This is a genomic window from Pseudomonas sp. Irchel s3h14, from assembly GCF_900187425.1.
Taxonomy (GTDB): Bacteria; Pseudomonadota; Gammaproteobacteria; order Pseudomonadales; family Pseudomonadaceae; genus Aquipseudomonas.
The window spans coordinates 57,672-104,071 of sequence record NZ_FYDJ01000018.1 but is presented as its reverse complement, the minus strand read 5'-3'; the positions used below and the strand labels follow the sequence as shown (position 1 = coordinate 104,071).

The 46,400-nt window shown below is 59.0% G+C and carries 41 protein-coding genes (1 of these 41 only partly in view); 10 read left to right on the top strand and 31 right to left on the bottom strand.

Annotation, left to right across the window (positions count from 1 at the left end):
- Positions 1–348: 348 nt before the first annotated feature.
- From lon to cmoB, 5 genes are all read left to right on the top strand, one after another.
- Positions 349–2,766, top strand: a complete 2,418-nt coding sequence (lon, locus tag CKW16_RS25405; protein WP_095131615.1) for an endopeptidase La — start codon at positions 349–351, stop codon at positions 2,764–2,766.
- A gap of 202 nt (positions 2,767–2,968) precedes the next feature.
- Positions 2,969–3,361, top strand: a complete 393-nt coding sequence (locus CKW16_RS25400) for a protease inhibitor I42 family protein (protein WP_095131613.1) — start codon at positions 2,969–2,971, stop codon at positions 3,359–3,361.
- Between the two features lie 2 nt (positions 3,362–3,363).
- Positions 3,364–4,008: a lysoplasmalogenase gene (locus tag CKW16_RS25395; protein ID WP_095131610.1), complete on the top strand. Its 645-nt coding sequence runs from the start codon at positions 3,364–3,366 to the stop codon at positions 4,006–4,008.
- 91 nt (positions 4,009–4,099) lie between these two features.
- Positions 4,100–4,879: a carboxy-S-adenosyl-L-methionine synthase CmoA gene (cmoA, locus tag CKW16_RS25390; protein WP_176471601.1), complete on the top strand. Its 780-nt coding sequence runs from the start codon at positions 4,100–4,102 to the stop codon at positions 4,877–4,879.
- Positions 4,876–5,832 (top strand): tRNA 5-methoxyuridine(34)/uridine 5-oxyacetic acid(34) synthase CmoB, encoded by a 957-nt coding sequence (gene cmoB / locus CKW16_RS25385; protein WP_095131608.1) that lies wholly within the window; start codon positions 4,876–4,878, stop codon positions 5,830–5,832. Before cmoA ends, cmoB begins: the two co-directional genes overlap by 4 nt.
- A 133-nt stretch (positions 5,833–5,965) precedes the next feature.
- Here the strand turns inward: cmoB and tadA are convergent, their stop codons facing one another.
- The 7 genes from tadA to treP form a co-directional block, all read right to left on the bottom strand.
- Entirely contained in the window at positions 5,966–6,463 is a 498-nt protein-coding gene (gene tadA, locus CKW16_RS25380) for a tRNA adenosine(34) deaminase TadA (RefSeq protein WP_033061505.1), read from the bottom strand.
- Entirely contained in the window at positions 6,463–7,839 is a 1,377-nt protein-coding gene (locus tag CKW16_RS25375) for a multicopper oxidase family protein (protein ID WP_095131606.1), read from the bottom strand. Before CKW16_RS25375 ends, tadA begins: the two co-directional genes overlap by 1 nt.
- Before the next feature lie 215 nt (positions 7,840–8,054).
- Positions 8,055–8,345, bottom strand: coding sequence for a PTS transporter subunit EIIB (locus CKW16_RS25370; RefSeq protein ID WP_095131605.1), 291 nt, complete (start codon positions 8,343–8,345; stop codon positions 8,055–8,057).
- A 2-nt stretch (positions 8,346–8,347) separates the two neighbouring features.
- Positions 8,348–10,876, bottom strand: coding sequence for a phosphoenolpyruvate--protein phosphotransferase (gene ptsP / locus CKW16_RS25365; RefSeq protein WP_095131603.1), 2,529 nt, complete (start codon positions 10,874–10,876; stop codon positions 8,348–8,350).
- A gap of 62 nt (positions 10,877–10,938) precedes the next feature.
- On the bottom strand, positions 10,939–12,162 hold the full coding sequence (locus tag CKW16_RS25360) for a carbohydrate porin (protein WP_095131601.1): 1,224 nt from the start codon (positions 12,160–12,162) through the stop codon (positions 10,939–10,941).
- A 105-nt stretch (positions 12,163–12,267) separates the two neighbouring features.
- A complete protein-coding gene (gene treC / locus CKW16_RS25355) occupies positions 12,268–13,914 on the bottom strand; it encodes an alpha,alpha-phosphotrehalase (protein WP_095131598.1) in 1,647 nt (548 codons plus the stop codon).
- A gap of 119 nt (positions 13,915–14,033) precedes the next feature.
- Entirely contained in the window at positions 14,034–15,476 is a 1,443-nt protein-coding gene (gene treP / locus CKW16_RS25350) for a PTS system trehalose-specific EIIBC component (protein WP_095131596.1), read from the bottom strand.
- A 237-nt stretch (positions 15,477–15,713) separates the two neighbouring features.
- Here treP and treR point away from each other — a divergent pair, with 237 nt between their 5' ends.
- Both treR and CKW16_RS25340 read left to right on the top strand, forming a co-directional pair.
- Positions 15,714–16,418, top strand: a complete 705-nt coding sequence (treR, locus tag CKW16_RS25345) for a trehalose operon repressor (protein WP_095131594.1) — start codon at positions 15,714–15,716, stop codon at positions 16,416–16,418.
- Positions 16,419–16,555: 137 nt separating this feature from the next.
- Positions 16,556–19,630: a membrane-targeted effector domain-containing toxin gene (locus CKW16_RS25340; RefSeq protein ID WP_095131592.1), complete on the top strand. Its 3,075-nt coding sequence runs from the start codon at positions 16,556–16,558 to the stop codon at positions 19,628–19,630.
- Positions 19,631–19,695: 65 nt separating this feature from the next.
- Here CKW16_RS25340 and CKW16_RS25335 read toward each other — a convergent pair whose 3' ends face one another.
- The 6 genes from CKW16_RS25335 to CKW16_RS25310 all read right to left on the bottom strand — a co-directional run bounded on the left by CKW16_RS25335 (position 19,696) and on the right by CKW16_RS25310 (position 26,008).
- Positions 19,696–20,421 carry a Fic family protein gene (locus tag CKW16_RS25335; RefSeq protein ID WP_095131590.1) on the bottom strand — a complete coding sequence of 242 codons (726 nt, stop codon included), beginning with the start codon at positions 20,419–20,421 and terminating at the stop codon, positions 19,696–19,698.
- Positions 20,414–21,106 (bottom strand): hypothetical protein, encoded by a 693-nt coding sequence (locus tag CKW16_RS25330; RefSeq protein ID WP_095131588.1) that lies wholly within the window; start codon positions 21,104–21,106, stop codon positions 20,414–20,416. Before CKW16_RS25330 ends, CKW16_RS25335 begins: the two co-directional genes overlap by 8 nt.
- A 178-nt stretch (positions 21,107–21,284) precedes the next feature.
- Complete coding sequence (guaA, locus tag CKW16_RS25325) at positions 21,285–22,862, bottom strand: glutamine-hydrolyzing GMP synthase (protein ID WP_008147787.1); 1,578 nt, start codon at positions 22,860–22,862, stop codon at positions 21,285–21,287.
- 99 nt (positions 22,863–22,961) lie between these two features.
- Positions 22,962–24,431 (bottom strand): IMP dehydrogenase, encoded by a 1,470-nt coding sequence (gene guaB / locus CKW16_RS25320; protein ID WP_008147785.1) that lies wholly within the window; start codon positions 24,429–24,431, stop codon positions 22,962–22,964.
- A gap of 200 nt (positions 24,432–24,631) precedes the next feature.
- On the bottom strand, positions 24,632–25,180 hold the full coding sequence (locus CKW16_RS25315) for a hypothetical protein (protein WP_046046046.1): 549 nt from the start codon (positions 25,178–25,180) through the stop codon (positions 24,632–24,634).
- A 60-nt stretch (positions 25,181–25,240) separates the two neighbouring features.
- Positions 25,241–26,008 (bottom strand): sulfite exporter TauE/SafE family protein, encoded by a 768-nt coding sequence (locus CKW16_RS25310; protein ID WP_095131586.1) that lies wholly within the window; start codon positions 26,006–26,008, stop codon positions 25,241–25,243.
- Positions 26,009–26,193: 185 nt separating this feature from the next.
- Between CKW16_RS25310 and xseA the strand changes: the two genes are divergently transcribed.
- Together xseA and CKW16_RS25300 are read left to right on the top strand one after the other, a co-directional pair.
- The gene (gene xseA, locus CKW16_RS25305) at positions 26,194–27,573 is read left to right on the top strand and encodes an exodeoxyribonuclease VII large subunit (RefSeq protein ID WP_095131584.1); all 1,380 of its coding nucleotides are present in this window, start codon (positions 26,194–26,196) and stop codon (positions 27,571–27,573) included.
- A gap of 3 nt (positions 27,574–27,576) precedes the next feature.
- A complete protein-coding gene (locus CKW16_RS25300) occupies positions 27,577–28,398 on the top strand; it encodes a peptidoglycan DD-metalloendopeptidase family protein (protein WP_095131582.1) in 822 nt (273 codons plus the stop codon).
- A 166-nt stretch (positions 28,399–28,564) separates the two neighbouring features.
- Here CKW16_RS25300 and CKW16_RS25295 read toward each other — a convergent pair whose 3' ends face one another.
- Positions 28,565–28,921, bottom strand: a complete 357-nt coding sequence (locus CKW16_RS25295; protein ID WP_095131580.1) for a hypothetical protein — start codon at positions 28,919–28,921, stop codon at positions 28,565–28,567.
- Between the two features lie 398 nt (positions 28,922–29,319).
- On the opposite strand from CKW16_RS25295, the gene leuA reads away from it, so the two are divergent.
- The gene (leuA, locus tag CKW16_RS25290; RefSeq protein WP_095131578.1) at positions 29,320–30,999 is read left to right on the top strand and encodes a 2-isopropylmalate synthase; all 1,680 of its coding nucleotides are present in this window, start codon (positions 29,320–29,322) and stop codon (positions 30,997–30,999) included.
- A gap of 203 nt (positions 31,000–31,202) precedes the next feature.
- Here leuA and CKW16_RS25285 read toward each other — a convergent pair whose 3' ends face one another.
- From CKW16_RS25285 to iscU, 17 genes are all read right to left on the bottom strand, one after another.
- Positions 31,203–31,994 (bottom strand): amidohydrolase, encoded by a 792-nt coding sequence (locus CKW16_RS25285; RefSeq protein WP_095131624.1) that lies wholly within the window; start codon positions 31,992–31,994, stop codon positions 31,203–31,205.
- Positions 31,982–33,130 carry a pyridoxal phosphate-dependent aminotransferase gene (locus CKW16_RS25280; protein WP_095131576.1) on the bottom strand — a complete coding sequence of 383 codons (1,149 nt, stop codon included), beginning with the start codon at positions 33,128–33,130 and terminating at the stop codon, positions 31,982–31,984. Before CKW16_RS25280 ends, CKW16_RS25285 begins: the two co-directional genes overlap by 13 nt.
- Positions 33,131–33,306: 176 nt before the next feature.
- On the bottom strand, positions 33,307–34,776 hold the full coding sequence (gene der, locus CKW16_RS25275) for a ribosome biogenesis GTPase Der (protein ID WP_008147761.1): 1,470 nt from the start codon (positions 34,774–34,776) through the stop codon (positions 33,307–33,309).
- A 140-nt stretch (positions 34,777–34,916) separates the two neighbouring features.
- Entirely contained in the window at positions 34,917–36,068 is a 1,152-nt protein-coding gene (gene bamB, locus CKW16_RS25270) for an outer membrane protein assembly factor BamB (protein ID WP_095131574.1), read from the bottom strand.
- Positions 36,061–36,702, bottom strand: coding sequence for a tetratricopeptide repeat protein (locus tag CKW16_RS25265; RefSeq protein WP_095131572.1), 642 nt, complete (start codon positions 36,700–36,702; stop codon positions 36,061–36,063). Before CKW16_RS25265 ends, bamB begins: the two co-directional genes overlap by 8 nt.
- Before the next feature lie 40 nt (positions 36,703–36,742).
- The gene (hisS, locus tag CKW16_RS25260; protein WP_095131570.1) at positions 36,743–38,032 is read right to left on the bottom strand and encodes a histidine--tRNA ligase; all 1,290 of its coding nucleotides are present in this window, start codon (positions 38,030–38,032) and stop codon (positions 36,743–36,745) included.
- Between the two features lie 24 nt (positions 38,033–38,056).
- A complete protein-coding gene (ispG, locus tag CKW16_RS25255; protein ID WP_046046035.1) occupies positions 38,057–39,166 on the bottom strand; it encodes a flavodoxin-dependent (E)-4-hydroxy-3-methylbut-2-enyl-diphosphate synthase in 1,110 nt (369 codons plus the stop codon).
- A gap of 3 nt (positions 39,167–39,169) precedes the next feature.
- Positions 39,170–40,198, bottom strand: coding sequence for a RodZ family helix-turn-helix domain-containing protein (locus CKW16_RS25250; protein WP_095131568.1), 1,029 nt, complete (start codon positions 40,196–40,198; stop codon positions 39,170–39,172).
- Positions 40,198–40,956: a type IV pilus biogenesis/stability protein PilW gene (gene pilW / locus CKW16_RS25245; protein ID WP_095131566.1), complete on the bottom strand. Its 759-nt coding sequence runs from the start codon at positions 40,954–40,956 to the stop codon at positions 40,198–40,200. Before pilW ends, CKW16_RS25250 begins: the two co-directional genes overlap by 1 nt.
- Before the next feature lie 12 nt (positions 40,957–40,968).
- The gene (gene rlmN / locus CKW16_RS25240) at positions 40,969–42,117 is read right to left on the bottom strand and encodes a 23S rRNA (adenine(2503)-C(2))-methyltransferase RlmN (RefSeq protein WP_033061468.1); all 1,149 of its coding nucleotides are present in this window, start codon (positions 42,115–42,117) and stop codon (positions 40,969–40,971) included.
- A 28-nt stretch (positions 42,118–42,145) separates the two neighbouring features.
- Positions 42,146–42,571 (bottom strand): nucleoside-diphosphate kinase, encoded by a 426-nt coding sequence (ndk, locus tag CKW16_RS25235; protein WP_007916882.1) that lies wholly within the window; start codon positions 42,569–42,571, stop codon positions 42,146–42,148.
- Between the two features lie 92 nt (positions 42,572–42,663).
- Positions 42,664–42,864 carry a Fe-S cluster assembly protein IscX gene (gene iscX, locus CKW16_RS25230; protein ID WP_008147746.1) on the bottom strand — a complete coding sequence of 67 codons (201 nt, stop codon included), beginning with the start codon at positions 42,862–42,864 and terminating at the stop codon, positions 42,664–42,666.
- 14 nt (positions 42,865–42,878) lie between these two features.
- Positions 42,879–43,220, bottom strand: a complete 342-nt coding sequence (gene fdx, locus CKW16_RS25225) for an ISC system 2Fe-2S type ferredoxin (protein ID WP_046046032.1) — start codon at positions 43,218–43,220, stop codon at positions 42,879–42,881.
- A 2-nt stretch (positions 43,221–43,222) separates the two neighbouring features.
- Positions 43,223–45,085 carry a Fe-S protein assembly chaperone HscA gene (hscA, locus tag CKW16_RS25220; RefSeq protein ID WP_095131564.1) on the bottom strand — a complete coding sequence of 621 codons (1,863 nt, stop codon included), beginning with the start codon at positions 45,083–45,085 and terminating at the stop codon, positions 43,223–43,225.
- A gap of 51 nt (positions 45,086–45,136) precedes the next feature.
- Positions 45,137–45,658 (bottom strand): co-chaperone HscB, encoded by a 522-nt coding sequence (gene hscB, locus CKW16_RS25215; protein WP_008070981.1) that lies wholly within the window; start codon positions 45,656–45,658, stop codon positions 45,137–45,139.
- A gap of 8 nt (positions 45,659–45,666) precedes the next feature.
- Positions 45,667–45,990 (bottom strand): iron-sulfur cluster assembly protein IscA, encoded by a 324-nt coding sequence (gene iscA, locus CKW16_RS25210; protein WP_007903589.1) that lies wholly within the window; start codon positions 45,988–45,990, stop codon positions 45,667–45,669.
- 34 nt (positions 45,991–46,024) lie between these two features.
- Positions 46,025–46,400: the 3' portion of a Fe-S cluster assembly scaffold IscU gene (gene iscU, locus CKW16_RS25205; RefSeq protein ID WP_003443374.1), read on the bottom strand. 11 nt of this gene lie beyond the right edge of the window; 376 of the gene's 387 nt are visible here — the last part of the coding sequence; the start codon falls outside the window, past its right edge — the gene reads right to left on this strand; the stop codon is at positions 46,025–46,027.

The window sequence follows — 46,400 nt, the reverse complement described above, 5'->3', positions numbered from 1 at the left end:
GCAGAACGACCCAGTCTTTGAAGTCGCTTTCGTATCGCTTGCCCATTTTGGACATTTGTTATTCACCTTCGCCCTCTTGAATGATTGAGTCAATCAACAAGGGCGACAGGTAGCCTGACACGGAGGGGTTTGAAAAAAAAGTGAGTCGCCGTAAGGGCGAAACCCTAAGTGGCCGTTACCGCAGAAACGGATATACACCCGGTCAACCACCAACATGGTCGGCCCAAAGGCCGCCAAGTCAAACGCACCTGTCAAAACCCTGAACACACACCCAGAAATATCCCGAGCCATTGAAACCACCCCCCACCTGCCCCATCTAACACCCATACCCAATTGCGCAGGTGCCCCATGAGCGACCAGCAAGAATTCCCCGAAGACCCGAGCGAATACGCCGACCCAGAGAACGCCGAACACCACTCCACCGGCAAAGGCCTCGCCCTGCCAGGCCAGAACCTGCCGGACAAGGTCTACATCATCCCGATCCACAACCGCCCGTTCTTCCCGGCCCAAGTACTGCCGGTCATCGTCAATGAAGAACCGTGGGCCGAAACCCTCGACCTGGTGAGCAAATCCGATCACCACTCCCTGGCCCTGTTCTACATGGACACGCCCCAGGAAGACCCGCGCCATTTCGACACCTCAGCCCTGCCGCTCTACGGCACCCTGGTCAAGGTGCACCACGCCAGTCGCGAAAACGGCAAACTGCAATTCGTCGCCCAAGGCCTGACTCGCGTGCGCATTCGCACCTGGCTCAAACACCATCGCCCGCCATATCTTGTCGAAGTCGAATACCCGCACCAGCCCACCGAGCCGACCGACGAGGTCAAGGCCTACGGCATGGCGCTGATCAACGCGATCAAGGAACTGCTGCCGCTCAACCCGCTGTACAGCGAAGAGCTGAAGAACTACCTCAACCGCTTCAGTCCCAACGATCCGTCGCCGCTGACCGACTTCGCCGCCGCCCTCACATCAGCCACCGGCAGCGAGCTGCAAGAGGTGCTCGACTGCGTACCCATGCTCAAACGCATGGAAAAAGTCCTGCCGATGCTGCGCAAGGAAGTCGAAGTCGCACGCCTGCAAAAAGAGATTTCCGCCGAAGTTAACCGCAAGATTGGCGAGCATCAGCGCGAGTTCTTCCTCAAGGAACAGCTCAAGGTCATCCAGCAAGAGCTGGGGCTGACCAAGGACGACCGCAGCGCTGACATCGAGCAGTTCGAACAGCGACTGGAAGGCAAGGTTCTGCCCGCTCAGGCGCAAAAACGCGTCGAAGAGGAAATGAACAAACTGTCGATCCTCGAAACCGGTTCGCCGGAGTATGCGGTCACCCGCAACTACCTCGACTGGGCGACCTCGGTGCCGTGGGGCGTATACGGCGAGGACAAACTCGACCTCAAGCACGCACGCAAGGTGTTGGACAAACATCATGCCGGCCTCGACGACATCAAGGACCGCATCCTCGAGTTCCTCGCCGTCGGAGCCTACAAAGGCGAGATCAGCGGCTCCATCGTGCTGTTGGTCGGCCCGCCGGGCGTAGGTAAAACCAGTGTCGGCAAATCCATCGCCGAATCCCTCGGTCGGCCGTTCTACCGCTTCAGCCTCGGCGGCATGCGCGACGAAGCCGAGATCAAGGGCCATCGCCGCACCTACATCGGCGCGCAGCCGGGCAAACTCGTCCATGCGTTGAAAGATGTCGAAGTGATGAACCCGGTGATCATGCTCGACGAGATCGACAAAATGGGCCAGAGCTACCAGGGCGACCCGGCCTCGGCGCTGCTGGAAACCCTCGACCCGGAACAGAACGTCGAATTCCTCGACCACTACCTGGACTTGCGTCTGGACCTGTCGAAAGTGCTGTTCATCTGCACCGCCAACACCCTGGACTCGATCCCCGGCCCGTTGCTGGACCGGATGGAAGTGATTCGCCTGTCGGGTTACATCACCGAAGAAAAAATCGCCATCGCCAAACGTCACCTATGGCCCAAGCAACTGGAAAAGGCCGGCGTGTCCAAAGGCAGCCTGAGTATCAGCGACAGCGCCCTCAAAGCGTTGATCGACGGATACGCCCGTGAAGCCGGCGTGCGGCAGTTGGAAAAACAACTGGGCAAACTGGTGCGCAAAGCCGTGGTGAAACTGATCGACGAGCCGAAAGCGGTGATCAAGCTCGGCCCCAAAGACCTCGAATCCTCACTCGGCCATCCAGTCTTCCGCAACGAGCAAGTGCTGTCCGGTACCGGCGTCATCACCGGGCTGGCCTGGACCAGCATGGGCGGCGCGACCTTGCCGATCGAAGCCACGCGCATTCACACCCTGAATCGTGGCTTCAAACTCACCGGGCAATTGGGCGATGTAATGAAGGAGTCGGCAGAAATTGCCTACAGCTACGTCAGCTCCAATCTGAAGTCGTTCGGCGGTGATCCGAAGTTCTTCGACGAAGCCTTCGTCCACCTGCACGTCCCGGAAGGCGCCACCCCGAAAGATGGCCCGAGCGCCGGCGTGACCATGGCCAGCGCCCTGCTCTCGCTCGCCCGCAACCAGGCACCGAAAAAAGGCATCGCCATGACCGGCGAACTGACGTTGACCGGGCATGTACTGCCGATTGGCGGGGTGCGCGAGAAGGTGATTGCAGCGCGGCGGCAGAAGATCTTCGAATTGATCCTGCCGGAGCCTAATCGTGGCAGCTTTGAAGAATTGCCGGATTATCTGAAAGAAGGGATTACCGTGCATTTCGCCAAGCGGTTTGCCGATGTGGCAAAAATTCTGTTCTAACCCCACAACCTGATCGTTCCCACGCTCTGCGTGGGAATGCCGCCCGGGACGCTCCGCGTCCCTTCACAAGCGTGACGCAGAGCGTCACAGGATGCATTCCCACGCAGAGCGTGGGAACGATCATCTCCCGCAGCGCCGTCACAATTTGTCTCATCTTCAGTTATGCTCGCCGTTCGTCGTGAATGCCGGAGCCACTGACCTTATGTCCCCCACCCGCCTGTTTGTCCCCCTCGCCCTCTCCTTGCTGGCCGCGTGCGCCACGCAACCGAAACAGAACGTGACCGTGGAAAAACAAAGCGAATGCCCAGTGCAACTGCACAGCGGGCAAAACCTGATCCTGACCCTGCCAAGCAACCCGACCACGGGTTACCGCTGGGCGATCCAGGATTCGGCCGGTGGCGTATTGCGCGCACTCAGCCCCGAGGTTTACAGCAATCCGCAAGACGCGGGGATCGTCGGCAGCGCCGGCATTTCGACCTGGCGCTTCCAGTCCTTTGCCGCGGGCACGGGCCGTTTGCGCCTGACCTACTCACAGCCATGGGCACCGGAAGTACCGGCGGTGGAAACCTTCGACTGCGCGATCTCGGTTAACTGATCGTGGGCTGGCTGATTCTGGCGCTGATGGGCGCGGTGACCTTTCTCTACGGCGTGAGCGTGCACGCCGCGCTGCTCTGCTTGCTGGTAAAGCCGCTGCCGGTTTTGGCCTTGCTCGGCTGGTTGCATGACGCACCGCCCAGCGAATACCGTCGCTGGATCAGCCTCGGACTGATTTTCTCCCTGCTCGGTGATGTGTTGCTGGCGTGGCCGGGGGATTTGTTTGTGTTTGGGCTTGGGGCGTTTTTGGTCGCGCATCTGGCGTATCTGAAGGCCTACTTGAGTGATTGCCGGCGGTTGGCGCTGTTACCGCTGATCATCGCTGTGGGCGTCGGCGCGGTGTTGTTGGGGATATTGATCTCCAATGGGCTGGGTCCGCTGCTCATCCCGGTGATCGTCTACGGTCTGGCCATCAGCGCCATGCTTTGGCGCGCATTGGCCAGACTCGGCACCGACGTGCCCAAACGCTCGGCGCTGCTGGCGGCGGCAGGTGCGGTGGCGTTTGTGTTTTCGGACAGCGTGATTGGCATCAATCGATTCGTCGCGCCGTTTCATGCCGCACCTTACGTCATCATCCTCAGCTATTGGTTGGGGCAATGGGGAATTGCGGCGTCGGCCTTTTCTCAATCCACTCACCGCCCGCTTTAGATCGTTCCCACGCTCCGCGTGGGAACGATCAGTGCGTCCACCCCGGCGGTTTATCAGACAACCCGCGCATCCCCCCGTCAATTTGGCTAAAATGCCGGCCTTTTCCACCTACGCCGCCGGAACCGCCGTGAGCAAAGAACCCGATCGCCTTTTCGCCCAGCCTTTGGCCCAGGTGCCTGACTTCGCCTTTAACGAGGACGTGGTGCGGGTGTTCCCGGACATGATCAAGCGCTCGGTGCCGGGTTATCCGACCATTGTTGAAAACCTTGGCGTGCTCGCCGCGCAGTTCGCCCAGCCCAACAGCGTGCTCTACGACCTCGGCTCGTCCTTGGGCGCCGTGACTCAGGCGCTGCGCCGCCATGTGCGCACAGACGGCTGCCGCGTCATCGCTGTGGATAACTCGGCGGCGATGGTTGAACGCTGCCGCGAGTACCTCAATGGTCAGGACTCGATGTTCCAGGAGCTGCTGCCGGTGGAAGTGATCGAAGGCGACATCCTTGCCCTCGAATTCCAGCCCGCCTCGGTGGTGGCGCTGAACTTCACCCTGCAATTCATCGCCCCGGAGCAACGCACCGCGTTGCTCTCGCGTATCCGCCAATCGCTGTTGCCCGGTGGCGCGCTGATACTCTCGGAGAAGCTGCGCTTCAACGATCCCGAAGAACACGCGTTGCTCACCGATCTGCACGTCGCGTTCAAACGCGCCAACGGCTACAGCGAACTCGAGATCGCCCAAAAGCGCAGCGCCATCGAAAACGTCATGAAGCCCGACAGCCTCGAAGAACACCGCGAGCGCCTGTTGGCCGCCGGGTTCTCGAAAGTCGTGCCGTGGTTCCAGTGTCTTAACTTTGCCTCGTTGATTGCCTTGCCATGATTGATCTGTCCCCCCTCGCCCGCCGTCTGGCCGGCACCCCGCTGGCCGATTGGGCCAACACCCTGCAGCGTCAGCTCGACAAGAAAATGGAAAAGGGTCACGGCGATCTGGAGCGCTGGCAGAGTGCGCTGGACGCTTTGCCGAAGATTCAGCCGAGCGAAGTTGATCTGCTTAACGGCCTGACGCTGGACACCGATTGCGATGACGAAACCCGTGCACAAATGCGCACTGCGCTGATGGGTTTGTCGCCGTGGCGCAAAGGGCCATTCGATTTGTTTGGCGTGCATGTCGACACTGAATGGCGTTCGGACTGGAAGTGGTCGCGGGTCGCCCCGCATCTGGATCTGAAGGGCAAACGCATCCTCGATGTCGGTTGCGGCAATGGCTATTACATGTGGCGCATGCTCGGCGCGGGTGCCGACAGCGTGATCGGCGTCGATCCGAACTGGCTGTTCTTCTGCCAGTTCCAGGCGGTGCAGCGTTACCTGTCCGAGCCCAATGCCTGGCACCTGCCATTCCCTTTCGAAGACCTGCCGCCGAATCTGGAAGGCTTTGACACCGTGTTTTCCATGGGCGTGTTCTATCACCGCCGCTCGCCGATCGAGCATTTGCTGGCGCTGAAGGATTGCCTGGTCAAAGGCGGCGAGTTGGTGCTGGAGACCCTGGTGATCGAGGGCGATCAGCAGCAGGTATTGGTGCCGGAAGACCGTTATGCGCAGATGCGTAACGTGTGGTTCCTGCCGTCGGTGCCGGCGCTGGAACTGTGGCTGCGCCGGGCCGGGTTCACGGATGTTCGTTGTGTGGACGTGAGCGTGACGACGGTCGAGGAACAGCGCGGGACAGAGTGGATGAAGTATCAGTCGCTGAGCGATTTCCTTGACCCGGAGGATCACAGCAAGACGGTTGAAGGGCTGCCGGCGCCGATGCGTGCGGTCATCGTGGCCCGCAAGTAAAACCCCGATCTCCCTGCCAATGGAGATCAAATGTGGGAGCGGGCTTGCTCGCGAAAGCGGTTTAACATTCAGCAGAAATGTTGACTGATCTACCGCTTTCGCGAGCAAGCCCGCTCCCACATTAGTTCGGTGTTTAGTCTGTTGGTTTGGCTCTTCGGGCCTTGAAGAACTCGCTCAGCACCGCCCCGCACTCCTCAGCCAACACCCCGCCTTCGTAAAGCACCCGGTGATTCAAAAAGCCCTGGGTAAAAAACTGCCCCTGACTCTGCACAATCCCGGCCTTCGGTTCCAGCGCCCCATACACCACCCGCGCAATCCGCGAATGCACGATCAGCCCGGCGCACATGCTGCACGGCTCAAGCGTCACGTACAGCGTACTGCCGGGCAGACGATAGTTGCTGGCGGCCAACGCGGCCGCGCGGATCGCGACCATCTCGGCGTGAGCACTCGGGTCGTTGCCGCTGATCGGGCAGTTGAAACCCCGACCGATGATTTCACCGTCCTGCACCAGCACCGCGCCCACCGGCACTTCACCGAGCGCCGCGCCTTGGGCGGCCAGGGCCAGGGCTTCGCGCATGAAGTCACGATCACGGCTGCGGTCGATGATTGCTGTCGGACGTATCTGACGCATCACGCCACCTCGATGGCGGCCATCAGGCCGGTTTCCATGTGGTCGATCACATGGCAGTGGAACATCCAGATCCCTGGGTTATCCGCCACCAGCGCCACTTGCGCGCGCTCGTTCTTGCCCAACAGGTAAGTGTCGGTAAAGTACGGAATGACCTTGTGCCGGTTCGAGGCAATGACCTTGAAGCTCATGCCGTGCAGATGAATCGGGTGTTGATACTGAGTCATGTTCTTCAATTCAAAAATGTAGCTCTTGCCCTTTTCGAGCTTGGCAATCGGGCGGTCGGCGCAGGTTTTGTCGGTAATGTCCCAGGCCTTGCCGTTGATCTGCCACAGGCTTGGCGGCTTGCCGTTTTCGACATTGACCGACACCGAGCCTACCCATTCGAAATTGAAGTTGAGTTTCTCCGCATTGGCCAGGTCCGGCTCGGCCACCGGGTTGGCGGGCAGTGCGGGTGGCCACTCGGTCGGTGTATCGGTGTTCGCCACCGAACGGAACGTGCCCAGTCGTACCGGGCCATTGCGCAGGGACAGCTCTTCACCGGCCGGCGGTGCCTTGATCGCCAAGCAAATACGCATGCCCGGGCCGAGCCAGTATTCCTTGCCCAACGGGCGCGGTTCGATGGGGTTGCCGTCCAGCGCATAGATCTGCGCTTCGACGCCAGGAATATTGAGGCGGTAAGTCAGGGTGTTATCGAGGTTGAGCAGGCGCACCCGGGTGATCTGCCCGGCGGGCAATTCGATCACCGCTTGCGCGACACCGTTGATGGTCGACAGACGCCCCGCCGTGCCACCACGGGCCGCTTCGCGAGGAATGCTGAACGCGACAAAAGCGCCCTCTTCATCGACGTGCCAGCTCTTGAGGCTCAAAGTCTTTTCGTACTTGAAGCCATTAGGCTCGCGCTCTTCGATGATCAACGGGCCGACCAGCCCGCGACCGAGTTCTTCGCTGCTGTTCACATGCGGGTGATACCAGTAGCTGCCGGCGTCGGGCACTCGGAATTTGTAGTCGAAGTATTCGCCCGGCAGCACTGGAAGCTGCGAGACGTAGGGCACGCCGTCCATTTCCAGCGGCAGGCGGATGCCGTGCCAGTGAATGGTGGTGGCAACCGGCAGGTGGTTGATGAAACGTACCCGCAGCCATTCGCCCTGACGCACGCGCAACTCGGTGCCCGGCGCCGACGGGCCGAACGCCCAGGCTTCGGTCTTGTGCCCGGCCACCAGTTCGACGTCCAGCGGTGCGGCGATCAGCTCATAATCGTGGCCCGCGTCGGCATCGGCCATCTTGCCCAACCAGTACCGCGACGCGCCCCCCGCTCCGACACCAACGACAACAAGACCGGCCAGGCCACCGAGGATTTGGCGACGGGTAAAGGACATGAACTCAACTACCTCACGTATCAGCGACAGGCCCGTGGGCCTGTAAAAGGCGAATACGATACACCTGCGGTTGAGAAACAGTAAGGGTGGCGCGGCGGATGGCCGCAGCAGATGCGATCGTTCCCACGCTCTGCGTGGGAATGCAGCCCGTGACGCTCCGCGTCACTGGACGCGGAGCGTCCCTAGAGGCATTCCCACGCAGAGCATGGGAACGATCAGTGTGCGAGGCCGGTGATCAGATGCACCACGCCGTCTTCCAGCATCATGACTCCCGGCACACCTGCCACATTTAATGCCTGCCGATCCATCCGCGCCACATCCCGCAACGCCACCCGAACCCGGGTCAGCGCCACCGGCTGCTGCGACTTGAGGTTATCCATTCCGCCCAGCGCGGCGACGATATCCGGGGCCAGACCAGAAACAGGCTGAGCAACCACGTTCGGCTCATCCACCACCAGATCTGGCGTTAACGCTTTCCAGAACGCCCGCTGCATTTTCTCGAACATGTTCAGTTCTCCAGTACCAGTGAAGTATCGACCGTCGCCTCGTGATACAACCGCAACGCCTCGCGCACTTGCTCGGCGCTTTCCAGGCCCAGCACTTGCTGGGCGATGGCCTGGCAGTCCACCAGATCCACTTCGCGAACCGCCGCTTTGATTGCCGGAATCAACGGCACGCTCACCGACAGTTCATCCACCCCAAGTCCCAGCAACAACGGCACCGCCAGCGTCTCGGACGCCATGGCGCCACACACACCGACCCATTTGCCATGGGCGTGGGCGGCCTTCACGGTGCTGGCAATCAAACGCAGCACCGACGGATGAAAACTGTCGGCCTGACTGGCCAGGCGCGGGTGATCGCGGTCCATGGCCAAGGTGTATTGGGTCAGGTCGTTGGTGCCGATCGAGAAGAAATCCACTTCCGGCGCAAACAGATCGGCCATCAGTGCCGCTGCCGGCACTTCGATCATGATCCCCAGTTTCGGCAGCTCGGTAAGACCCAATGCCAGCGCCTCTTCCTCAAGCAGCTGCCGGGCCCGTCGCAACTCCGACAGCTGCGTGACCATGGGCAACATGATGTGCAGACGGGCCAGCCCGGCGCTGCTCAGGATCGCTTTGAACTGATCGCGCAACAGCTGCGGGCGCTCCAGACACAAACGAATTCCGCGCATGCCGAGGAACGGGTTGGTTTCGCTGTCCATCGGCACGTAGGCCAACGGTTTGTCACCGCCGACATCCAGAGTCCGCACCACCAGATTGCGCGCCGGCCCCAAGGCGCGGGCGATGGCGCTGTAGGTGGATGCCTGTTCGTCATGGCTCGGCGCATGGTTGCGGTCCAGATAAAGAAACTCCGAACGCAACAGTCCGACGCCTTCTCCGCCCAGTGTCATGGCCTGCTCGGCTTCGGTCAGAGAAGCGACGTTGGCCGTCACTTCAATGTGATGACCATCGCGGGTACAAGCCGCCAGCGCAGCGTGCACCAGCTCATATTGATGGCGCTTCTGCTGGCGCTGACGATTGGCCTGAAGCTGCTCGATGGCCGCCAGATCCGGGGCCAGATGCAGCTCGCCCTTGTCGGCGTCGAGCAACACTTGGGTGCCGTTGGCCAGCGCCAGCACCTGAACGGGCAACCCGCAGATCGCCGGCAAACCGGACGCCCGCGCGAGGATCGCGACGTGGCTGGTAGCGCCGCCACCAACCGTGGCGAATCCCAGTACCTTGCGGGTATCGAGTCCGGCGGTCTGTGACGGCGTCAGTTGTTCGGCGATCAGGATCGCCCCTTCAGGCAGCTCCATCGCCTGATCCTGTACGCCGAGGATCAGCTTGAGCACCCGCTGGCCGACATCGGCCAGGTCCGCCGCCCGCTCCGCCAGCAAGGCATTGCCCAGGCTTTTGAACAAGGTTGCCGTCGACTCGGTGGCTGCGCGCCAGGCGAACCCGGCACTTTTGCCGTCGATGATCAGCGCCTCGGTCTGATCCAGCAGACTCGGGTCTTCAAGCAGTTCCTGGTGCGCCTTGAAAATCTCTGCCTGAGCGTCACCGGTGGCGTTGTCGCGCAGCTGCTGCAAGGCCAGCGCCGCTGCTGCCAAAGCCCGAGACAGATGCTCTCGCTCAAGCTGCGGACCGACGCCGAACTCGCTCACTTCAAGTGTTTGCTCGGCGATCTGCACAACCTGGCCAAACGCCGAACCCGCCGAGGCACAGACTCCGCGCAAAACGTTCAGCGATGAAGCTTCAACCGTCTCGACTTCTGCCATCACGGCGACCGTCTCGCCACACCCGGCGGTCAGCAATTCGGCCAGCGTCTTGATCGCCGCTTCAGCATCCGGGCCGGCCGCGCTGACTTGCACAACATCACCGTGAGCCGTCTGCAACGCCATGATTGCCACCAACGATTTCGCGTTCGCACTCTCCTGCTGTTTATGCAGGTAAATGCTCGCCGAAAACCCTTTTGCCGCCTGAGCGAACACCGCTGCCGGACGGGCATGCAAGCCGTTCGGATTGGCGAGTGTCACCGGTTTGGAAAACAGTGCTTCGCCCTCTTCCGACACCGGCTCATCCGTTGTCTGCTCGATGGGCTTCAAGCTCAGTAGCGGCTGGCCACTGTCTACCAAACCCGTTTCCGGTGTCAGCCAAGTGAACGGTTCACCGCTGACCACCAGCATCAAGGTCAACAAACTGCGGGCGTTCAAGGCAATGTAATCGGCATCGAACTCGATCAGCGACTGCCCAACTTCAACCCGCTGGCCCTCCTCCACCAACCGGGTGAACCCCTTCCCGGCCAGGTTCACCGTGTCGAGGCCAATGTGCATCAACACCTGCACGCCATTGTCGTCGGTGATGCTGACGGCATGCCCACTGACCTGCACATTGCTGATCACCCCGGCCAGCGGTGCGCACAAGGTTTGCGAAGTCGGATCGATGCACAGACCGTCGCCGATCACGCGACTGGAAAACACCTGATCGGGCACCTGGTCCAGCGGCATCAGCACGCCGGACAAAGGTGCCAGCAGTTGCAATTGTTGGGGTGTGGCCATGACGTCACCTGCTGTTTTGTTCTTTGAAGTGCTGATGGAGCGCGAGGCTCCGACAGCATCGCTTATTTCCACCAATACTCGACCTGCAATCCGACGTTCGAACCGTGTCGCGCTGTGCCGAAGGCGCCGGTGTCGGACAATGCCGAACCCTGCGCCAGTTCATTGGCCGCCCGTTTGGCCGCCTCGTTCCAGCTCGCATAGGTGTAATACAGACGCACCTCAGGGCGAGCCCAGAATTCCGGACCTTTGGGCGACCAGGTCGGAGCGAAGGTGAACTTGCTCAGCTTGCGCGTGCCGCCCGTGGCTTCGACCTGATCGTGACCCAATTCGGTCACCAGTTTGAATTGCTCGGTGAGCGCATAAGTCGGGCGAACGCCCAGGGAAATCCAGTTCTGGTCAGCGCCGTCCGGGCGAATGTCTTTCTGATAGACCGCCTCGATCTGTCCGCCAAATCGCGGCGTCACTTGCCAGTCGAAGAACTCCACCACCCGGTAGCTTTTGCTGCTGTCGTCCAGCTTCACGTTACCGGTATAGCCCAACCCGGTGCCGGGCCCTTCGCCGTACTGGAACGCGAGTTTGTTCTTGCCGCCCAGAAAACCTTTCTGCACATGCTGGGTGGTGATCGCCCAGCCATGGTGAGCGTCGCGGCTGTCGGGTTTGTCGATGTAACTCAGGCCAAACTCCAGTTCACCGCCGGGGTTGGTGTTGAAACCGGCGACGTTGAAGTCGTGACGGTTGATGTAGTCCTTCTGATACAGGTTGTCCTTGCGCGAGAAGGCGTAGCTGTATTTCAGATCGCCGATCAGCACGTCCTCGATACCGCCGCCGGTGGCGCTCTGGTTCCAATAGTAGAAGTCGGAAATGTGGATATCGTTCCGTTTGTAGTAACGCCGACCAGCCCACAGCGAACCGCCGTTGAGGCTGGGCATGTTCGACCATTGCGCGTACGCCTGCGGCAGCCGCACCGAGCCGTTGTCACCGTTGAAGGTCAGGTCCTTGTCGTACTGGTTGTACAACGACGCCATGCCATCGACGCTCAGCACCGAGCCGTCATCCAGGGTGTACAGATCCTGGCGCAATTCCAGTTCAGCGTACTGCTCACATTCGTTGCCCAAGCGGTATTTAGTCTGCGCGCCCGGTAGCTGGAAACACTGCTGTTTATCGCTGTTGACCGAGGTGCCGACGCCGCTACGCAAGTAACCGGCGAACTCCAGCGCCTGGGCCGTAAGAGGCAAAGCCAGGCATACGCTCGCGGCCACAAGACTGCGATTTATTGTTGTTTTCAAGAGCTACCCCATTATTTTTATTGTGTGCAGCGGCAAAATCGGCGCGCAAAACTCCCCCGCGCAGCGTTCTGCGTGTTTTTTGAGTCAGTGTTTTTTTGCGGTCGGTCAGTCGGTCATATGCAGCACGAACGACTCATAAGGCCGTAAGAGGACCTGCCGATTTCGCGTCGGACAGTCCGGGTAATTGCTGATGACCAGACGCTGGGCCATCGCTTCGCTGATCACTTCATCCGGCAGGTCGACTTCGCACGGTGTCCCGTAGAAGTTATTCAACACCAGCAAACGCTCGCCATCACCTTCACGCACGTACGCCCAGATTTGCGTGTGTTCGGGCAACAGTTGCCGGTAAATACCGTCGGACATCAGCGCTTCACTGCGGCGCAGGGCGATCAGTTGACGGTAGTGATGCAGCACCGAATCCGGGTCATCGAGCTGAGTGGCGACATTGATCTGCTCGGCGTTCGCCGGCACCCCGATCCACGGCTCACCAGCACTGAAACCGGCATTAGGCTCGGCATTCCAGTGCATCGGCGTGCGGCCGTTGTCCCGGGACTTCTGCATGATCGCCGCCATGTTGTCGGCGTCGCTCGCCCCCGCCTCGCGTTTGAGCCGGAAGATGTTCAGCGTCTCGACATCGCGGTACTGATCGATGTGATCGAAGCCCGGATTGGTCATGCCCAGTTCCTCGCCCTGGTACACGAACGGCGTGCCCTGGAGGAAATGCAGCGCCGTGCCGAGCATCTTCGCCGAGATCTCCCGATATTCGCCGTCATGACCAAAACGCGAGACCACCCGTGGCTGGTCGTGGTTACACCAGAACAGCGCATTCCAGCCACCGCCGGCCTGCATGCCGGTTTGCCAATCGGAGAGAATGCACTTGAGTTGCAAGAAGTCGAAATCGGCGCGGACCCACTTCTGCAGGTTCGGATAATCGACCTTCAGGTGATGGAAGTTGAAGGTCATCGACAGCTCTTTCGACTCTGGCCGCGAGTAACGAATGCAGTGTTCCAGGCTGGTGGAAGACATTTCGCCGACGTTGATCAGGTCATGGCCTTCGAAGACTTCGCGGTGCATTTGCTGCAAGTAGTCGTGGACATTCGGGCCATCGGTGTAGAAGCGTCGACCGTCGGTGTTGTCCTCAGGGAAGTCCTCCGGTTTGGAGATCAGGTTGATCACGTCCAGACGGAACCCGCCTACGCCCTTGTCGCGCCAGAAACGCATCATCTTGAAGACTTCGGCGCGCACCTTGGGGTTGTCCCAGTTCAGGTCGGCCTGAGTGTGATCGAACAGGTGCAGGTAATACTGACCGGTCTGGGCTTCGTACTCCCACGCCGAACCACCGAACTTGGACTCCCAGTTGTTCGGCTGGTCGCGCCAGATGTAGAAATCCCGGTACGGGTTGTCGAGGCTGCTGCGGGCCTGCTGGAACCAGGTGTGCTCGATGGAGGTGTGGTTGACCACGATATCGAGCATCAGCTTGATCCCGCGCTTGCCGGCCTCGGCGATCAGCAATTCGCAATCGGCCATGGTCCCGTAACTCGGGTCGATGGCGTAGTAATCACTGATGTCGTAGCCGTTGTCGCGCTGGGGCGAACGCAGGAACGGCGTGATCCACAGGCAATCGACACCCAGCCAGTGCAGGTAATCGAGCTTGGCCACAACGCCAAGCAAATCACCCGTGGGGTTGCCGGCGTGGCTGTGAAAACTCTTCGGGTAGATCTGGTAGATCACCGAACGTTGCCAGTCTTGCATGGCGGGATTCCTTCAGTAAGTTTTGTATCGGCCTTGAGGGCCTCTTCGCGAGCAAGCCCGCTCCCACATTTGGAATGCGGTCAACCTGTGGGAGCGAGCCTGCTCGCGATAGCGATCTGTCAGGCAACCCGATACCCGGGCCGAACAATCTTCATGCTCAACCCGCAGGTCAGAACAAACGGCACGACCATGGCAATGACCATCCCGATCACGAACATTGGAATGAACTGCGGAATGATCGAGATAAAACCGGGCAAGCCGCCGACGCCGATCGCCGAGGCCTGGACCTTGTTCAGCGACAGGAAGATGCAACCCATGGCCGAGCCGATCAGGGCTGCATAAAACGGAAATTTGTAGCGCAGGTTGACCCCGAACATGGCCGGTTCGGTGATGCCGAAGTAAGCGGAAATCGCCGAGGTCGAGGCCATGCTTTTGTCCCGCACGTTACGGGTCATGTAGAACACCGCCAGTGCCGCGCTGCCTTGGGCCAGATTGGACATGACGATCATCGGCCAGATAAAGGTGCCGCCCTGGGTGGAGATCAGCTGCAAGTCGACCGCGAGGAACATGTGGTGCATGCCGGTAATCACCAGCGGCGCGTAGAGCAAACCGAAAATCGCCCCGCCGACCATTGGCGCCAGGTCAAACAGCATGACCACGCCTTCGGTGATAATAATCCCCAGATGCCGGGTCACCGGGCCGATCACTGCCAGCGCCAGCACGCCGGTCACAACGATGGTAGTGATCGGCACCACCAGCAATTGCACCGCGTTCGGCACCCGTGCCCGCAGCCATTTTTCGATGACGCTCATCACGTAGGCCGCCATCAGGATCGGCAGGATCTGTCCCTGATAGCCAACCTTCTCGATCTGGAACAACCCCAGGATGTCGAAGTACGGCAGGCTCTGCCCGTCCAGCCCGGCTACCGCTTTGCCGTAGTTCCAGGCATTGAGCAGGTCCGGATGCACCAGCATCAGGCCGAGCACGATGCCAAGGATTTCACTGCCGCCAAACCGCTTGGCCGCCGACCAGCCCACCAGCGCTGGCAGGAACACAAATGAGGTATTGGCCATCAGGTTGATCAGGCTCCAGAGCCCGTCAAGCTTCGGATAGGCGTCCAGCAGGGTCTTGCCCTCGATGAACATGCCTTTGGCGCCAATCAGGTTGTTGATGCCCATCAGCAGGCCGGCAATGATCAACGCCGGCAGAATCGGCATGAACACATCGGAAAACACCCGCACCAGACGCTGCATCGCGTTGATCTTGTCGGCGCTTTTTTGTTTGACGTCGGCGATGGTCGAGGCCGCGAGACCGGTTTGACGACGCAGTTCGGCGTAGACCTTTTCCACTTCACCGGGACCGATAACCACCTGGAACAGGCCGCCGGTGAAGAACGAGCCTTTGACCAGATCAATCTGGTTCAGCGTGGCGCTGTTGACCAGGCTCGGGTCCTTGAGGGCCAGGCGCAGGCGGGTGACGCAGTGCGCGGCCTGCTCGAGGTTGTCGCTGCCACCGAGGCTTTGCAGCAGCTCGCTGGCGATATTCGGATAGTCGTGGCTCATGCTTGTTCTTCCGCTGTAGTTTTTTGTTATTGGCAGCACGCCGAAGCGAAAAGTACTCGTCTGTACGAGTTAAAGCAACAACTCGTACAGACGAGTTTGAATTTGTTTATCCTGAACCCGACCGGCGGCGATGTTTCCTACCTCAAAAGTCAAAGAAACCTAACGCCGCATGGACAAACCCCTACCCTGCCCTTAAGGTTCGAAACCTTGAGCACATCGCGGCACAGAGCCATCCCCATGAGTAAATACAACCAGATCTACAGCGATCTGCTTGCCAGCATCACGACCGAACGTCTGGAACGCGGCGCCCGGTTGCCTTCCGAAACCGAACTGATGGAGAGCTACCAGGCCAGTCGCGGCACCGTGCGCAAGGCCATCGAGCAACTTCAGGAGCGCGGTTTCGCCCAGAAAGTCCACGGCAAAGGCACGTTCGTGCTGTCGACCAACCCGATCGAATTTCAGCTGGGCGGCATCGTCAGCTTCCAGGAGACCTACCCGCGCCTGGGCAACGATGTCAGCACCGACGTGGTCGAGTTCAGCCAGATCCCCCTCGAAGGTTCTCTGCTCGAACACATCCAGGCTGAAGAAGGCAGCCTCATTACCCGGATCAAGCGAGTGCGGCGGATCGACGGCAAACGTGTGATCCTCGACATCAACCATTTCGTCAGCGACGTGATTCCCGGCCTGTCCCGAGACATCGCCGAGCACTCGATCTACGCCTTCATCGAACAGACCTTGCAACTACAAATCGCCTACGCCCAGCGCACCATCGAAGCGGTGCCGCGGAGCAAGGATGACCAGCAACACCTGGACCTCGACGGCCAGAGCCATGTGATCGTGGTCAGCAACCAGACGTTTTTGCAGGATGGCCGCCAGTTCGAGTACACCGAGTCGCGGCACACCCTGGACAAGTTTTACTTTTCTGACATTGCACGGCGCTGAGCCTGACTCAGACCTTCGTCGTGCCCTACTTCTTCTATCAGCAACAGACCACCACCAGATACCCAGCAGCTTACAGATGGAACCGATGCCCCTTGAGATAGTGAGCGCCCCCTCAGCAACCTCTCAAGGCGAGCATCATGGACGACACTCAAGACATAACCCTGCCCAACGCTACCGATGCGCAGGCCCTCCAGGCCCTGATCCCTGATCTGGTAACCGATTGCCCCGACCTGTACGCCATGGCGTACCAGGTCGCCAAAGACATTCTCATCCAGCACAACATCACGGATATCGAACCCGACAAGGTCTACTGGCATCGGTTTAATGCCGCTCAAAGCAGCTCGAAGACCTTTACCGGCTGGCAGCATGTGTTTGAAACACCCAGGGAGTCGATGACCTTCCCGCAACTGGTCATGCAGCGTTTCAGCGTCCACGACCAGGACAACGGGGACCTGCTGGACGTTGACAGCGGTTTCTACCGTGCCGACGGCAATGCCGGAAACTACGATGAAACCAACGAGATTCGCCTGCATGCCAGGGATGTGTTGAAAACCTTCTGGGATATCAATTTCGCTGACCGTTACAAAACGGCCATCGCGACGTTCTGGGAAAAGCACAGCGACAACTTCCGTGCGCTGGCCAAGTGCACGTTCATTGCCAAAGCCATTGAAGACTACGAGAAGGGATACCTGACCCGCGAACACTTCACCCTGGTGCTCAGGGCGGCCACCGGAAATGTGAGCAGGCCGCTCACCTGGCAAATGCTGCTGGACGAGGCGCCAGCAGGCAGCGGTTTATCAATCCGCAAGTTTTGCATTGACCACTTCGTGTCGACGGACATCCTCAGCATCACTGACGACAGTGACCTGAACATTCTCTACGTTCCGGGTGAACCCAGAGGATTTCACTGCTTCAACAAGGTCGAGGAGCTGCACGAATGGCTGGTCAATGAGGTCAAGGACGCTGAAGGCCGCGAACGCATGCTCATGCACTTCAAACAGGAAGAGCGAGATATCCTTCAGGAAAAGCCTACCTCGCTGGGGCACAAACTGGCCAACTTAACCGGCATTGGTTTGATCGTTCATGCGTTTGAGGAGACGGAAACCGAAAATATCGGCCTCACCCATGCCTATGAGGTATTGCCCAGTGAATATGCAGCCACGGACCATCATTTGCTCCACTACCGTGGCGAGAAAATTGCCGGTGATGCGTTCACCCATCTGAACCGGTCCACTCATGAGCGCATGCTCAGCGACGCCAATTACCTGCTGCACTCCAACGGCGAGATCAGGAAAAAACTGTGGATCGGCTATCTCAATGCCTTCAACCACACCTTCGGACCGATGGCCGCCCTTGCATGGCCGGCAGCGCTGGTTGTCATCGGCGCTGGCATCGCCAATGTCGGGCTTCACATCGACCAGGCCATCAACGCTACTACCCCTGCGGAACGCAAGGCAGCCGTCACAGGTGCCATTCTCGGTATCGTGGACGTGCTGTTCAACTTGCCATTTTTACGAGGGGCGGCCGAATTCGCAGAAGCAGCGGAAGCAGAAACAGAAGCCGAGGAGGTACTCACGGCCGAGAAAGATCCAGGAGAGTCGGGCGTAACAGTGCATCCCCCCGTCGAGGCCATTGCATCCCGCCCAAGCGATTCCGACATATTGGCTCCTTTTGAAACCAATGAAATTCTCGATGGCTATTCCCCAATCAACGCCGAAGGCAAGTTTCAAGGTATCTATCAGCCTGAGACAGGCGGTAATTACATTGCCATCGGTGACAGTTTCTACCTGGTGCGCTACAGCAACGAACTGAAAACCTGGGCAATCATTGACCCGGTCAATCCTTACTCCTTTTATCGCAATATACCGGTGCGCCTGGATGAACTGGGTGAATGGGTGCCCCTCATGCGTCCCGGCCTGGTGGGCGGGGGCAAGTTTGCCGATCTGTTTGCCGATCTGCTTGCCAGGGCCGAGCCGCCACTCCCGGACTTCGATGCCCCGGCGACTGCATACGATGTCCCGCAGGACCTCAAGCCAGCCCTCAAACAGGCGGCCAAGGGTATGGCCTCGAAGGGGGATTTGAAGGACGGCTTTGTCAATCCAAACAATCCGGACGATGAGCTGGAAGCCTTCAAGAGACTGCGCCGAACGCTGCACAACGACGCCGTGACCTTCTATTCGCAACCGCCGCTGCAACCCAGACCGACCATTCCATCGTTCATCGCGAATGCAAAGTTCAAGGACATCATCAAGACCCTTTTCAAGCGGTCACAGAGCCTGGTCATCGGTGAAAGTCACGACAGCGTGGGCAGCAAACAGTTTCTGGTCGAGAACATGAGCGTGCTGCGCAAACAAAAGATCAAAACCCTGTACATGGAGCATCTGCTGACCGATTTCCATCAGGCTGACCTGGATGTGTTCAACCGCACTGGAGTGATGTCCGAGGATCTGGAAAGCTACCTCAAGGACCTTGATGCAGGTTTTTCGACTGACCCCAGCGAACAATTCACCTTTGAGCAGGTGGTCAGGGCGGCGCAAAAAAACCATATTCGCGTTCAGGCCATCGACTGCCTCGCCAGTTACCGCAGCACTGGCATTCAGGGGGCAAACATCAATTTTCGGCAAAAAATGATGAATTTCTTCGCCCGCCAAGTCATCGACGCCGACCAGACGGCCAGAGGCGCGCATCGCTGGGTGGCATTGGTCGGGAACAGCCACGCCAATACCTATGCCGGCGTGGCGGGTGTCAGCGAACTTGAAGGCAGTATCGGGTTGCGTATTGAAAGCGTAGGCCCGGATGAGCTCGGCGGTATCAAGGTCGACCCGGGGGTGGCCGACGACGCGGCTCCCGGGCGAGCAGCCGGTTTTGCCAAAAATGACTTGTTGCTGCAAATCCCGACGCCGAAAAGCGTGATCCTGGCGCAAAGGCTGGAGGATGGCCTGCCCAGGCCGGGCATGTACGCCCTCAGCATCAGTACCGGTGAACCCTTTCTGGTTCACCGCAGCAGAACCCTCAGCAACAGAGTCATCACCAGTAACGGCATCATCACCCGTGGCAAACTCGTTCGAACGCCCATCAAGCATGATGCAGATGGGTACTACGTCGAACGGGATGCCTGGCAGATCAACGGCCGACGCTTTCAAAACCCCGACGCCTTGAGTTCAGCGCTGCACAGAATGGGCATGACCCCCGTCCGACTACCAGGCGTCTAAAACGCAAAAAGGCCGTGTGAACAGTGTTCACACGGCCTTTCAGTTACCTGCGATCAATCAATCAATCAATCAATCGTGTAGCCCCTGCGCTGATCGAACTCCTGATACTTCTGCGAGATGGCAGGATCATTAAAGGATCCTTCGACAGTGTCCACCGAGACAAGACCGTTAAGACCTTTAACAGATTGAATAGCAGCTTCCCACTTTCCCGGATCCAGAGGTAGCTCGATGAAGTCCTTCAGGTAATCATCAAGGATGCCCTTATCGGGAGTCTCGATCTCATCACTGAGCGCCGACAAGTAGGCGGACTTGTCTGTCCTGCTCCAGTTAATCGAAAATCCAGCTCGATGACACAACACCGAGTGCACCACGAGCATCGCCCTTCCATTACCGTCCAGGAATGGGTGCCCATAGGCAAAGAACCCCATCACCACGCCCGATGATTTTCTGAGAAAAGCCTTGTCCTGGCCCAGACGGAGACCTTCTTCTACAGCCCTTTTGGCTTCAGTGGGAGGGCAAAAGTAAGTATCTGCCTTGGAAATAGCCAAATCAGGAGAAGTGCTCAGTCTATCCTTGCCCGCCCAAGGATAAAGATCTCCGAACAGGAGTTTGTGAACATGCAGAAAATTACCGTAGGTGATTACTCTCTGCTTGGCCAGGTAAGCCATGGCGTCCGACAGGTTCGCGCTGAACAAGTCGTGCTCAAGGTGTTTGACGATGTTGAGGTCTTTTTCACCCACAACATTCCTGAGATACCCCTTCGCTTCGAAGTCCTTGAACGGATCAAACACGCTGTCTTTCTCTCAAGTAGTTGGCGAGTAGATGAACCGCTTCTGTGCCGGTGACCTTTTTCTCTTTTTTCAACGCAATGACCAACTGCTCAATTGAGTCGGTACGAACATCATCCCCGGCCAATCTCGAGACATTCTCTGCCCATTCATCGGCATATGTTTTGACGTAGGAAACCTTACTGACCTCGGCGAGATCCAGCACGTACCGTTTGAGGCCAACAGTCGGGATGATCAAGTCACCGGTTTCAGGGTGACGCCTTACTGTATTTTTCGCTTTCCGGGAGGGCGCCCGTTCATTGATGTAAACCACCGACCTTCCGCCCAACGACAACTTGCGGCGGATCCGGCGATTGCCCTGCACGCATATTTTCGCTTCCTTGCGTGCGACCGAACGGCGCTGTCCTGAAGGCGTCGTTTGCACTGAAACGCTCATGCCGAACCGCCGAAATGCTTCGACCGCCAGTGTTTCAAGATCCTCGACAGGCGTAACGAGACCGGTGTCAGGATTTTTGAACGCTTTGGCATAAACACCAATGCCCATCCGCACAATCACGCCCTTTTTCTGCAACTCATCGAGAGCGACGGAAACTTGAGAGTGACCGCCCAGCGACGCAACGTCCGCGCGCAGGATCACATTACCCGACGTGCGCTGGATGGCCATCCGCATGCGTTCTTCAAGCTTCATGTTCAAACCTCCCGACAGCGAGCGAATACTTTACCACCTGTCGAAGCAAAACTTCTGCAGGCCATATTGCTCGCTTCGTATGCAACAGAAACAGACGTTACAAAAGCAGTGAAGCATAAAAAAGCCCCTGACCGAGACCGGTACAGGGGCTTTTCGCAACGATGACACTAGCGCGGGATTATTCCCACTCAATGGTCGCTGGCGGCTTGCTCGACACGTCGTAAGTGACGCGGGAGATGCCTTCGATTTCGTTGATGATCCGGCCGGAAACAGTTTCCAGCAGTTCGTAAGGCAGGTGTGCCCAACGCGCGGTCATGAAGTCGATGGTTTCAACGGCACGCAGGGCCACTACCCAGGCGTAACGACGGCCATCGCCGACAACGCCAACCGATTTCACCGGCTGGAACACCACGAATGCCTGGCTGACCTTGTGGTACCAGTCGGCCTTGCGCAGTTCTTCGATGAAGATGTGGTCGGCACGACGCAGCAGGTCGGCGTATTCCTTCTTCACTTCACCGAGGATCCGCACGCCCAGGCCCGGGCCCGGGAACGGGTGACGGTAGACCATGTCGTACGGCAGGCCGAGTTCCAGGCCCAGACGACGGACTTCGTCCTTGAACAGCTCGCGCAGGGGTTCAACCAGCTTGAGGTTCATTTCTTCCGGCAGGCCACCCACGTTGTGGTGCGACTTGATGACGTGAGCCTTGCCGCTTTTGGCGCCAGCCGACTCGATCACGTCAGGGTAGATGGTGCCTTGGGCGAGGTACTTGATGTTGTCCAGTTTGTTGGACTGGGCATCGAAGACGTCGATGAAGGTACGGCCGATGATCTTGCGCTTCTTCTCCGGGTCGGACTCGCCGGCCAGGTTGTCGAGGAATTGATCTTCGGCATTGGCGCGGATCACCTTGACGCCCATGTTCTCGGCGAACATGGCCATCACTTGCTCGCCTTCGTGCAGACGCAGCAGGCCGTTGTCGACGAAGACGCAGGTCAGCTGGTCGCCGATGGCTTTGTGCAGCAGCGCGGCAACTACCGAGGAGTCAACACCGCCAGACAGGCCGAGCAGTACGTTGTCGGTGCCGACCTGGGCGCGAATGTTGGCGATGGCGTCTTCAGCAATCTTCGAAGGCGTCCACAAGGCTTCGCAGCCGCAGATGTCGAGGATGAAGCGCGAGAGGATGCGACCGCCCTGCTTGGTGTGGGTCACTTCCGGGTGGAACTGCACGCCGTAGTAGCCACGAGCATCGTCGAACATGCCGGCGATCGGGCAGCTTGGGGTGCTGGCCAGGATGTGGAACTCCTGAGGCATCCTGGTGACCTTGTCACCGTGGCTCATCCACACGTCGAGGCCGAACAGGCCGTCGGCGTCGATGTGGTCTTCGATGCCGTCGAGCAGGCGGCTCTTGCCGACCACGTCAACGCGGGCATAACCGAACTCACGCAGTTCGGAACCTTCGACCTTGCCACCCAGCTGTTCAGCCATGGTCTGCATGCCGTAGCAGATACCGAAGACCGGTACGCCCAGGTCAAACACCGCTTGCGGGCAGCGCGGGCTGTCAGCTACGTGCACGGACTCGGGGCCGCCGGCGAGAATGACGCCTTTTGGAGCGAATTCGCGAATCGCTTCGTCGTCCATGTCGAACGGATGCAGTTCGCAGTACACGCCGATTTCACGCACGCGGCGGGCAATCAGTTGGGTGTACTGGGAACCGAAGTCGAGGATCAGGATGCGGTGGGCGTGAATGTCGAGGGCCATGATTCAGTCTCGTCTAAGTAATTCAGAAACAGTCGTGATTCAGAAACAACTCGGGGCTGAATAGAACAGCCCCGGTTGCTTAACTTATTGCTGGAAGGCTCAACCTACGCGGTAGTTTGGCGCTTCTTTGGTGATCTGTACGTCGTGAACGTGGGACTCGGCCATGCCAGCACCGGTGATCCGCACGAACTCAGGCTTGGTGCGCATTTCTTCGATGTCGGCACTGCCGGTGTAACCCATCGAGGAACGCAGGCCGCCCATCAGTTGATGGATGATGGCGCTCAGTGTGCCCTTGTAAGGAACACGCCCTTCGATACCTTCCGGAACCAGTTTCTCGGCGCCTGCCGAGGAGTCCTGGAAGTAACGGTCGGAGGAGCCTTGAGCCTGGGACATGGCGCCCAACGAACCCATGCCGCGGTAAGCCTTGTACGAACGACCCTGGAACAGTTCGATCTCGCCAGGTGCTTCTTCAGTACCGGCGAACATCGAGCCCATCATCACGCAGGAAGCACCGGCAACGATGGCCTTGGACAGGTCACCGGAGAAACGGATGCCGCCGTCGGCGATCAACGGCACGCCAGTGCCTTCAAGGGCAGCGGCGACGTTGGCGATGGCACTGATTTGCGGGACGCCGACACCGGCGACGATACGGGTGGTGCAGATCGAGCCTGGGCCGATACCGACCTTGACTGCATCGGCGCCTGCTTCGGCCAGAGCCTTGGCGGCAGCGCCGGTGGCGATGTTGCCGCCGATGACCTGCACTTCAGGGAAATTCTGTTTGACCCAGCGAACGCGGTCGATCACGCCTTTGGAGTGACCGTGAGCGGTGTCGACCACCACCACGTCAACGCCGGCATTGACCAGGGCAGCTACGCGATCACCGGTGTCTTTACCGGTACCGACAGCAGCGCCAACACGCAGACGACCTTGATCGTCCTTGCTGGCCAGCGGGTAGGCCTTGGCTTTTTCGATGTCGTTGACGGTCATCATGCCTTTGAGGGCAAATTTGTCGTCGACGATCAGTACGCGTTCAATGCGGTGTTTGTGCAACAACTCACGGACGTCGTTCTTGTCGGCGCCTTCCTTGACCGTGACCAGACGCTCTTTAGGCGTCATCACTTCACGGACGGAGGCGTCCAGACGGTTTTCGAAACGTACGTCACGGGAAGTGACGATGCCGACCAGGTCGCCATCGTGCAGTACCGGAACGCCGGAGATGTTGTGCATGCGGGTCAGTTCGAACAGTTCACGAACCGTGGCGTCAGCCTCGATTGTGATCGGGTCCTTGACCACGCCGGCTTCGTAACGCTTGACCTTACGCACTTCGGCAGCTTGCTGCTCGATGGTCATGTTCTTGTGGATAATGCCGATGCCACCTTCCTGAGCCATGGCGATTGCCAGACGGGCTTCAGTAACGGTGTCCATGGCGGCAGAAACCAGAGGAATATTCAGCTCGATGCCACGGGTTAGGCGGGTCTTGAGACTGACTTCGTTAGGAAGCACCTCGGAATAACCAGGCACTAGGAGAATGTCGTCGAATGTCAGAGCTTCTTGGCTGATACGCAGCATCGCGGGGGCTCCCGAGCGGGAAAATGGAAGCGCGCCATTATAGTCAGACACCCCCTCGGGTTCAATGTAAAACTCTGTCTATTATCGACACGGTCGATCGACGGGTATTTAACGCCGAATTCTGTAGGAACAAGCGGTGCGGCGATCCGACTTGCCCGCGATGGCATCCTTAAGTCCGCCATCGCCAGCAAGCTGTGCTCCTACAGTTCGACTTTCACCCAACTGACAGGCTGATCCAGCCAATCGGCAAATTCGTCGATAAAGCTCTGTTTGAACCCGGCCTCGGCCCAGTTGTTGAAGATAAACCCCAGGTTGGAAAAGCCGCATTCCTGCAGGAAAAGAAAGCCGTTGATGTCATCTTCATGCCCGCACTCCGGACACGTGAAGTTATCGGTGCGCCCCGGCATCCAGTCTTCCAGGCTTTCGAACAACGCTTCGCCGACTTCCTTGCGGCACTCGGCGCAACCCGCCTCTTCAAGGAAACCCTTGGCCGGCGTATAGATGCAGCGCTTGGTGATGATTTCCAGGCCATTGATCGGTTCGCCGAACGGCAGCGCTTCAGGGTGAAGCACTACAGCGCGGGCACCGTCGGCGATGGCATGAGCCATGCGGTTGCCAGTGCGACCACAAGTGGTCAGTTCTTCTTTAATGATGTTCTTGCGCACCAGCCAACGCACGACCGCCCGGGCCCGGGGTTCGTGCACCGGCAGTGTGGAGATTTTCGGGACGATGATGCTTTGCGAATTCATGGTGCGGCCTGCTGCAACGCTTTAACGAAGCCCGGCAGCATAAGCACCCGGCTTCAGAGGTCAAGCACTCAAATAACGTCCGATCAAGGCAATTCCGCTGGCCAGCACCAACCAGGTCACCAGCCGCACGAACGCCTCGCGGGACAATCTCATGGTCAACCGCCGGCCGATCCACAGCCCCAATGCCATGGCCGGCAGTAAACACAGCGCCAATACCAACAAGGGTAGCTCGGCGTACACACCTGCGACGACAAACAGGCTCAAACGCACCACCGTGCTGCAACTGATCAGCGCACTCTGGGTCGCCCGGGCCGCCTCTTTGGGCAGGCGACTGTTCAAATAGATCGCATATAAAAAGCCGCCACTGCCAAACAATGCCCCGAACATCCCGCCCACCGTGCCCATTGGTACGGCCCAAGCGGCGGACAATTGTGTCGGACGGGTTTTGACCCACAGGCTATAAATCGCATAAGCGCTGATAAACAGCCCCATCAACAGCAACAGCACATCGGATTTCAGGTTCAGTAGGAAAATCACCCCCAACGTGCAGCCCACCGCCATGCACGGCAGCAGCCGCAGCAACTCGGGCTTCGCCACATCCCGTCGCGAAGGCAGCAGATTGCCGAACGCCGCGACGAAATCCAGCAGCACCAACAGCGGCACGATCTTCGACAGCGGCATGAACAGGATCAGAATCGGCCCGGCCACCAACGCGGTGCCGAAACCGGCAATACCGAACACGATGTAGGCCAGGGCAATGCCCAACGCGATTACCAGCCAGTCCGTAGCGCCGAAGGGCCATTGGTTCAACAGCTCAAGTACATTCATTCCATGCCTTCCTTGATTCCCGGAGCTGACTTTACCCCTTGTGGGAGCGGGCTTGCTCGCGAATGCGGTTCAACATTCAATATTAATGTCGACTGGCACACCGCATTCGCGAGCAAGCCCGCTCCCACAGGGGATTTTCGTTGGTGCATGGAGATTCAGCGTCGAATGCCTTTAAACTGCGCCCCATGATTAAAGATCCCTTTGCAAGACTCGGCCTGGACCGTGAAGTCCTGACTGTCAGCCAGCTCAACGGCCGCGCGCGGGTGCTGCTCGAAGACGTGTTCAGCAACATCTGGGTCGAAGGCGAAATCTCCAACCTCGCCCGTCCGGCGTCCGGCCACGTGTATTTCACCCTCAAGGACAGCGGCGCCCAGGTGCGTTGCGCACTGTTCCGGCAGAACGCGGCGCGAGTGCGTCAGGCCTTGAAGGATGGCTTGGCGGTCAAGGTCCGCGGCAAGGTTTCGCTGTTCGAGGGCCGTGGCGACTATCAGCTGATCCTCGATACCGTGGAGCCGGCCGGTGACGGTGCGCTGCGTCTGGCCTTCGATGCGTTGAAGGAAAAACTCAGCGCCGAAGGCCTGTTCAGCGCCGAGCGCAAAGTGCCGCTGCCAGCGCATCCACAACGCATCGGCATCATCAGCTCGCCCACCGGCGCGGTAATCCGCGACATCATCAGCGTATTCCGCCGCCGTGCGCCGCAGATCCAACTGACGTTGATCCCCACTGCCGTGCAGGGTCGCGAAGCCACTGCGCAGATTGTCCGCGCATTGAAACTGGCGGACGCCCGCGGTTTCGATGCGTTGATCCTGGCCCGTGGCGGCGGTTCGCTGGAAGACCTCTGGTGCTTCAACGAAGAAGCCGTGGCCCGCGCCGTGGATGCCTGCGTGACGCCGATTGTCAGCGCCGTCGGCCATGAAACCGACGTATCGATCAGCGACTTCGTGGCCGACGTCCGCGCCCCGACGCCGTCCGCCGCTGCCGAACTGCTCGCGCCGGATTCCAGTGACCTGGTCCGTCGGGTCGAAAGCCTGCATCGACGTCTGGTGATGCGTATCCGCGACCGCTTGATGCGTGATCGACTGCGCCTGGAAGGCATGTCTCGCCGCTTGCGCCATCCCGGCGAGCGTCTGCGCCAGCAAGCGCAGCGCCTGGACGATCTGGACATGCGCATGCGCCGCGCGTTCGAACGCAGCCTCAATACCCGTCGCGAACAGTTGATCCGCCTCGAAACCCGCCTCGCCGGGCAACATCCCGGTCGGCAGCTGGCGATGCTCCGTCAGCGCCTCGACAGTCTTGCCGAACGCCTGCCCCGTGCCATGCGCGAAGGGCTCAAATCCCGTCGCCTGCAACTGCAAAGCCAGATGCAGACGCTGCATGTGGTCAGCCCTTTGGCGACCCTTGGCCGTGGCTACAGCATTTTGCTGGACGAACGCGGCAACGCGATCCGCAACGCCGCGCAAACCCACAATGGTCAGCGCCTGAAAGCCAGACTTGGCGAAGGCGAGCTGCAAGTGCGGGTCGAAGACAATCACCTGACGCCTGTCACCCTTTCTTTACTGGATTGATCCATGCCGCGTTTTTTAGCTCCGCTGCTGTTGCTGTGCCTGACCTTCAACGCCCACGCCGACAGTTACATCACCCGCCTGTTGAACAAACCGGTGCCGGGCGGCGTAGCTGTGGTGGATCTGGGCGCCTCGGTGCAGGCGCCGAAGGCCAGTTATCAGGGCAAACCGGTGCTGGTGGTCAAGGAACAGAACAACTGGCTGGCGATTGTCGGCGTGCCGCTGACGGTTAAACCGGGCACGCAGCAGGTCAGCAGTGACGGTCGCACTCTGAATTTCAACGTGGGTAACAAGAAATACCCGGAACAGCACATCACCCTGAAGAACACGCAGCAGGTCAATCCGAACCCGGAGAATCTCAAGCGCATCGAGGGTGAGTTGGCCGAACAGATCCAGGCTTACCGCAGCTTCAGCCCAAACACCCCGAGCAACCTGTTGCTGGACAAACCGGTCAACGGCCCGCTGTCGAGCAAGTTCGGCGTGCGCCGCTTCTTCAATGGTGAAGAGCGTAATCCTCACGCAGGCCTGGACTTCGCAGTGCCTGCCGGTACGCCGATCAAGACCCCGGCTGCCGGTAAGGTGATCCTGATCGGTAACTACTTTTTCAACGGCAACACGGTGTTTGTCGATCACGGACAGGGCTTTATCAGCATGTTCTGCCACATGTCGAAAATCGACGTGAAGGTGGGCCAGCAATTGGCCCGTGGTGGAGTGGTCGGGAAAGTGGGTGCCACCGGGCGCGCGACCGGGCCGCATATGCACTGGAACGTCAGCCTGAATGATGCGCGGGTTGATCCGGCGATTTTCATTGGAGCGTTTCAGCCATAAATAGTTGTCGAGGCTACTGACCTCTTCGCGGGCAAGTCGGATCGCCGCACCGCTTGCTCCTACAGGGGTTGGTGTCGTACGCAAAATTTGTGATCGACACAAAACCTGTAGGAGCAAGCGGTGCGGCGATCCGACTTGCCCGCGATGGCGATATCACTGGCGCCGTTTATTCCGCCTCAAGATCCTCAATCCCATGAATTTCCCTGTGCGCCAGACACTCTTTGATCCAGGCCTGGGTTTCCTCCGAAAAGCCCGCCAACTCTTCAGCGCTGATCAACTCATGAGTACACAGCCCCAGCAAGTGAGCAGGCGCCTCATTGCGTGAGTGGCTGAACACGCCAAACGCCCAATACAGCTCCTGTTGACCGGCCTTCAGCCTTTCCTCGCTGGCTTCAATACGCTCGTAAGGTGCAATGCTTTTATCCAGCACCGTGCGCTCGACCTCCTCCATGATCCGGATGCATAGCCGCTCATGGGCCAACGGACGCAGTGCGCTATAAAGCTTCCAATCCGACTCGTTCATTGCCGACTCCTGCCTGCCAGTAGTCCTTGGTGAGGCTTTAAGAATAGCCGCGCTGACACGCCCCATCACCGAAAGCCTTCAATTGCGCATCGCTCAAACCTCGCGCAAACATAAAAACAATCACCACCGTTCACCGCAATAAAATCTCGATAACCACGACTTTTCGAGGATTCCTCTCAATTTTTTTCGACCGCTTGCCATCCTTCACCCTCGCGGTTAGGGTTGAAGGCATGAAAACCTCTCACACCCTCATTCAGCTTCGCCAGCACCGCAGCCTGTGCCTTGTCAGTGCACGACTGCCAGGCTGAATCGCGGTGCCTCGTCCTACGCTTTATCCCCAGAACATTTGATCCACCGGCAGGCCGCCTTTTTTCGGCCCACACAATAAGGATTCCCCGATGAGCATGCTCAAAGACCCGTCTTCGAAATACCGCGCGTTCCCGACCATCGACATCCCGGACCGCACCTGGCCGTCGAAGACCATTACCGCCGCGCCTATCTGGTGCAGCTCCGACCTTCGTGATGGTAACCAGTCGCTGATCGAGCCAATGGACGCGGTCAAGAAGCTGCGTTTCTGGAAAACCCTGGTGTCGGTCGGAGTGAAAGAAATCGAAGCGTCGTTCCCGGCGGCTTCGCAAACCGACTTCGACTTCGTGCGTACCCTGATCGAAGGCAACCACATCCCGGACGACACCACCATTCAGGTGCTGACCCAGGGCCGTGAAGATTTGATCGAGCGCACCTTCGAATCCCTGCGCGGCGCGAAGAAAGCCATCGTTCACCTGTACAACGCCACCTCTCCTTCCTTCCGCCGCATTGTCTTCAACCAGGACAAGGAAGGGGTCAAGGCCATCGCCGTGAACGCGGCCGAGCTGTTCGTCAAATATGCCGCCCAGCAGCCAAACACCGAGTGGACCTTCGAATACTCCCCAGAAACCTTCAGCGCCACTGAGCTCGAGTTCGCCAAAGAAGTCTGCGACGCAGTGATCGAAGTCTGGAACCCGACGCCTGAGCACAAGGTGATTCTCAACCTGCCAGCCACTGTCGAATGCGCGACCCCGAACATCTATGCCGACCAGATCGAATGGTTCGGCCGTCACATCAACCGTCGTGACAGCGTGATCATCAGCCTGCACACCCACAACGACCGTGGCACTGGCGTTGCGGCCACCGAACTGGGCCTGATGGCCGGCGCCGACCGTGTCGAAGGCTGCCTGTTCGGCAACGGCGAACGTACCGGTAACGTCGACCTGGTGACCGTGGCGTTGAACCTCTACACCCAGGGCATTCACCCTGAGCTGGACTTCTCCGACATCGACGGCGTGCGCAAAGTCGTCGAAGAATGCAACCAGATCCAGGTGCACCCACGTCACCCGTACGTCGGCGACCTGGTTCACACCGCGTTCTCCGGTTCCCACCAGGACGCCATCCGCAAGGGCTTCGCCCAGCAGAAACCGGACGCCCTGTGGGAAGTGCCGTACTTGCCGATCGACCCGGCCGATATCGGCCGCAGCTACGAGGCGGTGATCCGCGTCAACAGCCAGTCGGGCAAGGGCGGTATCGCTTACCTGCTGGAACAGGAATACGGCATCAGCTTGCCGCGTCGCATGCAGATCGAGTTCAGCCAAGTTGTGCAGCGTGAAACCGATCGCCTGGGCCTTGAAATGACAGCCCAGCAAATCCACGCGCTGCTGCACAGCGAGTACTTGCAGGCCAACACCCCGTACGCGCTGGTCAGCCATCGCCTGCAAGAAGAAAACGGTCACAGCGCCGTCGAAGTGGAAGTCTCGGGCAAAGGTCAGGGTGAAACCAACCTGCACTGGCGTGGCAAAGGCAACGGTGCCCTGGAAGCGCTGGTGGCCGGTCTGCCGATTCCGGTTGAGATCATGGACTACAACGAACACGCCATCGGTTCGGGCACCAATGCCAAGGCGGCGGCCTACATCGAGCTGCGTGTGAACGGTGAACGTGCGGTGCACGGCGTCGGGATCGATGAAAACATCACCACCGCCAGCTTCAAGGCCCTGTTCAGCGCGCTGAACCGCTCGCTGAGCCAGCCGGAAGCGAAAGCGGCGTAAGCCTTCGCTGCAACGCAAAAGGCCCCGAGGTGCAAACCTCGGGGCCTTTTTGTTTGCCTGATGTTTAAGCGTTGTCTGTTATGGCCCCTTCGCGAGCAAGCCCGCTCCCACATTTGATCGGGGTGTACACAAAGTCTGTGTTCACATCGGTCAAAGTGGGAGCGGGCTTGCTCGCGAAGAGGCCCTGTCAGGCAGCGACGATATCAGGTGAACTCGAACGTATCGGCATCCAGATTCGCCGGAAAGCGTGTCCGATAAGCCTGAAGATCCGCAGCGTTCAAAACGACCTGAAACACGCCATCGGCTTCGCCCGCACTGAGTAACGTCTCACCCTGGAAGTCCAGGACCTGACTGTCGCCGGTATACGCGAAACCTTTGCCGTCAGTACCAATGCGATTCACCGCCGCCACATAGCAGAGGTTTTCAATCGCCCGCGCTGGCAGCAAGCGGTTCCAGTGCTGACGCCGTGCCCCCGGCCAGTTGGCGGTGTACAGCAGCAAATCGGTGTCCTGAGCATCGCGGCTCCAGACCGGGAAGCGCAGGTCGTAGCAAATCAGCGGACGCACTCGCCAGCCCTTGAGTTCGAACTGCACCTGACGCTCACCCGGCGTGAAGTGGTTGTGCTCGCCGGCCATGCGGAACAGATGGCGCTTGTCGTAGTGCCACACCTCCCCGTCCGGCCGCGCCCACAACAGGCGATTGCGATGGCTGCCGTCAGCCGCTTGGACGATCACACTACCAGTGATCACCGCATCCAGTTTCGCTGCCTGAACCCGCAGCCATTTGCTGGTCGGACCATTTTCCGACTCGGCGAGGGTCTCCGATTCCATGGAAAAACCGGTGGTAAACATCTCCGGCAGGATGATCAGATCCGCCCCGCGAGCCTGTTCCAGCAACGGCTCGAAATGCTCCAGATTGGCCTGACGATCGTGCCAGGCCAGGGTGGTCTGGATCAGCGCGATGTTCAGATTGGGTAGCGCACTCAGATCACGCATAGTTTTGCCGCTGCTTCACGCAGGGTCTCCTCGCGTTTGGCGAAGCACAGGCGCACCAGGCGCTGGCCTTCGGGTGGGGTCTGGTAGAACACCGAGATCGGGATGCTCGCCACGCCATGTTCACGGGTCATCCACAACGCCATCTCGACATCATTGAGGTCCGGGCGGATCTGCGAGTAATCGACCAATTGGAAATACGTACCGGCCACTCGGGTGAAACTGAAGCGTGACGGCGCCAGCAGATCGCAGAACAGATCGCGCTTGGCCTGATAGAAAGCCGGCAGTTCTTCGACGTGTTCCGGGTGCTCGGCCATGAAGTCGGCCAAGGCGTATTGCAGCGGTGTTACGCCGCAGAAACTGACGTACTGGTGAACCTTTCGCAGCTCGGCGGTGAGGGCCGGCGGTGCGACCACATAGCCGGTTTTCCAGCCAGTGACGTGATAGGTCTTGCCGAAGGAGCTGACTACGAATGCACGCTGATACAGCTCTTGGTGATTCAGCACGCTGACGTGAGGCACGCCATCGAACACCAGGTGTTCGTAGACCTCATCGCTGATGACATAGATGTCGCGGTCTCGAATCAAAGCCGCCAGCTGATCCAGTTCGGCACGATTGATCAGCGCGCCGCTTGGGTTGTGCGGGGTGTTGAGGATGATCATCCGCGTGCGCGGCGTAATGGCTTCACCGAGTTTCTGGAAGTCGATGGCGAAGTCATTCAGGCCCAGCTGCACATGAACGCAGCGACCACCGGCCAGCTCAACCGACGGTGCATAACTGTCGTAGGCCGGATCGAAGACGATCACTTCGTCACCGCTGTGGATAACCGCTTGAATAGCGCAAAAGATCGCCTGGGTTGCACCGGGCGTGACGGTCACTTCATGGTCGGCATCCACATTGACGCCGTAGCTGCGGGCGATCTTCGCCGCAATCTGCTGACGCAATGCAGGAAGGCCAGTCATCGGCGAATACTGGTTGTGGCCACTGGCGATATGCCGACCGACCGCATCGCACAGGGCCTGCGGCGCATCGAAATCGGGAAAACCCTGGGACAGGTTCAGCGCCCCGGTTTGCGCCGCAAGCTGAGACATCTGAGTGAAGATAGTGATGCCGACATTCGGCAGCTTACTGGTGATCATCGGTGATTCCCTGCTCTACACCCGGCTCTACGGCGGCACGGGAAAGCCCGAGGATAGCCCAAACGACAGGCATGAAAAAGGGCGCCATTGGCGCCCTCTTTACTTCACCGACTTGGACGCAGAGCGTCCGAGGCTGCATTCCCACGCAGAGCGTGGGAACGATCACAAAACCTGAATCAGCGCTTGTCGCGGCGCTTCTTGTCGGCCTTTTTGTGGTGCGACATCATGCGACGCTTCTTGTTGACCTGGCGATCGGTCAGCGAGGTCTTGTTGCCTTCGTACGGGTTCTCGCCGCCCTTGAACTCGATGCGGATCGGCGTACCGACCAGCTTCAAGACACGACGGTAAGTGTTTTCCAGGTAACGAACGTAAGACTTCGGCACCTTCTCGATCTGGTTACCGTGAATCACGATGATCGGCGGGTTCGCACCACCCAAGTGGGCGTAACGCAGCTTGATCCGGCGGTTGTTGACCATCGGTGGCGCGTGCTCACCGACCGCATCTTCCAGAATCGTGGTCAGGCGGTTGGTTGGCCAGCGGGTGACCGCAGACTTGAACGAGTTCTGTACGGAGGCGTAGAGGTTGCCCACGCCCGTGCCGTGCAGGGCCGAGATGAAGTGAATGTCGGCGTAGTCAACGAAGAACAGTCGACGTTGCAGCTCGACCTTGACGAAGTCGCGCTCGCTCGGCGTCATGCCGTCCCACTTGTTGATCGCGATCACCAGCGCACGACCCGACTCAATGGCGAAGCCCAGCAGGTTGAGATCGTGATCGACCACGCCTTCGCGGGCGTCCATCACAAAGATCACCACGTTGGCGTCTTTGATCGCCTGCAAGGTTTTGACCACGGAGAATTTTTCAACTTCTTCGTGGATCTTGCCGCGCTTGCGCACACCGGCGGTGTCGATCAGCGTGTACTTCTCGTCGTTACGCTCGAACGGGATGTAGATACTGTCGCGGGTGGTGCCGGGCTCGTCATAGACGATTACCCGGTCTTCACCGAGCATGCGGTTGACCAGGGTCGACTTGCCGACGTTCGGGCGGCCGATGATCGCGATCTTGATCCCGTCTTTTTCGCTAGGGCCAGGAATGCGCTTGGCTTCCTCGCCTTCGGCAACGATCTCTTCCTCGCCTTCTTCCAGCTCGTCATCGTCTTTCGGGAAGTCGCTGAGGGCGATTTCCAGCATCTGGGTGATGCCACGACCATGAGCACCGGCGATCGGGATCGCGTGGCCCATGCCCAACGGGGCGAATTCAGCGCGGGCCATTTCAGGGTCGATGTTGTCGACCTTGTTGGCAACCACGTAAGAACGCTTGTTACGTTTGCGCAAATGCTCGGCGATCATCTGGTCGGCGGCGGTGAAGCCGGCCTTGGCATCTACCAGGAACAGAACGACATCCGCTTCTTCAATGGCCAGCAGCGACTGCTCGGCCATTTTTTCGTCCATACCGTGCTCGTCACCGGAGATACCGCCGGTGTCGACCAGAATGTAGGAACGCCCTTGCCACTTGGCCTCACCGTATTGGCGATCACGGGTCAGACCGGACAAGTCGCCGACGATGGCGTCGCGAGTCCTGGTCAGGCGGTTGAACAAGGTGGACTTGCCGACGTTCGGTCGGCCCACCAGGGCGATTACGGGAACCATGCGGCTCTCCACTTCGTTATTTCAGAAAATACAAAAGCCGCTGCGAGGCAGCGGCTGGTGCTCGGGGCAGCGCCTGTAAGCGCTGCGAGCCCCGCATAGCGGGGCCGCCTGGGGTGTTAACCCCAAGCATAGTCAAACCATTACTTGATGGTCAGGGCTTCCAGCTTGCCACTGTTGCCATACAGATAAATCGTGTCACCCACCACCAGCGGACGGGCACGCAGGCCGTCGCTGTCGATGCGCTCGCGGCCGACGAAACGACCGTCCACCTGGCTCAGCAGATGCAGGTAACCTTCCATATCACCGACTGCAACATAGCTGGAGAACACTTCTGGAGCCGACAGTTGACGACGGGCCAGCGAATCGTTGCTCCACAAGGCTGTGGTGGAACGTTCGTCGACGCCTTCAACGGTGCCCGAAGACAGGCTCACGTAGACGCTGCCAAAACCCTGGGCGACACCGGCATAGCTGGAAGCATCACGCTGCCAGAGCTGACGACCGCTTTCCAGATCCAGTGCCGCAACGCGACCCTGATAGCTGGCGACATACAGCGTACCGCCGGACAGCAGCAGGCCACCGTCGATATCGACAACGCGCTCCAGCTCCGAACGACCTTGTGGAATTGCTACACGTTGTTCCCATACCGGCACGCCGTTGGAAATATCGAGAGCGACCACTTTACCGGTCGACAGGCCAGCCACCGCGAGGCGGTTGGTGACGATCGGCGCACTGGTGCCGCGCAGGGTCAATACCGCCGGAGTGCTGTCATACAACCAGCGCTGGTTGCCGGTAGTGGCATCCAGACCGATCAGACGGTCATCCTGAGTCTGAACTACAACGACATCACCGTTGTTGGCCGGCGGTGCGAGGACTTCACTGGACACGCGAGCGCGCCATTTCTCTTCACCGTTGATGGCGTCCAGGGCAACGATTTCACCCTTGATCGTACCGATCAGGAGCAGACCGTAACTGACACCGACGGCGCCGGAAACAGGCAGTTCAAGATCTTTCTTCCATTTGACGTCGCCATTGCTGCGATCCATCGCCATCACCACACCGGTGACGTCGGCGGCATAGATGGTATCGCCATCGATCGCCGGAACCAGCATGTTGTACGAATCGCCCTGACCGTCACCGATCGAACGACTCCACTGCTTTTGCAGAACCACTTCTTCTTTGAAGTCGGTCAACTCGGCCGGTGGCAGTTCTTTTTTGCTGTTGCTGCTGCAACCCGCGGCCAATATGGCCAGAGCCAGCAATGCTGCATGTTTCCAACGAATCACGTCACGCATCCCCTTTGGCCAGATCGTCCAGCTTGATTTGTAGGCCACCCACTGCCGCTTCATCCGACAGTGCCGCCTTGGCTTTTTGATACGCCGTGTTCGCTTCGTCGGTACGACCCAACTGCACCAGCAGGTCGCCTTTGAGTTCTTCGCGAGTGGCCAGGAATGCTTTATCGGCATCGCCTTCGAGCAGTTTCAGGGCTTCATCGGCCTTGTTCTGCGCGGCCAGCACCTGCGCCAGGCGCTGACGAGCAATTTCGCCCAGCGCCGGGTTGGCCGGTTTGGCAACAATGGCTTTCAGCTCGCTGGCTGCGTCATCCAGCTTGCCGCTGTCGACCGCAACTTTTGCCACGAACAGGCTGCCGTACTGCGCGTAAGCGCTACCGCCGAACTCGCTGTTGAGCTTGCCGGCCAGGTCCGCAACACGGGCGGCATCAGGCTTGCCGTCTGGCGTCAGCGTGGTTTCCAGCAGTTGCTGATAGAGCATCGAGGCGCCTTGCGACTGATTGCTCTGATACTTTTGAAAGGCCTGCCAGCCGAACACGATGACCAGCGCCAACAGGCCGCCAGTGACCAGGGGCTTGCCGTTGCGTGTCCACCAGTCCTTCAAATCCGACAGCTGTTCGTCTTCGGTACTCGACACCCCAATACTCCTTAATCGCTAAATCGGCTGTTTGACAGCTTCAACCCTGCACGACGCAGGTGGCCAGGTGTGCAGCAAGCGCATCCCAGGCAATGCTTTGTTGTTCGCCCTGGCCACGCAGGGGTTTGAAACCTACCACTTGCTGGGCCATTTCGTCGTCACCGAGGATCAGCGCGTACAACGCACCGCTCTTGTCGGCTTTCTTGAACTGGCTTTTGAAGCTGCCGGCGCCGGCATTCACTTGCAGGCGCAGGTTGGGCAATTGATCACGAACACGTTCACTCAGGGCCAGACCGGCCAACTCGGCGGCTTCACCGAAGGCGCAGAGGTAGACGTCGACCTGACGGGAAATCTCTTCCGGGATCTGCTCCAGGGTTTCAAGCAGCAGCACCAGGCGCTCGATGCCCATGGCGAAACCAACGCCCGGGGTCGGCTTGCCGCCCATCTGCTCCACCAGACCGTCGTAACGACCACCGGCACACACGGTGCCTTGGGCGCCCAGCTTGTCGGTGACCCATTCGAAAACGGTCTTGCTGTAGTAATCCAGCCCGCGAACCAGCTTCGGGTTGATCACATAAGGAATGCCGGCGGCGTCCAGGCGAGCCTTGAGGCCCTCGAAGTGCACGCGGGATTCTTCGTCGAGGTAGTCGGCCATTTTCGGCGCGTCGACCAGCACGGCTTGAGTGTCTGCGTTCTTGGTATCCAGAACCCGCAAAGGGTTGGTCTTCAGACGGCGCTGGCTGTCTTCGTCCAGCTTGTCCAGGCGGGCCGAAAGGAACTCGACCAGCGCTTCGCGATAACGACCGCGGGACTCGGCGGTACCCAGGCTGTTGAGCTCGAGCTTGACTGCATCACGGATGCCCAGCTCGCCCCACAGGCGCCAGGTCAGCACGATCAGCTCGGCATCGATGTCCGGACCGTCAAGGTTGAAGACTTCGCAACCGATCTGGTGGAACTGGCGATAACGGCCTTTCTGCGGACGTTCGTGGCGGAACATCGGGCCGATGTACCAGAGTTTCTGCACCTGTCCACCGCCGGTGATGCCATGCTCAAGCACCGCACGCACACAGGCCGCCGTGCCTTCAGGGCGCAGGGTCAGGGAGTCGCCGTTGCGGTCGTCGAAGGTGTACATCTCTTTTTCGACGATGTCGGTCACTTCACCGATGGAGCGCTTGAACAGCTCGGTGAACTCGACGATCGGCATGCGGATCTGCTTGTAACCGTAGTTATCCAGCAAACGCGAGACGGTGCCTTCGAAATGACGCCACAGGGGAGTCTGCTCGGGCAGGATGTCGTTCATGCCACGTATGGCTTGCAGAGACTTGCTCACTATAAATCCTTAAATTCGTTCGACTTAGCCGCGCGCAATGACTGCTGCGTCAGCTGCGACCTTTTCGGCCGCTTTCTGGCGGATCAAGCGTTCAAGCTCATCCACCAGATTGTCATTCGTCAGTTTCTGCGACGGCTTGCCGTCGATGTAAATCAGGTTTGGCGTGCCGCCGGTCAAGCCGATATGGGCTTCCTTGGCTTCGCCCGGCCCGTTGACCACGCAACCGATGACCGCGACATCCAGCGGCACCAGCAGGTCTTCGAGGCGCCCTTCCAGCTCGTTCATGGTTTTGACCACATCGAAGTTCTGCCGCGAGCAGCTCGGGCAGGCGATGAAGTTGATGCCACGGGAACGCAGGTGCAGGGATTTGAGAATGTCGTAGCCGACTTTCACTTCCTCGACCGGGTCGGCCGCCAACGAGATGCGAATAGTATCGCCAATCCCTTCGGCGAGCAGCATACCGAGGCCCACGGCGGATTTCACCGTGCCTGAACGCAAACCACCGGCTTCGGTGATGCCCAAGTGCAGCGGCTGAACGATTTCCTTGGCCAGCAAGCGGTAAGCGGCGACGGCCATGAACACGTCAGAAGCTTTCACACTGACCTTGAAGTCCTGGAAATTCAGGCGTTCAAGGTGCTCGACGTGACGCAAGGCAGATTCAACCAGCGCAGCCGGAGTCGGCTCGCCGTATTTCTTTTGCAGGTCTTTTTCCAGGGAACCGGCGTTCACGCCGATACGGATCGGAATCCCGCGATCACGGGCGGCATCGACTACCGCACGCACGCGGTCTTCACGACCGATGTTGCCCGGATTGATGCGCAGGCAGTCAACGCCCAGTTCGGCTACGCGCAGAGCGATCTTGTAGTCGAAGTGAATGTCGGCAACCAAAGGTACTTTGACCAGCTTCTTGATCTTGCCGAAGGCTTCAGCGGCATCCATATCGGGAACGGAAATTCGCACGATATCGACGCCAGCCGCTTCCAGACGATTGATCTGGGCCACGGTGGCAGCGACGTCATTGGTGTCGCTGTTGGTCATGCTCTGCACAGCGATAGGCGCATCGCCGCCAACAGGCACGTTACCGACCCAGATCTTGCGGGATTCGCGACGTTTGATTGGAGATTCGCCGTGCATGACTTATTGACCCAACTTCAGGCGAGCAGTCTCGCCACTGGTGAACGGAGCGACATCAACCACCTGCCCGTTATAGCTGACCTGCGCGCCACGGGCGAAGCCCAGACGCACGGAAAACGGTGGCTTGCCGCTCACGGAAACGTTTTCGCCTTTACGCTTTAGACCACTCAAAAGCACCTTGCCGGTGCCATCGGTCACTTGCGTCCAGCAATCGGCAGTGAATTGCAGTTGAACCTGGCCTTGGCCGGCAACCGGAGCAGCCGCTGCTGGAGCGGGAATGGTCGGAGTAACCGAAGCGGATGCAGGCAGGGCTGATACGACAGGGGCAGTCGGGGCTGGCGCTACCGGAGTAGCGACAACTGGCGCAGCGCTATGCGCGGGTGCCGCTGGCGTTGGCGCTGGTGCAACCGGTGCAGCAGGCGCAGTCGCTTCAGCTTCGGCCGGTGCTTCACTCGAAGTCTCGGATTGCGGCAACGCAAGAGCGGTTGTGCCTTCAACCTGACCTTCCGCGACGGCCTGGTCTTCCGGCTCGTCCAGCGGATGGATCTGGGTGGTGCCGTCAGCGCCTTCGACTTCAACGTGTTCCGGGCTCAGGCTAGTCAGGTCTTTGGTGCGCAATGAGGTTTGATCCTGCCACCAGACAAAACCACCACCAATCACAGCGATCAGCAATAGCAGGCTGACAATTCGCAAAATGGTGTGGGAAACCCGAACCGGCTCTTCGATACGTCCCAGGCTATGAACGTTGCTGCCCTGGGAGTCGGTGCCGGTGGATTGGTCGAACTGTTGGACCAGTACGGTTTGATCCATGCCGAGCAATTTCGCGTAGGCGCGAATATAACCGCGAGCAAAGGTATGCCCAGGCAGCTTGTCGAAAGCGCCGGCTTCCAGATTGCTCAGGGAATTGACGGTGAGGTTGAGCTTGAGGGCCACTTCGGCCAGCGACCAGCCATTGCTTTCGCGAGCCTGGCGCAAAGTCTCACCGGGATTAACGCGATTCGCTGCTACAACTTCGGGATGCGCCGCTTTCATCATTGCTCCGACAGGTATTGCTGATATTCCGGCGTACCGGGATAGAGTCGTTTTAGTTGCAGGCCAAAACTGGCGGCCTTGTCGCGATCATCAAACACTTTTGCCAGCCGAACGCCGAGCAATAGACTACGTGCATTTTGCTCGGTGAGCTGGCTAAAACGATCGTAATAGTCACGCGCGGGCACATAATGCCTGTCTTCGAAGGACAACTCAGCCATTTCCAGCAATGCTCGTGGCTGTTGGCGATTCAAACGCAGGGATTTTTCCAGCTGCTGCTGCGCCAGATCGCGCTGCCCCAGCTTCGAAGCGGTCATTCCAAGGTTCTCGAACACTCGCGAACGCTCAGGATACAAGGTATCGGCGGCGGCCTGTTCAAAGCGCTCGTACGCCTCTTTGTAGCGTTTCTCTTCGAAAAGAAAACTGCCGTAGTTGTTCAGGATTCGCGCATCGTTGGGGCGGGAAGACAGCGCCTTGCGAAAATGCTGATCCGCCAGCTCCGGCTCCATCTCGGCCTGGAATACCAGACCCAGCGCAGCGTTGGCATCCGGATCCGAGTCATCCAGATCCAGCGCTTTCTTCAACGGTACTTTCGCCCGTTCGGTCATGCCCTGCTGCAAGTACCCCAAGCCCAGCTGCACATAGGCAACGCGCGCTTCATCGCGGCCCTTGCTGGTCTTCATCGGGTTGAAATCGCCCGACAGGACACAGCCAGCACACAGGCTGGCCAACAGCAAAAGCAGCGCTAAGCGCAGGGACATAGAGATCCTCTCTTAATTATTGTTCGCAGCGTTCTGTGCGATATCGTTTTCGGCGCTTAACTCACGCACGGCGATATAACGCTCGCTGCGACGGGTGCGATCCAGCACCTGTCCTACCAATTGGCCACACGCGGCGTCGATGTCTTCACCGCGGGTGGTGCGTACGGTGACATTGAAGCCGGCATGGTGAAGCTGATCCTGGAAACGACGAATCGCGTTGTTGCTCGGGCGCTCGTAACCGGAATGCGGGAACGGGTTGAACGGAATCAGGTTGATCTTGCACGGGATGTTCTTGAGCAACTCGATCATTTCGACCGCGTGTTCGACCTTGTCGTTGATGTCCTTGAGCAACGTGTACTCAATGGTCAGCACACGCTTCTCGCCCAAGGACGACATGTAGCGCTGGCACGACTCGAGCAGCATCTTAAGCGGATACTTCTTGTTGATCGGCACCAATTGGTTACGCAATGCGTCGTTCGGTGCGTGCAGGGACAACGCCAGGGAGACGTCGATGTGCTTGGAGAGCTCATCGATCATCGGCACCACACCCGATGTAGACAGGGTGACGCGGCGCTTGGAGATCCCGTAGCCCAGGTCATCCATCATCAGATGCATGGCGGCCACGACGTTGTCGAAGTTCAGCAGCGGCTCACCCATGCCCATCATCACCACGTTGGTGATGGCACGGTCGGCGGTCGCCGGGATGCTGCCGAACGATTTATTGGCAATCCACACCTGGCCGATGACTTCGGCGGCAGTGAGGTTGCTGTTGAATCCTTGCTTGCCGGTGGAGCAGAAACTGCAATCCAGGGCACAGCCTGCCTGGGACGAAACGCACAAAGTGCCGCGTTTGCCCTGGGGAATGTACACGGTCTCGACGCAGCTGCCGGACGCCACACGAACCACCCACTTGCGGGTGCCGTCGGTGGAGATGTCCTCGCTGACAACTTCAGGACCACGAACCTCGGCAATAACCTTGAGCTTGTCGCGCAAGGCCTTGCTGACGTTCGTCATGGCGTCGAAATCATCGACGCCAAGGTGGTGAATCCATTTCATTACCTGACCGGCACGGAAACGCTTCTCCCCGATTGAGTCGAAGAATTTTTCCATTTCCAGCTGAGTCAGACCCAGCAGGTTGGTTTTTACAGTCGATGTAGTCATGGATTCACCTTCACTCTTAAGCCAATGCTTAGCGAGTGGTTACTTCAGTAGCTGCGAAGAAGTACGAGATTTCGCGAGCAGCAGCGGCTTCGGAGTCCGAACCGTGAACAGCGTTGGCGTCGATGGAATCAGCGAAGTCAGCGCGGATGGTACCGGCAGCAGCTTCTTTAGGGTTGGTAGCGCCCATCAGCTCACGGTTCAGAGCGATAGCGTTTTCGCCTTCCAGAACCTGAACGACAACCGGACCGGAGATCATGAAAGCAACCAGGTCGCCGAAGAAACCACGAGCGCTGTGCTCAGCGTAGAAGCCTTCAGCTTCAGCTTTGGACAGTTGCTTCAGTTTCGAAGCTACAACGCGCAGGCCAGCTTTTTCGAAACGAGTGGTGATCTCGCCGATAACGTTTTTTGCAACAGCGTCAGGCTTGATGATGGAGAAAGTACGTTGAACAGCCATGGTGTAACTCCAGAAACGGTAATTTGCGAAAAATTAAACCCGCGAATTATACGCGGGTTCTTTGGTATTGCCTAACTGCGTACGGCGCAGACTCAGTCTGCTTCTTCGATCCAGGCGGCCTGAATGGCTTCAAGCACCTTCTCGCCACCGCGGGTCGGATCATCACTGAACTCCGGCAATGCCAGCACCCATTTGTGCAGATCGACGAAGTTCACGTAACGCGGGTCCACATCCGGCTTGGATTCAGCCAGTTGGATCGCGATTTCCAGCACATCAACCCATTTCAGACTCATTTCAGTTCCTTGAATCAGTGCGCCGCTTCGGCCGCATGGTTGAGCGAGTATTTCGGAATTTCGACAGTCAGGTCTTCATTTCCGACGATCGCCTGACAGCCTAGACGCGATTGCGCCTCCAGACCCCAGGCACGATCAAGAAAGTCTTCTTCCAGCTCATCCGCTTCTTCCAGCGAGTCGAAACCCTCGCGGATGATGCAATGGCAGGTGGTGCAGGCGCAGACGCCGCCACAGGCGCTTTCCATCTCGATATGGTGTTCGTGGGCCAGCTCGAGAATGGATGTGCCAGGCTCAGCCTCCACAACCATACCTTCCGGGCAGAACTTCTCGTGTGGCAGAAAAATGACCTGCGGCATCGTTATTCCTCAATCTCATTCAGGTTGCGCCCCGCCAACGCGGCTTTCACCGTCGAGTCCAGGCGGCGGGCAGCAAAGGCGTCGGTCACTTGCGACAGACGTTTGGTCTGCTGCTCGATGGCGTAACCATCAGTACCTTTCATCAGTTCGGTCAGTTCCTGCATCTGCAATTCGATGACCATGCGCTCTTCGGCGTCGAGCAAGCGCTCGCCATCGACATCGAGGGCGCCCTGCACCGCTTCGATCAGGCGCTGGGCATCGACCTGCTGCTCACGCAACACCCGAGCGACCTTGTCGTCGTTGGCGTGCTGGAACGAGTCCTTGAGCATCTTGGCAATTTCGCCATCCGTCAGACCGTAGGACGGCTTGACCTGGATGCTGGCCTCAATGCCCGAGCCCAGCTCGCGGGCAGAAACACTGAGCAGACCGTCAGCATCGACCTGGAAGGTCACGCGAATCTTCGCCGCACCGGCCACCATCGCCGGAATGCCGCGCAATTCGAAGCGTGCCAGGGAACGGCAGTCGCTGATCAGCTCGCGCTCACCCTGCAATACGTGGATCGCCATGGCCGACTGGCCATCTTTATAAGTCGTGAAGTCCTGAGCGCGGGCGACAGGGATGGTGGTGTTGCGTGGAATCACCTTCTCCATCAGTCCGCCCATGGTTTCCAGCCCCAGGGACAACGGAATCACGTCAAGCAACAGCAATTCATCGCCATCACGCTTGTTGCCAGCCAGGGTATCGGCCTGGATCGCAGCACCAATGGCCACCACTTGATCCGGATCGATTTCGGTCAGCGGCTCGCGGCCGAAGGCTTCAGCGACGGCTTCGCGGACGCGAGGCACACGGGTCGAACCGCCGACCATGACCACGGCATGCACTTCTTCCAGCTCGATGCCGGAATCACGCACCGCGCGGCGACAGGCTTTCAAGCTGCGGGCAACCATCGGCTCGATCAGCGCATTGAAGGCTTCACGGGTCAGCTCGGCTTTCCAGTCGCCATAAGCGACTTCAACGGACGAGGCATTGGTCAGGGCTTCCTTGGCCGCACAAGCGGTTTGCAGCAGATGGCGTTGCGCACCCGGATCGAGGTCGGCGGACAGACCGGCGCTCTCGATGATCCAGCCAGCGATTGCGTGGTCGAAGTCATCGCCGCCCAGCGCGCTGTCGCCGCCGGTAGCCAAAACTTCAAACACACCGCCAGTCAGGCGCAGAATCGAAATATCAAAGGTGCCGCCACCCAGGTCATAAATAGCGACCAGGCCTTCAGCCTGCTGATCCAGACCGTAAGCCACAGCGGCGGCGGTCGGCTCATTGAGCAGACGCAGCACGTTCAGGCCGGCCAGCTTGGCCGCATCCTTGGTGGCTTGACGCTGAGCATCGTCGAAATAGGCCGGAACGGTGATCACCGCACCTACCAGTTCGCCACCCAACGTCGCTTCGGCGCGCTGACGCAGCACTTTCAGGATATCGGCGGAGACTTCGACCGGGCTTTTCGGACCCTGAATCGTGTCGATGAACGGCATGTGCGACTCGCCGCCGACAAAGCGGTACGGCAGTTGGTCGCCCAATTGCTTGACGTCGGACAAACCACGACCCATCAAGCGCTTGACCGACAGCACAGTGTTCAAAGGATCGGTAGCGGCGGCCAGTTTGGCGGACTCGCCGACCTCGACACGATCGGCGTGGTAGCGCACGGCAGACGGCAGGATGACCTGCCCGTCAGCGTCAGCCAGAGGTTCGGAAAGACCACTGCGCAACGCAGCGACCAGCGAATTGGTAGTGCCCAAGTCGATCCCCACAGCCAGACGACGCTGGTGCGGTTGAGGACTTTGGCCGGGTTCGGCGATCTGCAGTAGGGCCATCGTTATCAGGACTTATCTGTATATCAGGCGTGCGACCGGAGCGGCACTGGGTTAATCGTCGAGGCGCTCTTCTAACTGGCGCACTTCGTAGGTGAGCTTGTCGAGGAACTGCATGCGCCGCATCAGGCGTTCGGCCTGTTCACGTTGCGCTGCATCATCCCAACAGGCTGCGAAGCTTTCGTTCAGTTCATCCTGCGCAGTCTTCAGGCGACGCTTGAACACTGCAACACCCGCCAGATCGGCGCTGTCTTGCAGGTCTTCGAGTTCTTCACGCAGCTCCATCTGCTGCAGAAGAAACTCCGGATCATGCACCGTGACCTCCAGCGGCAGCTCGCGACCGCCCATGGCGAGCAAGTAACGCGCGCGCTTTGGGGGACTTTTGAGCGTCTGGTAGGCCTCGTTGAGGCTCGCGGATTGCTCTAGCGCCAGCCGCTGCTCGCGCTCGGAAGCGTCTGCAAAGCGGTCCGGATGAACACCGCGCGCCAACTCACGATAGCGCGTGGCCAACTGATCGAGATCCAGACGGAAGCTCGGTTTCAGCTCAAATAAAGCGAAATGACAAGGAGTACCCACGCGCAGCCTCAGATGTTGAAGCTTTCGCCGCAGCCACATTCACCGCGCACGTTGGGGTTGTTGAACTTGAAGCCTTCGTTCAACCCTTCCTTGACGAAATCGAGTTCGGTGCCGTCCAGGTAGGCCAGGCTTTTCGGGTCGATGATCACTTTCTCACCGTGACTTTCGAACACCTGATCCTCTGCAACCACCTCGTCGACAAACTCCAGCACGTAGGCAAGGCCGGAACAGCCTGTGGTGCGAACACCCAGACGAATCCCTTCACCTTTGCCGCGCCCGTTGAGGGAGCGTCGCACGTGTTGAGCAGCCGCTTCTGTCATGCTGATAGCCATCGGTGACTCCTTACTCGTCGCCAAAACTTGAAAGTCAGATCAAGCCTTTCTTCTGCTTGTAGTCGCGAACGGCCGCTTTGATAGCGTCTTCAGCAAGTACGGAGCAGTGAATTTTTACTGGCGGCAGAGCCAGTTCTTCAGCCAGCTGAGTGTTTTTGATGGTCTCTGCTTCATCCAGAGTCTTGCCTTTCATCCACTCGGTCGCCAGGGAGCTGGAGGCGATAGCCGAACCGCAACCGTAGGTCTTGAACTTGGCGTCTTCGATGATGCCTTGCTCGTTAACCTTGATCTGCAGACGCATCACGTCGCCGCACGCCGGAGCGCCGACCATGCCGGTGCCGACATCAGGGTCTTCCGCGTCCATCTTGCCGACGTTGCGCGGGTTCTCGTAGTGGTCGATGACCTTTTCG

Coding starts and splice junctions, on each gene's coding strand:
- lon (WP_095131615.1), top strand. CDS start 349: ATGAGCGACCAGCAAGAATTCCCCGAAGACCCGAGCGAATACGCCGAC.
- CKW16_RS25400 (WP_095131613.1), top strand. CDS start 2,969: ATGTCCCCCACCCGCCTGTTTGTCCCCCTCGCCCTCTCCTTGCTGGCC.
- cmoA (WP_176471601.1), top strand. CDS start 4,100: ATGCCGGCCTTTTCCACCTACGCCGCCGGAACCGCCGTGAGCAAAGAA.
- cmoB (WP_095131608.1), top strand. CDS start 4,876: ATGATTGATCTGTCCCCCCTCGCCCGCCGTCTGGCCGGCACCCCGCTG.
- tadA (WP_033061505.1), bottom strand. CDS start 6,463: ATGCGTCAGATACGTCCGACAGCAATCATCGACCGCAGCCGTGATCGT.
- CKW16_RS25375 (WP_095131606.1), bottom strand. CDS start 7,839: ATGTCCTTTACCCGTCGCCAAATCCTCGGTGGCCTGGCCGGTCTTGTT.
- CKW16_RS25370 (WP_095131605.1), bottom strand. CDS start 8,345: ATGTTCGAGAAAATGCAGCGGGCGTTCTGGAAAGCGTTAACGCCAGAT.
- ptsP (WP_095131603.1), bottom strand. CDS start 10,876: ATGGCCACACCCCAACAATTGCAACTGCTGGCACCTTTGTCCGGCGTG.
- treC (WP_095131598.1), bottom strand. CDS start 13,914: ATGCAAGACTGGCAACGTTCGGTGATCTACCAGATCTACCCGAAGAGT.
- treP (WP_095131596.1), bottom strand. CDS start 15,476: ATGAGCCACGACTATCCGAATATCGCCAGCGAGCTGCTGCAAAGCCTC.
- treR (WP_095131594.1), top strand. CDS start 15,714: ATGAGTAAATACAACCAGATCTACAGCGATCTGCTTGCCAGCATCACG.
- CKW16_RS25340 (WP_095131592.1), top strand. CDS start 16,556: ATGGACGACACTCAAGACATAACCCTGCCCAACGCTACCGATGCGCAG.
- CKW16_RS25330 (WP_095131588.1), bottom strand. CDS start 21,106: ATGAAGCTTGAAGAACGCATGCGGATGGCCATCCAGCGCACGTCGGGT.
- guaA (WP_008147787.1), bottom strand. CDS start 22,862: ATGGCCCTCGACATTCACGCCCACCGCATCCTGATCCTCGACTTCGGT.
- guaB (WP_008147785.1), bottom strand. CDS start 24,431: ATGCTGCGTATCAGCCAAGAAGCTCTGACATTCGACGACATTCTCCTA.
- CKW16_RS25315 (WP_046046046.1), bottom strand. CDS start 25,180: ATGAATTCGCAAAGCATCATCGTCCCGAAAATCTCCACACTGCCGGTG.
- CKW16_RS25310 (WP_095131586.1), bottom strand. CDS start 26,008: ATGAATGTACTTGAGCTGTTGAACCAATGGCCCTTCGGCGCTACGGAC.
- xseA (WP_095131584.1), top strand. CDS start 26,194: ATGATTAAAGATCCCTTTGCAAGACTCGGCCTGGACCGTGAAGTCCTG.
- CKW16_RS25300 (WP_095131582.1), top strand. CDS start 27,577: ATGCCGCGTTTTTTAGCTCCGCTGCTGTTGCTGTGCCTGACCTTCAAC.
- CKW16_RS25295 (WP_095131580.1), bottom strand. CDS start 28,921: ATGAACGAGTCGGATTGGAAGCTTTATAGCGCACTGCGTCCGTTGGCC.
- leuA (WP_095131578.1), top strand. CDS start 29,320: ATGAGCATGCTCAAAGACCCGTCTTCGAAATACCGCGCGTTCCCGACC.
- CKW16_RS25285 (WP_095131624.1), bottom strand. CDS start 31,994: ATGCGTGATCTGAGTGCGCTACCCAATCTGAACATCGCGCTGATCCAG.
- CKW16_RS25280 (WP_095131576.1), bottom strand. CDS start 33,130: ATGATCACCAGTAAGCTGCCGAATGTCGGCATCACTATCTTCACTCAG.
- der (WP_008147761.1), bottom strand. CDS start 34,776: ATGGTTCCCGTAATCGCCCTGGTGGGCCGACCGAACGTCGGCAAGTCC.
- bamB (WP_095131574.1), bottom strand. CDS start 36,068: ATGCGTGACGTGATTCGTTGGAAACATGCAGCATTGCTGGCTCTGGCC.
- ispG (WP_046046035.1), bottom strand. CDS start 39,166: ATGCACGGCGAATCTCCAATCAAACGTCGCGAATCCCGCAAGATCTGG.
- CKW16_RS25250 (WP_095131568.1), bottom strand. CDS start 40,198: ATGAAAGCGGCGCATCCCGAAGTTGTAGCAGCGAATCGCGTTAATCCC.
- pilW (WP_095131566.1), bottom strand. CDS start 40,956: ATGTCCCTGCGCTTAGCGCTGCTTTTGCTGTTGGCCAGCCTGTGTGCT.
- rlmN (WP_033061468.1), bottom strand. CDS start 42,117: ATGACTACATCGACTGTAAAAACCAACCTGCTGGGTCTGACTCAGCTG.
- ndk (WP_007916882.1), bottom strand. CDS start 42,571: ATGGCTGTTCAACGTACTTTCTCCATCATCAAGCCTGACGCTGTTGCA.
- iscX (WP_008147746.1), bottom strand. CDS start 42,864: ATGAGTCTGAAATGGGTTGATGTGCTGGAAATCGCGATCCAACTGGCT.
- fdx (WP_046046032.1), bottom strand. CDS start 43,220: ATGCCGCAGGTCATTTTTCTGCCACACGAGAAGTTCTGCCCGGAAGGT.
- hscA (WP_095131564.1), bottom strand. CDS start 45,085: ATGGCCCTACTGCAGATCGCCGAACCCGGCCAAAGTCCTCAACCGCAC.
- iscA (WP_007903589.1), bottom strand. CDS start 45,990: ATGGCTATCAGCATGACAGAAGCGGCTGCTCAACACGTGCGACGCTCC.